This window comes from Priestia sp. P5 (assembly GCF_029522155.1).
GTDB lineage: Bacteria > Bacillota > Bacilli > Bacillales > Bacillaceae_H > Priestia > Priestia megaterium_E.
The window spans coordinates 57,672-115,342 of sequence record NZ_JAKWFJ010000001.1 but is presented as its reverse complement, the minus strand read 5'-3'; the positions used below and the strand labels follow the sequence as shown (position 1 = coordinate 115,342).

Sequence of the window (57,671 nt, the reverse complement as noted above, 5' to 3'; positions counted from 1 at the left end):
TCTTTTTTGACTTTAACTGAAATCTTTTTGTCCCAGCCTCTATTTATGATTAAAGTTCCAATCTTTCTCCAACTTTTAACACTTTTCCTTCAATACCGGATAAAGACTCAACAAATTGATGAGGATCTTGCTTAATTACAGGAAATGTATTGTAGTGAATTGGCACAACAAGCTTTGCCTGCACCCATTCCGCTGCGATAGCCGCATCTTCAGGTCCCATTGTAAAGTTATCTCCAATTGGAAGAAATGCTACGTCAGGCTCATGGCGACCAATTAACTTTAAATCAGAAAATAAAGCCGTATCTCCAGCATGATAAATTGTCTTTCCTTCAATCGTTAAAAGCAAACCAGCTGGCATTCCTGTATAAATAATTTTCTCATTATTTTCTTTATAACTTGAACCGTGGAAAGCTTGGGTCAATTTCACCGTGCCAAAATCAAATGTATAGGCTCCGCCTATGCTCATTGGATGTACGTTTAAACCTTGCCAGCTAAGATATGTAGCTAATTCTGCTACTGCCACAACAAGTGCACCGCTGCGCTTAGCAATTTCCACCGTGTCGCCTACATGATCATTATGGCCATGAGTCAGTAAAATCACATCTGCTTTTACATCTTCAGCATTTAAATCTGTTAATTCATTTCCAGTGATAAACGGGTCAATTAAAATTGTTTTTCCTTTTGTTTCAATTTTAACAACAGAATGTCCATGATAAGAAACGTGCATCATATATTCTCTCCTTTTACACTAACCTTTTCTATATTCTACCCGTCTGTTTTGGTTACAAAACAAGTGAATACGCGGCTATCATATCACAAACTGCGCAAAAACATGCCTTATTATGCTTGCTCTAATAAAGTTGTTGCATCAGCGTAAGTTAGACCGTGTGCATCTGCCACAGCCGCGTAAGTGACAAACCCATTTAGGGTGTTGATGCCTTGAAGAAGGGAAGGGTTTTTTAAGCACGCTTTTTTATATCCCTGATTTGCTATTTGCAGAGCATAAGGAACCGTTACGTTGGTCAGCGCTAAGGTCGACGTACGTGGAACAGCTCCGGGCATATTAGCAACAGCATAATGCAAGACCTCATGCTTCGAATAAGTCGGGTTATCGTGAGTGGTAATACGATCAGTTGTTTCAAAAATTCCCCCTTGATCAATAGCAATATCAACTACAACGGACCCTTTTAACATCGTTTGAACCATTTCCTCGGTGACAAGCTTTGGCGCTTTAGCTCCTGGTATGAGAACCGCTCCTATCACTAAATCTGACTCTTTTACAGATTGTGCGATATTGTAGTGATTTGACATTAATGTCGTCACTTCTTTACCAAATAAATCATCAAGCTGGCGAAGGCGATCAGCGTTTAAATCAATTATTGTAACATCAGCCCCTAATCCGACCGCAATTTTAGCAGCGTTGGTTCCTGCTACTCCTCCTCCAATAATTGTTACTTTTCCTCTTTGCACGCCTGGAACTCCACTTAATAAAATCCCTTTGCCACCTTTGGTTTTCTCCAAAAATTGAGCTCCGATCTGAGAAGACATTCTTCCTGCAACTTCGCTCATCGGAGTTAACAGAGGCAAGCTTTTGTTTGGAAGCTGTACAGTTTCATAAGCGATGCCTACCACCTTTTTATCAATCAATGCTTTCGTTAATGCTTCTTCAGCTGCCAAATGTAAATAGGTAAACAAAATAAGTCCTTCACGAAAATATCCGTATTCTTCTGAAATCGGTTCTTTTACTTTCATAACCATTTCAGCATCCCATGCTTCTTTTGCAGTATTTACAATAGAAGCTCCTGCATTTGTGTAATCTTCATCATGGAATCCAGATCCTTCTCCTGCCTGTGTTTCAATATATACATCATGCCCACCGTTAACTAAAGCTGTAACACCAGCTGGAGTAATAGCCACGCGATTTTCATTGTTTTTTACTTCTTTCGGCACTCCAATTTTCACCTTTATCCCTCTTTTCTTATATCAGTGATTAACTGAAAAAAGAACGCCACACCAAATCCTTTAGAAAACCGGATTTACTATGACGTTACCTTTCGATAGAGCTCAGCATAATCCTGCTTTTCTTAGTCTATATACAGTATATGCATCTAGTTATTCATATAGTTCGTTATCACTCTGTGCTTCTGGATTTTCCACTACAGAAGCCATAGCATCGCCAATGACGCCGCTTGAATAAGAATCCATTAGCTGTCTTGATGTCTCTTTTTCTCCTTCGAAATCATATTCATATACATGCTGCGGATGTTTTTTGTCTTTCATACGTCACTTCTCCTTTTTCACTTTATTGTAAACTTTACTTCATAATCCCTTACATGATCTTTTCTATTTTCTTCTTAAATGCTCTAGTTATACCATTTATCTCACATCAAAAAACGCCCGCAGATTTTTCTGCGGACGTTTTGATAACTTTTTTATATCGATGTTTTTTCATGCAATTCATCTTTAGCTAGCTGAATTGCTTTTTTTACTTGTTCAAATCCTGTTCCTCCCGCGCTATTGCGGCGATTAACAGCTGTTTTTGGACTTAATACATGATAGATGTCTTCCTCGAATAAATCTGATGCTTCCTTATATTGTTCAAGCGGCAAATCCATTAGGTAGATATTTTTCTGAATACAAACGAGAACCAGTTTCCCAACCACTTCATGTGCTTCACGAAACGGCATACCTTTTGAAGCAAGATAGTCAGCTAACTCCGTTGCATTTGAAAAATCTTGTTTCGTAGCTTTTTCCATAACATTTGTTTTTACTGTCATTGTTTCGATCATGCCAGCAAAAATAGTCAAACATCCTTCAATCGTTGTAACCGTATCGAACATGCCTTCTTTATCTTCTTGCAAGTCTTTGTTGTATGTTAAAGGCGTGCCTTTTAACACAGTCAATAAGCTAAATAAATGACCATATACTCGTCCTGTTTTACCACGAATTAACTCCGCCATATCAGGATTTTTCTTTTGAGGCATGATACTGCTGCCCGTTGCGTACGTATCATCCATTTCAATAAATTGAAACTCTTGACTAGACCATAAAATTAACTCTTCACAAAAACGAGATAAATGCATCATTAAAATAGAACTGTTGCTTAAAAACTCTAAAATAAAGTCACGGTCGCTGACAGCATCCATACTGTTTTGATAAATTCCATTAAAGCCTAGAAGCTCCGCGCTGTAATGACGATCAATTGGAAATGTCGTACCAGCTAAAGCTCCTGCTCCTAAAGGAGATAAATCAATACGCTTCAGTGATTCCGCATAACGCTCAGCATCACGCTTAAACATTGAAACATACGCCATTAAATGATGAGCAAAAGAAACCGGCTGCGCGCGCTGTAAATGTGTGTAGCCTGGAAAAATAGTTTCGACATGCTGATCTGCTTTTGTAAGCAATACATCTTCTAGATTTTCGATCAGTCCTACAATTTGTTGAACATGCTTTTTTAAATATAAGTGCATATCTGTAGCAACTTGATCATTACGGCTTCGACCCGTATGAAGCTTACCTCCAACCGGACCAATTTCATCAATTAATAGCTTTTCTAAATTCAAATGAATATCTTCATATTGAGCAGAAAATGTTAATTCTTTCTTCTTAGCTTTTTCAAGCAGTGTTTGAAGGCCTTTTTTAATTTGTGACGCTTCATCTCCAGAAAGAATGCTGCATTTCTCAAGCATTGTTACATGTGCTAAACTGCCTTCAATATCTTCTTCTACAAGATGCTGATCAAATGAAATTGACGCACCGAACTCGTCAATCCATTGTTCAGGGCGTTTCGTAAAACGCCCTCCCCAAAGTTTGGTCATACCGTTGTCACCTTCTTTTGATTTACCATGCTGCTCACTTGTGTTGGAAGACCCCATAATGAGATAAAACCAACTGCTGCATTGTGATCAAATTCATCTTCTTTTGTATATGTTGCAAGTTTTTCATTGTATAAAGAATTAGGAGATTTACGTCCCTCTACGATAGCATGCCCTTTAAATAGTTTTACTCTCACTGTTCCGTTCACATATTGCTGCGTGTCTTTTAAGAATGCAAGCAGGGAATTTGTTAATGGAGAGAACCATAAACCTTCATAGATAACTTCTGTTAATTTTTTCTCAATCACTGGTTTGAAGTGCGCTACTTCTTTCACTAATGTTAAATCTTCAAGCTCTTTGTGTGCTTTGATTAATGTCATAGCAGCTGGACACTCATATACTTCACGTGATTTGATTCCCACAAGACGGTTTTCTACATGGTCAATACGTCCGACTCCGTGCTTACCTGCAATTTCATTCAATTCTAGAATTAACTGAGCTAGCGTATAAGATTGACCATTTAATGCTACTGGAACACCTTCAACGAATTCAATTTCTACTACATCGGCTGTGTCCGGAGTATTTTCAAGAGAAGCTGTTAGGTCATATGCTTCTTCAGGTGGAGCTGCCCAAGGATCTTCAAGAACGCCACACTCATTACTTCTTCCCCATAAGTTTTGGTCAATTGAAAATGGGCTGTCTAAGTTAATTGGAATTGGAATATTCTTTTCTTTTGCATACTCGATTTCTTCCTCACGAGACCATTTCCAGTCACGAACAGGAGCTAAAACTTCTAAATGCGGATTTAATGCTTTAATTGATACTTCGAAACGCACTTGGTCATTTCCTTTTCCCGTACATCCATGTGCGACAGCTACTGCATTTTCTTGTTCTGCTACTTCTACAAGCTTTTTAGCGATTAGCGGTCTAGATAGTGCAGATACTAATGGATATTTTCCTTCATATAATGTGTGTGCTTGAAGTGCTGCTAACGCAAATGTATTGGCATATTCTTCTTTTGCATCAATCACATATGATGATACCGCTCCAACTGTTAAGGCTTTTTCTTTAACGAATTTTAAATCTTTTCCTTCGCCTACATCTAAACAGCAAGCTACCACATCGTACCCTTTTTCCTGTAACCATTTAATTGCAACTGACGTATCTAAACCTCCGGAATATGCTAAAACAACTTTTGGATTACTCATTATCTATTCCTCCTACAAATTATATATATATTAATACAACCGTTTTAATTTTTATTCATTTAATCTACTATTACTTTAACAACTTTTTAATCTATTTTCAATAGTTATTCAAAAAAAAGTATATAAATTCACATTTATTTTAATTTAACAGGGTGAAATCTCTTAAAATACTGTAAAAATAAACATGGATGAATATTCTTTTCTTACATACCGTGTATATTTATATGCATAAATCAAGTATAAATGATTTATTTTTCACTTACAGTAGCTCTGGCTTTTGTCATTGTATAAAATGGAAGGGAAGAGGTGAAAAAATGGAGCGCTTTTTTACTTATGACAACAGACTTGGTATAAAAATTCCTGCTCTTGAAAGAGAATGGACATTCTATTCTGAAAAAGTTCAGCAGGATATTCTCCTAACATGGGAATCCATTCGGGGGCAGATCCCAGACAAAATTCAATCTTTAGAAAAGAGTATTAATCAAAAACAGGCGGCGTTAGAAGATGAGACTAATTTTATCCGCTCCTGTGAATTAAATAGCGAGATAGGAGAACTTGCTTCTATTATTAATGATTTGTGGATTTGGTATCGAACAAATGAGGAAATATCAAGAAAAGTTCACGGATAGACAAAAAAACGAGTCTCATGAAAAATTAATGAGACTCGTTTTTCTTATCTAACAAATAGCGGTATTGATAAAAGCGCTTTGCATAATCTGTCACTTGCTTGGCCATTCGATAATTCATCCCTCCGCCAACCATCATACTCACAATTGGCAAACGATTATAAACTTTTCGCTTCGCAGCAAATATAGCTAGCGTTTTCCCGATTTGCACAACGATTTTTTGCAGCCACGTTTTATCTACAATTTGATCAACACCTTCATAAAAATACGGGTCAAATTCTTGGCTCAACTCACTCTTTAATTGATGCCACCCCTCAGCCTGAAGGTGTCTAGGTAACGTTGCTGCATGGAAAACTTTTAGCGTTAGCATCAGCTCTGAAGGAGTCTGGATATGATAGCCGTAGCTCATTGCTGCCTGTTGCACCGCTTGAATATTCATGCATAAAACAGCAGGTATATCAATACCGACTAGCAGCGATTGTCCGGTTCCTGAAAGTGCTCCTTGACTCAGCGCATACAATCGAAGCTTGGCCATTTGCTGTTCGCATATATAAGAAAGCTGATCTACTTGAAGGGAATTCATTTCTGACAGATCTGTGATATCCTCTTTGAATACACGAGCGGTTTCAATAATTCGTTTTGTCGCTTGAGTTTGCATTTCCGTACCTTGAATTAATGCAGTTAACTGAAAGAGTCCCTCATCAATTTTATGTAAATAGGTCTCACGAACAGAAGCTGGAATTAAGTTAAGCCCTTTTTCTAACCACTCTTCGTATAATAACTCCATCTCAGTTGCTTCTACACTCTGTAAGCTCTCTTCCCATTTATAGATTTCTTCTAAAAGCTGTTCTTCGCGATTCGTTAGTATCATCATGTCACCCTTTCAAGAAATGAGTAGTTTTATTTTTATTATAACAAATAATGCATCCGTTACATTTTGCTTCCTATATTATTTCTTTCTTCTATACGTTGTAAACCTTCTTTCAATCGTCAGCTACTTACGCTATATAAAAAAGCTGATTTCCTAACAAGGAAATCAGCTTTTCGTTAGTTTGCCTGACAATTTATGAGAATTCATGCATTGAAGAGGCACTTTATGAACTTAAATATTCGCTAAACGAGTAACGTCACGTGCAATCATAACTTCTTCGTCTGTAGGAATAACCATAACTTTAACTGGAGAATGAGGGTAGCTAATAAATGCTTCTTCTCCTTGTACACTATTTAAAGCTGGATCCCAATAAACGCCCATGAACTCTAAACCGCGAAGAACGCGAGCACGTACAACATCACTGTTTTCTCCAATACCTGCTGTGAAGATGATTGCATCTACACCAGACATACGAGCAGCATAAGAACCGATATATTTATGAATACGGCTAGCAAATACTTCAAGTGCTGTTTCAGCGCGTTCATTGCCTTCAGCGCTTGCTTTGATTAGATCGCGTAGGTCACTAGAAATACCAGATACACCTAAAAGACCACTTTCTTTATTTAATACATTTAATACTTCGTCAGCAGTTTTTCCTGTTTTCTCCATAATAAATGGAATTAATGCAGGGTCAATGTTACCTGAACGAGTTCCCATTGCTACACCAGCTAATGGTGTGAAGCCCATTGATGTATCAATTGACTTGCCGCCTTCAATTGCAGCGATACTTGCACCGTTACCTAAGTGACAAGAAATTAAGCGTAATTGTTCGATTGGACGGCCAAGAAGCTCAGCTGCACGCTCAGAAACATATTTATGAGATGTGCCGTGGAAACCGTATTTACGAACGCCATACTTTTCATAGTACTCGTACGGTAAGCTGTACAAGAATGATTTTTCTGGCATTGTTTGATGGAATGCTGTATCGAAGACTGCCACAGCTGGAACATTTGGAAGAATATCTTGGAACGCTTTAATTCCCACAATGTTTGCTGGGTTGTGAAGCGGTGCTAAATCAGATAAAGCTTCAATTTCCGCTAGTGTTTCATCTGTGATTAAAACAGAATCAGCAAATTTCTCTCCGCCGTGTACTACACGGTGACCTACACCAGTGATTTCATCGTATGATTGAATGATGTTTTGAGAAAGTAACTTTTCAACTAAAATTTTAACTGCAACAGCATGGTCAGGGATTTCTGTAATATCCGTTTGTTTTTCACCATTTACCGAGATCGTGAAAACAGCGTTATCTAAACCAATTCGTTCTACTAAACCTTTTGTTAATACCGTCTCACTTGGCATTTCAAATAATTGAAACTTAAGTGAAGAACTGCCGGCGTTGATTGCCATGATTTTTGACATAAAAAAACAGCTCCTTCTTTATTATACGTGCATCATAAACATAACGAACAGAACATAAAAGTGTAATCTCTACAATATTCTATGCATTTCGACACGATTTCTATCCTTATTCATTTAATCATTCACGACAATAGATTTCAAGAGCTATACATCATGAAAACGCTACCGGCAAATATTCATTATTTTCGAAAAAGACTTACTTTTTATTCACTCGGAACCATTGGTCCATTTGAGCCATAATATCACTCATTGCTTCCCGATTGCTGAACTTCGGCAAATTCACAAGCAGCGCGTTTTCAGGTGCTGTTACTCCTTCTCCCTGCTTTTGAAGAACCATAATACTTTTAGCAGCCTGCTCTTGTTTGAACATCGAAAGTGGCAGCTGAATAATCCCTTGCACGATTGCTTCCTCTTTTAAGAGCGGCTGTAATAAATGAGACTGTTCAGATTCAAACAAGTTATTTGGAATAAGAGCCACTACGTATCCTCCGTCTTTTACATGACGCAAGCTTTGTTCAATAAATAAGTGATGAGCATAAGTGTGACCTTCTTCAGCTCTTACTTTATACTCTTTTGCCCCTTCGTCGTTTGGATAATAACCAACCGGCAGGTCACAGACAACTAAATCCACAGGATCAATAAAAAGCGGCTGTAAGCTGTCTTGATTGAATAGTTGAACGCCGTGCTTCTGTAAATTTGCATTTACATATGTTAATTGAAGTAATAAATCATCCACGTCTACACCGTATACGTGTTCAATTGACGCAGCGTGTGTGTTTAAAATGGTTGTTAATAAATTCCCTGCTCCTACTGCGGGATCTAAAAGCGTATATTTATCTTTTCCTGCCATGAACTTTCCAACTAGATAGCTGACAAATAGTCCTACAGCATCCGGCGTCATTTGATGGTTAGGCTGAACTGCTTCTTTCATGCCTTTTAAAATAGCCAGCTGATACGCTTTTCGAATCGTTTCTTTTTCAAAATGATCAAGCGTGATTGAATCGTATTCTTTTTTTAAACGTTTTTTAGTTACCTCATCTAGCTCTTCTTGTAAAATAGTTCCTTGAAACAAATTTTCTCCCGTTTCAGCTACTGCTTCTAAATATACGCAGTTTAGTTCTTTTCTTAAAATAATAGCTGTTTGATCAATTACACCAAATAGCTTTTCCATACTAACTAACTGACTCATATTCTGCCTCCTGTGTAATGAAATAATATCTATATAAATGAGTAAACGTCCTATTTGGAACATCATATTTTATCATAAAAACTTCTTAAAACACAAAGAAGGCGAAAAACATTGTTTTCCGCCTTCTGCCGAACGCCACTGACAATCTTACTTAGCTGTTTTAGCTGCTTCGATTGCTGCTTCGTAGTTCGGATGCTCAGTTACTTCTGGTAAGTACTCAACATACGTTACGTTGTCATTTGAGTCTACTACAAAGATTGAACGAGCTAATAAGCGTAATTCTTGAATAGCTACACCATATGCTTCTCCGAAAGATAAGTCGCGGTGGTCAGATAAAGTTTGAACATTATCAATGCCGTTAGCACCACACCAGCGCTTTTGAGCAAACGGTAAATCTACGCTTACTGTTAATACTTTTACGTTATCTAATTTAGCCGCTTCTTCGTTGAAGCGACGAGTTTGCGCATCACAAACTCCAGTATCAATAGAAGGAACTACACTAATTAGGCGAACAGAACCCTTTGTGCTGTCAAGCGTTACTTCTGATAAATCATTTGCTAAAACCGTAAAGTTTGGCGCCTTGTCTCCAACCTTTACTTGATTTCCTAACAATGTTACATCGTTACCTTTAAATTTAGTCACGAATAATTCCTCCTTTAAATAAGTATGTACACTGTTCATATTAGCTTGTCTGTCTCTATATTGCAATTAAATGACATACAAAACATGGAGCTGTATCCTAAAAAATAAACGCAAAAAAAAAAGACTTTGCCTGCTTCTTTTACCGTTTGAAGAAGCAAGCAAAGCTTTATATTATTTCTACAAATTAAAATCATTTGAACTGTCATGATGCTGACTTTGTTGATTGTGCTGATCTTGCTGATGATTGTTGCGCTTGAACATTTGCTGCACGCGTTCAATTGCTTGAGGTGCTGTATCTAGAATCTTTTCATATAAATGTGTACTTTCGTTAAGGTGAAGCATTTTAATTCCGCTTCCACTCACAATTAAAAAGGCGATTGGCGTAATCGATACACCGCCACCGCTACCTCCGCCAAACGGATGACCTGATTCTTGCTGATGCTGTCCTGGAGAAGATGGTGCATGCCCTTCTACTCCAAACTCGCTTCCGCCCGCTGCAAAACCAAAACCTACTTTTGAGACAGTTAAAATAACACTGCCATCAGGTGTTTCTACAGGATCACCAATGATTGTATTAACATCAATCATTTCCTTTAAATTTTCCATAGCTGTCGACATTAAACTTTTAATTGGATGTTCTGCCATTAAGATAACCTCCTTATGTTTTCACAGAGTGTGTCTTGTTCTTATTTGACGACTTCCATCTTTTGCGACGCTTTTTGGACGTATGCCGCCAGTATCTCAAGGTCCGTAAACCTACTAGAATAGCTTGACCAACTCGAAAAGAAATTATGCACTCAAATACCGTTTCTGACCAAAGATGTTGAAATACAGGAGTAACGCTCATGACAGGCATATCTTTTAATTTCATATAACGGCTGATTATACCAACTATGCCCCCCTTTGCAGACCATACAGCCCCGGTAAGTACGCCTGTTAACGCAGCATCACCTAAGCCGAAACGGCTGTGCCATCTAATATCACTTACCGTCACTTTCTGTAAGAAACGACGAAAAATTTTATGAAAACCGACTACCTGTTCAAGGAATTGCTTCGCATTTTCTAACATGCTTAACCCGTCTTCTACAGAATAATCACTCCATGAATTCTCGTCTTCTTTTCCTTGATCACCCATTCCTTTCTTCTTTTCAACAAGCAAACGAGGAGAATCTTTTTTTACTTTCACTACCGGAATTTCATATGTATAGCGAATAAGACCAAACCAAGCCCTGAGTCTCACTCTGTAATAATCGTTATCTCGGACATGATGAAGCTCTACAAATAGCGTGATTTTTGTCCATACAATAAGTACAATAACAATTAAAAGTGCTAGCAATATCCATAAAAGCCATAGCACATCCTTCACTCCTTCTTAGCTTCACATTATCTCCAAAACACAGAATATTAAACCTTATGAAAACAATAAAAAGAGGTTGAGACATAACGAAATGAATCCAATTTAAAGACGAACAAATAGTATACATGAGCTTAACCGCTTGCGACACCGCAGTTGATTTCCGTGCAAGGCTTCGCTTTCCGCGGGCGGTCGTTGAGCCTCCTCGTCGCATATGCTCCTGTGGGGTCTTACCTGCTCCGCTTTTCCCCCAGGAGTCTTCGCCTTGCCCTCCACTCAACTGCTAGAAGAATCTAAACAAATGAAACCTGCGTTTACCATAACCAAAAAAACGCACCACGAATCAAAAGTCTTGATCAGTGGTGCGTTTTTCACTTCGTCTAAAACCCTTTTGTCCCAGCCTCTTTTTATTATCTGCTGATTGTACCTTCATGTATGACAGTTGTATCTGCGTAGTAATCATGAGCTCCTTGCTTCTTAGGTAAAAACGCAACTAATAAATAGCCAAGTAAAAAAACTGTTTTAGAAATATAGCGTCCAACTCCTTCACGAAACAGCACAACAGGCCAAGTTAAAGTGGAGTCTTTCAGCGATACTACTTTAAGCCCAAACACCATCTTTCCAAGCGTTTGTCCAAAATACTTGGTCATTAAAACAAAATAACCATAAAAGATAATAACCGTTACAATCGTATAGGGAGAAAAAAATCCATCTCCTCGAGAAATACCTGCTAAATGGAAAATGGGCTTGATCAGCAGAGAGTTCAAGCTAGCTACCACAGCTAGATCTAAAAGATATGCCCAAAAGCGCATCCAAAAGCCTGCATAATGGAATTCACTACTTATTGGAGTACTTACCCCTGGCTCATGTTTTATATTGTCATTTGATTCGGTTGAATGAGACTGATTTTCCATGTTCTCACCTCTATTCTGCATATAAATACATCAGACGCGGAGAGCTTGGCTGCGCAAATGTTTTTAACATTGCAGTAACTTGTTCATCTCCACCTATTACTTTTTGCATGCTCATTGAAAGCCAAGAAGGCAGTCCGAATCCTTGATTGTATTGAATTACTTGTGCACCTTTTAACTTATAATCTTTCTCCATTCCTGTTACCGCATCTTCAAAATAGCCTAGTTGATCAACCAGCTTCAGCTCTTTAGCCTGACGTCCATCGTACACTCGTCCATCTGCGATAGAACGCACTTTTTCTTTAGACAAGTGACGTCCCTGAGAGATAACATTGACGAAACCATCGTACGAGTTGTCTACAAGTGTTTGCATAATTTCTTTTTCTTCTCCGGTCATTTCCCTTGTTGGAGACATAATATCTTTATGAGCTCCGCTTTTGATAACAACAGATTCTACTCCTAGTTTATCAGCCAGCTTGCCGTAGTTAACGCTTTGCATAATTACACCTAGTGAACCTGTTAAAGTGTCCGGGATTGCATAGATTTTATTAGCAGCTGTTGAAATGTAATAGCCTCCTGAAGCAGCCATTGATCCCATTGAAATATACACTGGCTTTTTCGTTTCTTTCTTCAGCTCTTCAATTTTTTTATGTATTTCAGCACTTTCAACGACGCCGCCGCCCGGTGAATTCACCTTAATAATGACTCCTTTAACTGCCTTATCATTTTTTGCAGCCTCTAGCTGCTTTAAAAACGCTTGGTGGTTATAACCATTTTGGGACATAAGCGGAGAGGAACCGCTTCCTGTATCTTGAATCGTTCCATTGACCTCTAGCACTGCAATTTTCTTAGCTGCATTCCCTTTTTCGATAACTGTTTCTGATAGTTCGCTGTCGTCTCCTCCAAAGATGCCTGCCAGACCGTCATCTTTTTCTTCTTTGACTGAAAAACCAATATTAACAATCGCAGAAAAAATGAATAAGCAGGCCGCAATTAAAAGAGCAATCCACCTTTTTTTGTTCATGAAAATCCTCCTTTTTAGGTGTCAGAATTAAAAGATTATTCTTTTAATTCTTAAAGCAATAATGCTATAATTATTGTAACAAACTTTTTTTAAAAAGTTTACTTTATCGCTAATATTTTACATATCAGACAAACAAGGGGGAACTATCTATGCCAAATCGCCGCAACGTTTATTTCTTTCATCCAAAAAACCAGGAAACAAAGGCACTTGTAAGTCCACTTATTGAACTTGCAAAACAATATGACTTTCAAGTAGTAGATCATTTCGACAGCGCTAACATCATTGTAAGTATTGGCGGTGACGGAGCTTTCTTACAGGCTGTCCGTCAATCTGGCTTTCGAGATGACTGCTTATATGCTGGTGTCACAACTTCAGATCAACTAAGCTTTTACTGCGATTTTCATATCGATGAAACGGATAAAATGATTGAAGCTATTACGACAGAAAATATAGAAGTACGTCGATTTCCCGTTTTACAAACTCAAATTGATCAAGGAACTTCTTTTTATTGCTTAAATGAATGTTCGATTCGATCAGGTGTTATAAAAACACTCAGTCTAGATGTTTTTATTAATGAAAATCACTTTGAAACATTCCGTGGGGATGGGATGATTATTTCAACACCAACAGGCAGTACGGCTTATAATAAATCGGTAAGTGGAGCCGTAGTTGATCCGTTAATTCCTTGTATGCAAGTCAGCGAATTGGCATCGTTAAATAATAATAACTATCGTACATTAGGATCTTCATTCATCCTAAGCGCTGAGCATACGCTCACTTTAAAACTATCCAATGACAACAACCACAGTCCAATTATTGGAATAGATAACGAAGCATTAAATGCACGCCAAGTTGATCAAGTTCAAATTCGTTTAAGCGACCGTCAAATTAAAACGGTTAAACTGAAAGATAACTCTTTCTGGCAACGAGTTAAGCGTACATTTCTATAATAAAAAGCGCCCAAGGGCGCTTTTTATTTTTGATATACAATTTCTCCATTAATAGCAGTCATCTGCACCTGTACCCCTGGGATATCATCTACATGTATCTCAAACAGATCTCTTTCTAATACGGTAAAATCAGCTACATAGCCCTTTTGAACATATCCTTTTTTATGCTCTTGATGAATGGCCTGCGCGCTTCCTAAAGTAAACAGCTGAACAGCTTCAAATACTGTGAGTCGCTCAGACGGTATGTAAACGACCGAGCTATTTGGAGAAGTTTTTCTAGAAACTGCTGCATGAATCGTTAACATGGGATTGATAGGTTCAATAGGCGCATCCGATCCGCCTGCACACATAACGCCCTCGTTCAATAACGTTTTCCAAGCATAGCAATAGTCCAAATGCTCTTCTCCAATTTTTTCAATAACCCATGGAAAATCACTGGCTAAAAACCGAGGCTGGATATCCAATACAACCGGGAGCTTTTTTACACGCTCAACTAAATCTTTTCGTAGAATTTGCGCATGAATAATACGATCTCTTTGCCCTGCTTGAGGAGGATATTGTTCGATGCTTTCTACTACATATTGAAACGCTAAATCACCAATTGCATGAATTGCAACCGTCATGCCCAATTCTCTTGCTTTTCTCACTAGCTGTTTTAATTCATCTAGTGATTGAATAGCTACACCTCTTGTAGAAGGGGCGCTTTTGTATGGAAAACTTAAAAGAGCAGATTGACTGCCGAGAGAACCATCAGCAAAAATCTTCATTGGCCCTATTTCAATAAAAGCGGATGTGTCTTTCTTTTCTTCAACGTATGTATACATATCATCTACAGCTTCATGATGAACAAGCAAATGAGCACGAAACAGCTGCTTTTCTTTATGAATAACGTCTTGAAATGCTTGATATGTACGCAAAAAGCCTCCATAATAATTTAAATCTTCCGTATGTCCACCCGTCAATCCGTGCTGAACACAATCTTTAATGGCTACTGAAAGAGCTTGTCGGATGTATGCTTCTGATACTTGAGGAATATGAGCCGTTACTAATTCTTGCGCTTGATCAGCCAAAAAACCGGTAGGATTTCCCGCTTCATCCCTCTGGATAATACCTCCTTCCGGGTCGCGTGTTTCAGCTGTAATCCCGGCTATTTTAAGAGCAGTCCCGTTTACTACTAATCCGTGACGACAGACTCGCTTCAACATAATAGGATGTTCTGTTGAAAGTTGATCAAGATCTTGATACTGAATCAAAGAGGAATCTTCCCACTGATTTTCATCCCAACCTTCTCCAATTACCCATTCTCCTTTTGGTGTACTCTCTACTTTTTGCCGAACGCGCATCAGCACGTCTTTCCTAGAAGTAGCTTGAGACAAATCAAGCCTAAGAAGCTTTTCACCGTGACCAATTAAGTGAAGATGGCTATCTACAAAGCCCGGATACATTGGATATCCTTTGAGGTGTACTTCTTTGTTAATCTCAGCACCCCATTTGATTCTTAGATCTTCTTCTGCGCCTATATCTTCAATGAATCCTTTTTCAACATATACGCTTTCTACATGCTCACCTTCTTTTAGCATCGTATATATTTTGCCGCCGTAAAATAAAGTCCCCATCGCCAACATCTCCTTTACTTTATAAAGCTTGACCTTATCTCTATTATACGTGACAAAACAAACAAGACAAAAGAGTGAGGTTTCCCCCACTCTTTTTAGCCATCATTATTTAGTTAATATGACTTATTTACCACCAAGTTGTTGCTCAGCCATTTGAACTAAGCGTTTAGTGATTTCTCCACCAACAGATCCGTTAGCGCGAGCTGTTGCTTCTGGTCCAAGATTTACACCGAATTCAGAAGCGATTTCGTATTTCATTTGGTCGATAGCAGCTGCTGAACCAGGAGCTACTAATTTGTTTGTGTTTGCCATGTGTTTTCACCTCCTTGTTGAATATAGATTGTGTCAAAACACATGGCATCATACATTATTTTTTTGGTAATTTTATGAAATTTAACTTTTAAAACAAATCTTCTACGCTGTCTTCGGTATTTATAGCCGAAGAAGCTGTCATCTCAAGCGTTTCTACATTATTTACCGCTTCTTGAATTAATGTTTCAAAATCATAAAATTGTTCGTATCGATTTATTTTTTCACGCTTTGGCTTCGTTTTTGGTGAGCTTGGCGTAAAAATGGTACAGCAGTCTTCATACGGTCGATTCGAAATTTCATGTGTATCAATTTTGCGGGCGATTTCCACAATCTCCGTTTTATCCATTGTTACAAGAGGACGCAAAATTGGCGTATTAGTCACTTCATTAATCGCATACATGCTCTCAACCGTTTGACTAGCTACTTGCCCTAAGCTGTCGCCAGTTACGATAGCTAACGATTCATTTTTTTCACGAATAAGGTCGGTAATTCGAAGCATCATACGGCGTGTAGAGGTCATAGTATAATTCTCTGGAATTTGCTTTTGAATCGCTTGCTGTACAGCTGTAAACGGTACAATGTGAAGCTTTACTTTTTCGTGATAAGCCGTTAATTTTTGCGTTAAATCGATGACTTTTTGCTTAGAACGTTCACTTGTAAAAGGCGGACTGTAAAAATGAACCGCTTCTATTTCTAAACCGCGTTTCATGGCTAGGTATCCTGCAACCGGGCTGTCGATTCCTCCAGAAAGCATCAGCATCGCTTTTCCACTCGTACCAACTGGAAGACCTCCTGCTCCGCGATAATCAAAACATGTAATATACGTTGCTTCACTTCTCACTTCTACTCGTACATTTACGCTTGGTTCTTTTACGTTTACCTTTAGATGCTCTGTATTTCGTAGAATATGACTTCCTACTTCATAATTTAATTCGTTTGTATCAAGAGGAAATTGTTTATACGCTCTTCGAGTAGATACTTTGAATGTTTTTCCTTCTACATCAAATTCTTTCATTGCTTCTAACGCTGCTTCTTGAATCGCTTCAAGCTCATTTTCAACTTTTAATGCTAAACTAAAGCTTTGAATACCAAAGATTTGCTGAAGACGTTCGATGATAGGCTCGTGATTTTCACCGTTTAAGTGAATATACATGCGGTCTCTTGTGTATTTTACGTGAATATTTTGGAATGCACTAAGAGCCGTTACAATATTTTTTCTTAACTGGGCAACAAATTTTTTTCTATTTTGTCCTTTGGTTGAGATTTCTCCGTACCGAATTAAAATATGGTTATATATCATAATCATTTACCTCATTACTTTCTTTAGATCTTCAATTACTGTGAAAATAGCATTTACAATGGGCGTTACTTCATTATAATCATTTAAGCCTGACAAGCTCAATCGAATGGACTGATCGGCTTCTTCGTAATTTTTACCGACAGCTAAAAGCGTTTTGCTTGGCTTTTTTCGCTTTGATGAGCAAGCAGATGTAGTGGATACAAACACTCCTTTTTCTTCAAGAGCGTGAACAAAAACCTCACCTTTAATACCTTGTGCTGTAAAATTTATAATATGGGGGGCCGAATGCTCATTCGGCGTATTAATCGTGATTCTTTCGTGAGCAGAAAGGTTGTCCATCAGTTCTGCTTTTATTTTCCGCATTTTTTGCTGATTTTGAGCAGCATGTTCAAGTGTTAAACGAAGTGCTTTAGCAAATGCTACGATTCCCGGCACATTTTCCGTGCCTGATCGATGCTGCATTTCCTGAGAGCCTCCGCTAAGCAACGGATGAAGCTGAACTCCATTTCGTTTATATAAAATTCCCGTCCCTTTTAAGCCGTGAATTTTGTGTCCTGATAATGTGCATAAATCAATTTTATGATCCGCTAAAGAAAGCGGAACTTTTCCGATCCCCTGCACATGATCCACATGAAAAAGTACCTTCGAATAGTTCGTCAGCATCTGTCCAATTTCTTCAATTGGCTGAATGGTGCCAATTTCATTATTTACATGCATAACAGATACTAAAATGGTTTCATCTGTAATAGCGGACTCAATAGCCGCAGGTGATACAAATCCACTTGAATCTACCGGAACATACGTAACGTTAAATCCTAGGGCTTCTAACTGCTTGAATGGTTCATGAACAGAATCATGTTCAATATTTGTCGTAATGATATGCTGACCTCGGCTTTTATATTGCATCGCTACGCCTTTAATAGCCAAATTATTCCCTTCCGTTCCTCCTGATGTAAAGATAATTTCATTTGACGATACGTGCAGCAATTCTGCTACTTGCTCACGTGAACGGCTCAACAAATTCTCCGCCTGTACGCCAAATTGATGGAGGGACGATGGGTTGCCATAATAAGTTGTAGCTACTTTAGTAAAAGATTGTATGACTTCATTATAGGGTTTTGTTGTAGCGCTATTATCTAAATAAATCAAGGATGCGCGCCCCCTTCTTCATTTTTTAGGAACAACGTATTATCATATCACACCTTGGTACTTTTTTAAATTAGGCTTTGCCTTAGTAATCATAACAAGTATAGACCATCTTTTCAAAAACTATTTACCACTTTATAACCAAGGTGTTGACTGGTCCTTCCCAACAGTTGCTGGCACGTTCGTAGGCTATATAGCGTTGCAGAAGGTTATCATCAAACAAATAGAAAAGAAAAGCGTCATAAAAAAGCTCGTGTCCTTTGGACACGAGCTTTTTAACTCTGTGAAGATACAATACGCTGTATACGATCCAGCGCACCAGGATCTACTTGCTCAATAGCTGCAGATGCCTGTTTTAATGCTTCTTTGTATTCGTAATGACGAAATGCTTCTTCTGCTTCTTCTAAAGACTGTGCAATCGAGTGATGAGTACTTCTATAACGGTTACCGTATTGAATCACTCTTTCAACGAGTCGCGCTTCTTCTAACATTGCCTCTGTTTCATCAAATGTATCCTGAACAAAACCAACAGCATCTTCAAGTAAAGATTGAACAGCTTGAATATTAAGCGGTTTTTCTTTCAGCTTAGCGGTTACTTCATTTAAGATATGAACCGTTTTTTCAAGCTGCACTTTATATTCTTCAGGAACACCAGGAAGGTTGCTTTTTTGAATAAGGCGTCGTGCTTCAATCAACTGAGATTTCAGTTCTTCTATTTTGTCCTTAGCTGAGAGCTCATCTTTGCGAAGAGCTTGTAGCATATCGCTATAGGATTCCTGAGATTCTTTTAATTGGTTAAGCTGTTTGGAAACGTCTTCGAGTTCTTCTTGGATCACACTGTAGGCTAAATTGTGCTCCGCCACCTTGTCCGAAATATTATAGTACAAGTTAGTCAATCGTTTTAGTTCGCGGTCCATTTTATAATATACGTCTAAATCGCGCTCTTTAAAATGATAGCTTTGCTGTACAAATAGCGTTTCTTCACGAAGTTCACGGTTTCGTTCTTGAAGCATACGAAGGAAGTTAGATACCGTATGAGATTCACGGTTCATTTTATGATAGGAGAAAACCTCATGCTCAAGTGAGTCATATAACTGCTCTAAGCGTTCGTTCACATCATCTAGTTTTGTAATCGCTTCTTCCACATATAATTCTTCAATATCTGCAATAATTTCAGCAGTTTCTTGTTTTAAAAGCTCTATCGTTTCTTCTACTTGCAGATGATCTAACACATATCCCTGCTCACTCATTTCGCGGAACCCGTCAAGCAGTTCATTGAACTGAACAGGAAGAGTGGTCTGACACTCAACTAACACTTTTGGAATTTGTTCTAAATACGAATCAATAGCTGTTAAATCAGTTTTTAATTGAAGAACAATCTCACGTGCTTGAAGATAGTTTCCGTTAATCGTCTCTTCCTCGTATTTTTTAAACTGCTCTTTAGATGTATTAATTGCGTATTCTAACGTTTTTTCAGCATTTCCATAGGAATACCGATGTGCGAGCAATTTTTTCTTCACATGGCGGTGAAGCTGATTTAATTCCTCAATATCATATCGATTATCTTGTTCGCTACCAATTAAATTTTGAAGTTCAGTAAGTATGTTTTCAATATCTATCTTGGTTTGTTCTAAGGCTTGATCAATATGTATAGATAACTGCTTCGCTTTTTTAAATCGGTATTTATCTGCTGCTTCTTCCGTTTCAAACAGTTCTTTATCAATTTTCGGGAGATTAGTTGATATAATTTCATCCCACTGCTCACGCCAACGTTCAAATAGCTCTTCAGTTTGACCTGTCATGTTCAATTCTTTTACTTTTGAAATTTCCTCTGCAACTGGCGTATTTGCTAATTCGACTTTGATCGTTTCCAGGCGATCAATTTCTTGATAAATCTTTTTACGTGAAAACATTCCGTACACAACTAATCCGATAATAAGTATGATTAGTGCTATAATGAATTCCATACTAAGCCCCCTTACAGTGCGTTCTACATGACAAGTTTCTTATTTATAAAAAGGGTGAATTTAATCCTTTAAATTTTTTTGCGTCAATGTTTTTATGATACCATGTAAAGTCCAACTTTTGAGCAAAAAATTAAATTTTTTTATACAAAATATTGGCATGGAGTCACTTTGTGTCGTTACAATGGAAAAAGAAGAAAAAAGGAGGCATTTTTTATGAAAGTTGACAAACATATTCATACTCCATTTTGCCCACACGGTTCACCTGATTCATTGCAACAATATGTTGAACAGGCGATTTCCCTGAACTTTGACGAGATTTCGTTTACAGAGCATGCTCCATTACCAAAAAGCTTCAGTGATCCGACCCCTGATCGCGACAGCGGAATGGATCCTGACAAACTTGATCGCTACATTCAAAACGTACAGCAAGTTAAAAAAGAATTTGAGCGCGATATTCGTATTAATATCGGATTGGAAGTTGACTTTATTGAAGGATTTGAACACGAAACAACAGATTTTTTAAACGAGTATGGTCGTTATCTCGATGACAGCATCCTTTCTGTCCACTTCTTAAAACATGAAGAAGGATATGACTGCCTAGATTTTAGCTCTGACGTATTTGCACATATTGTACAGAAGTTTGGCAGCCTAAGCAAAGTATATGATAAGTATTACAACACGGTATTACGCTCTGTACAGGCCAATTTAGGCGTTTATAAGCCTAAGCGCATTGGTCATATGACACTCGTACATAAATTTCAAACTCACTTTCCATATGAAGACACACTTTCCCCTATTATTTTATCAATACTCGATGAAATAAAAATGAAAGATCTGGCTTTGGATTATAATGGTGCAGGGTTGTTTAAGCCTTTGTGCAAGGAAGCGTATCCAGCTCCCTTTGTCGTAAAAGCAGCCCAACAGAAAAAAATCCCTCTCGTATATGGGTCAGACGCCCACTGTGCGAAGGATTTAGGCCAAGGCTATGGAGAGCTCCATTTAGGATAATTGAACGCGCAGTTTGTTTGTCCGTTCATATGGCAAACATACTGTTGTGTGCACCCATTGCTCAAGCTCAATCGCATATTGCTGAACAAAATAAGGTTCGTGAGGCAATATATGAAGAACTTCACTTAGGTACTGAGGATGAAGATAAGGCATAGACAGCATGCCCTTAAGCTCAATGATTGTAAAGGAAACGTGCAGCTTTCGAAACTCCTTTTCTTTCATCCCTCTTTCAAGGATTGTTTTTAAGTAGTATTTTTCCTTGGTTAAATACGTAGTCATAACTTCTCGAATTAAAATCGTGTCAAGAGAGATTTCTCTATATACGAGTCGGGCAATATGCCTATTTTCGTGCTGGTAATGTAAGATAGCTCGAATCATCACGATCATACTTTCTGTTGGAGACAGTTTTTTCATTTCTTGGAATGCTTGCTCCAGCACCCCAATATAACCTTCAAAATAAGAAATCACTAAACTTTCAAGCAATCCTTCTTTGCTATGAAAATAATATGAAATATTCGCTACGTTCACTTTCGCTTTTCCTGCAATCTCGCGCACCGACGTACCATCAAAACCTTTTACGTTAAAAAGAGAAACAGCCGCATCAATAATTTTCTCTTTCGTTTTTGACTGTACAGCCATCTATCTACACCTCATTTCGATTTATTTTTACAAAACACATATGATTGCAAAATTGTGTAGAAATCGTTACAGTATTTAAAAAGGATTTTAGTAGCCTCTCTACATAATTCGTGATAGGCTTTTTAGTTCCTGTAATCTTTTATCGACAAAGTAGCGTTAAAACTGACGTTTCCTGATAAAAATTCATTAAATCTTATGTTGAATGGAGGAGAATACATTGTTTAATGTCGAAAACTACAGCGGCTCAAAACAAAAGGATTATGAATTAGTAATTAAGCAATTACGCGCCCTATCAGAAGGAGAAAGCAATACCATTGCTAACCTAGCAAATGCTTCAGCTTTACTAAATCAATTTTTAAATGAAGTAAACTGGGTAGGTTTTTATTTAATGGAAGACGGCGAGTTAGTACTCGGTCCTTTCCAGGGGCTGCCGGCTTGTGTTCGCATTCCACTTGGAAAAGGCGTATGCGGTACAGCAGCTCAAAATCAACGAACAGAGCGAATTGAAGATGTTCATGCATTCCCTGGCCACATTGCATGTGATGCTGCTTCTCAATCTGAAATCGTTGTGCCAATGGTAAAAGACGGTAAACTTTTAGGTGTTCTTGATATTGACAGTCCAATCAAAAATCGTTTTGATGAAATTGATCAACAGTATCTTGAAGAATTCGTCAAAGAACTCACTTCTTTTCTTTGAATATGAATAAGCAAAAAAACCGCTGTACATCAGCGGTTTTTGCTTATTAAACAAACGTTTGATTAGCCCATCGCCACCGTTTTCTTATGTTCTTTCTTCTCCTTTCATACTTCAAAAGAATATATCCTTTCTTTTACATTCTTTTAATCTTCAATCTTCCTTGACTTTATACGAGGAAACACCTATAATACTCGTTGTGTGAAATATTGCAGCTTATACAATCTTCTTTATGTTTTTTCATTTTGTTCCTCATTAAAAGATTGTTTTACAGAAGTAGCAATCCTTTTAACAAGATGGTGTATCGTGTAACTCTCTGCTGCTAGAGCGATGGTACATGAAAACAAAATGAGCATATCGCTAGAATGTGTCTGTTTTTGTTTTGCATAAAATAAAAACACAAACAAGGAGGAGTCATCATGGCTCGTTATACAGGTCCAAGTTGGAAAATCTCTCGTCGCTTAGGTCTTTCTCTAAGTGGTACAGGTAAAGAATTAGAAAAACGCCCTTACGCTCCAGGTCCACACGGCCCAGGTCAACGTAAGAAAATTTCTGAGTACGGTTTACAATTACAAGAAAAGCAAAAATTACGCCACATGTATGGTGTAACTGAGCGTCAATTCCGTAACTTATTCGTTGCTGCTGGTAAATTAACTGGTAAGCACGGTGAGAACTTCATGATTCTTTTAGAAGCTCGTCTTGATAACTTAGTATACCGTATGGGTCTTGCACGCACTCGTCGTCAAGCTCGTCAATTAGTTAACCACGGTCACGTTTTAGTTGATGGTAAACGCGTTGACATCCCATCTTACCGTGTACAACCTGGTCAAGTGATCGGTGTTCGCGAAAAATCTCGCAACCTTTCAATCGTGAAAGAAGCGCTTGAAGTTAACAACTTCGTACCAGACTACTTAACAGTAGACGCTGAGAAATTAGAAGGTACATTCACTCGCTTACCAGAGCGTTCTGAATTATCTGCTGAAATCAACGAAGCACTAATCGTAGAGTTCTACTCTCGTTAATAGTAAAAAGCCGCTCCTTATGGAGCGGCTTTTTACTGTCTATATATAAAAAAAAGGCCTTTCGGCCTTTTTTTTATGCGTATTGAATAAGCGTATATTTTTTCTTGCCTCGACGAATCACTGTGAATTGACCTTCAATACGGTCTTCTGCACCTACTGTTTTTTGTAAATCTTGCTCGCGCTCACCGTTTAAGTAAATCGCACCGTTTGAAATATCTTCACGTGCTTGACGTTTAGAAGGAGAAATTTTACTTTCTACAAGTAAATCAATTAAACCAATATCTTCACCTGTATGCGTGTAAGAAGGAACATCCTTGAATCCTTGCTTAATTTCTTCTGCTGTTAACTCTGAAATGCTTCCGCTAAATAAAGCTTGCGAAATACGAATTGCTTGCTCAAGAGCTTCTTCACCATGTACAAGCGTAGTCATCGCTGCCCCTAGTGCTTTTTGTGCTTCACGTTTTTCAGGAGCTTCTTTTGCAGAAGCTGCTAATTCATTAATTTCTTCGTGTGATAAGAATGTAAAGTATTTTAAATATTTTATAACATCACGATCATCTGTATTAATCCAGAATTGGTAGAATTCATACGGACTTGTTTTTTCAGGGTCTAGCCAAATTGCTCCGCCCTCTGTTTTACCGAACTTCGTCCCGTCCGCTTTTGTTACAAGCGGAACTGTTAATCCAAATGCTTTTGCATCTTCTTCTGATTTACGAATTAATTCTAAGCCGGCCGTAATATTTCCCCATTGGTCGCTGCCGCCAATTTGAAGCTTACAGTTATATGTTTGGTATAAATTCAAGAAATCGTATGACTGTAAAATCATGTAGCTAAATTCCGTAAATGAAATGCCTGATTCGATACGAGATTGAACAGAATCCTTTGCCATCATATAGTTAATACCAAAGTTTTTACCGATATCTCGTAGGAATGTAATAACATCTAATGATCCAATCCAGTCATAGTTATTTGCAATAACTGCTGCATTTTCACCTTCTTCGAAATCTAAGAAGCGTGAAAGCTGACCTTTAATACGCTCACTAAACATGGCAACCGTTTCTTTTTCATTTAACGTACGCTCTGCTTTTTTACCGCTTGGATCTCCAATAAGACCCGTACCTCCACCAACTAATGCAATTGGTTGGTGTCCAGCTTGTTGAAAGCGACGTAAAATTAAAACAGGAAGCATGTGGCCGATGTGAAGGCTGTCGGCTGTCGGATCGAATCCGCAGTATAAACGAACAGACTCTTTACTCAAAAGTTCACTTAAACCTTTTTCATCCGTTTGTTGGTTAATGAGCCCTCGAAACTCAAGATCTTGTAAAATATCCATGTTATATATTCTCTCCTTTATCTAATTGCTCGTTACAATTTGTTGAACAACATAAAAAACGCCCCTTCTTAAAAAAGAAGGGACGAAAATATCGCGGTACCACCCTATTTGGAAATAAATTATTTCCCACTTAAATGATGTAACGGTCTACCCGTCTTTTGCTACTGTAAGTTCACAAAAGATGCTCAAGGACGTATTTCATATTTGTCTATGTACTGATTTTCAGCAACCATCAGCTCTCTTAAACAGGGAGACAAGTATTACTTCTTCCTATCACTGCAGTTTATTTTATTTAAAAGTTTACACCCCACAATTATGAATGATTTCATTTTAAAATTCAAGTCCAAAAAAAAGTTCAAACAGCTGGCTGTTTGAACTTTATAAAAACCACTTATTTTCCCTACAAAGATTGAAACATTTACTCCTTAGTCTTCCATCGTTGACAAATCGCCCGTTGGCAAATCTAATTCCCACGCTTTTAAAACGCGACGCATAATTTTACCACTTCGTGTTTTAGGTAGCTTATCTTTAAACTCGATTTCACGCGGGGCTGCATGAGCAGCTAACCCTTTTTTCACAAATTGACGAATATCTTCAATCAGTTCATCTGAAGATTCATATCCATCTCTAAGTGCGATAAATGCTTTAATAATTTCCCCGCGCACAGGATCAGGCTTACCAATGACACCCGCTTCTGCTACAGCAGGGTGTTCAACGAGTTTACTTTCTACTTCAAATGGACCCACGCGTTCTCCTGCCGTCATAATAACATCATCGATTCGGCCTTGGAACCAAAAATAACCGTCTTCATCCATATACGCCGAATCACCTGATACGTACCAATCACCTGGCATAAAATATGATTCATACTTTTCTTTGTTGTTCCAAATCGTATGCATCATAGATGGCCAACCTTTTTTAATTGCTAAATTACCCATTCGATAAGGTGGAAGCTCTTGTCCTTGATCGTCAACGATTGCTGCTTGTACACCTGGAATTGGTTTTCCCATAGATCCTGGCTTAATTTTCATAGACGGATAATTACAAATCGTTTGACCCCCAGTTTCAGTCATCCACCACGTATCATGAATACGTTTTTGGAACACCTTCATTCCCCAGCGTACCACTTCAGGATTTAACGGTTCTCCCACACTTAATACATGTCTGAGATTGCTTAAATCATAGCGTTTAACTAAGTCATCACCAGCACCCATTAGCATACGAAATGCTGTAGGTGCACTGTACCAAACCGTTACGCCAAAATCTTCAAGCGCTTGATACCATGCATCTGGACTGAATCGTCCTCCCACAATCACATTGGTTGCTCCAGCAAGCCAAGGACCAAAAATCCCATAGGAAGTCCCCGTTACCCAACCGGGATCTGCTGTACACCAATACACATCGTCATCTTTTAAGTCGAGCACCCACTTAGCAGTTTGATAATGCTGAAGCATTGCATTATGAACGTGAAGCACCCCTTTTGGTTTTCCAGTTGAACCTGATGTATAATGAAGCAGCATACCATCTGTTCTATCTACCCATTCAATCTCCACCTCTTTATTCGCCGCTTCTAATCGCTTCAGAAAATCTAGTTGAATGCCTTCTTCTTCTACATTTTCCCCTACCAGGAGAATGTGTTTTAAAGCTGGCAAATCTTTCACCGGAACGCGGCTCAGCAATTCAGGCGTCGTAATTAACACTTTTGCATCACTGTCTTGCAAACGATCTTTTACTGCACCTTCCATGAACGCTTCAAATAAAGGCCCAACAATAGCGCCAAGCTTCACCGCGCCTAACAATGCAAAATAAAGTTCCGGAGAGCGAGGCATAAAGATAAACACGCGATCTCCCTTCTCTACGTCTGCTTGTTTTAGCACGTTTGCGGCTTTGTTTGACCATTCTTTCATTTCTTTAAATGTATATTTTTCATTGCGCTGCGCATCTCGATAATAAAGCGCAACTTTATTTTTACGCGTAGAGTTTGCGTGCTTATCAATTGCTTCATAAGCTGCATTTAATTTACCTGTTTCATGCCATGAAAATTCCTTCTCCACTTGTGACCAGTCAAAGGTTTGATACGTTTTATCATAGTCCTGTAAGTTGTATACCCCTTCAATTACAGGAAGCGCTTCCACCTTCATCACAAACTCCCCCTTATGTATAAAATTTACAAACCTATTATATAACAAAAATAGACTTTTCACAATTTTATAAAAATTTTTTGTCGGAATTGGGATAATAGTCTCCCTTGTTATATGACAACCTTTGTTATAGAAGTGTCGAATTAACAAGAATCTCTTTTAATTTCCTATTCTATGTTTTTTAAAAAACTCCTTTTCTTTCATTTAATTTTTTGAAAACGCTTTAATATAGAGTTTTTTTTATATTATAATACAGATAAGACTGCTTGAAGGTGGTGATTCATGTGAAACATTCCCAAACATATAATATGAAAGAACTAAAAACAGCTGTTGGAGCAATTGTTATTGAAGGACCTGTCTCCTCCAAGACCTTGCAACAACTTGATTTTCATGAGCAACTAACGGCCTTTCGTCCACCTGAACAGCAAAAAGAAGCATTGATCGAGATTGCCAACTTGCCTGAAGGTAGAATCATTATTGCTCGCCATCATCATACAATCATTGGTTATGTAACCTTTTTATATCCCGATCCTCTAGAACGATGGTCGGAAGGAAATATGGAGAATTTAATCGAATTAGGAGCTATAGAGGTAGCCGCTCCATTTCGCAGCTACGCTGTTGGTAAAAACTTGCTTATCGTATCTATGATGGATGATGCAATGGAAGATTATATTGTCATTACGACAGAATACTACTGGCATTGGGATTTAAAAGGAACAGGGCTAAATGTGTGGGATTACCGCAAAATTATGGAGAAAATGATGAATAAAGGCGGACTGACGTGGTTTGCCACAGATGATCCGGAGATTAGCTCCCACCCTGCTAATTGTTTGATGGTAAGAATCGGGAGCAGAGTCCCTCAAGAAAGCATACAAGAATTTGATAGCCTGCGCTTTCGAAATCGCTTTATGTATTAAGCTGACCTTTAAGAAAAGGAGCTGTGTCTGATGATTGTTGAAGAGATGATGAAAACTGATCTCGTTACCTTAACCCCCGACCATACGATTGCTGAAGCTATGAAACTTTTAGATACACATAAGATTAGACATATTCCTATCGTTAATGACCTTCATCACGTAGTTGGAATCATTTCTGATCGAGACGTCAGAGATGCAAGTCCATCTATTTTAGATAATACTTATACATCTGCTCTTCTATCCGAACCCGTACGGATGATTATGCAAACAGAAGTCATTACAGCTCACCCTCTTGATTTTGTTGAAGAAATTGCAAGCATTTTTTATGAACATCAAATCGGTTGTATTCCCGTCACAAAAAACAAGCGGTTAGTAGGCGTTGTTACTGAAAGAGATCTATTACATACGTTTATTCAGCTTACCGGCACTAATAAGCCAGGTTCACAAATTGAAATAAAAGTAGAAAATAAGGCTGGCGTGCTCGCTGAAGTTACATCCCTTTTTGGTTCAACGAGAACAAACATCTTAAGCGTACTTGTCTACCCTGATGTAGATGAACGATATAAAATCCTTGTGCTTCGCATTCAAGCTATTAATCCATTGATTAGTATAAATACATTAAAAGAAAACGGCTATGAGGTGTTGTGGCCTAAATTACCGGAGATGACGTAATGACTAGTAATGCTGTATTTATTTATTCAGATGATATTCTTTCGTACAAATTCAGCAATAATCATCCGTTTAACCAGCTTCGTGTTCAACTAACATATGAACTGTTACGGGAATTTGGCGCTTTAGGCAATCAAGATATTGTATTACCGCGGATGGCATCTGATGAAGAACTTCAGCTTGTCCATGATACTAGCTATATTCAAGCGGTAAAATTAGCAGGAAGCGGCGAGCTTTCTGTTGAAAAAGCAGCAGATTTTGGTCTTGGAACAGAAGATACACCTATGTTTCCCAACATGCATGAAGCCAGTGCTTTTTTAGTTGGGGGTACACTTACTGCTGTAGATTATGTGATGACTGGAAAAGCTAAGCACGCTCTAAACTTAGGAGGAGGATTGCACCACGGCTTTCGAGGAAAAGCTTCCGGCTTCTGTATTTATAACGATAGCGCGGTAGCCATCAAATATATGCAGCAAAAGTACAACGCGCGCGTTCTCTATGTCGATACAGATGCTCACCACGGTGACGGCGTTCAATGGACATTTTATGACGACCCTTCCGTTTGTACTCTTTCCATTCATGAAACGGGCCGCTACTTGTTTCCAGGCACGGGAAACGTTAACGAACGCGGGCACAGTGAAGGCTATGGTTATTCATTTAATGTGCCTGTTGATGCTTATACCGAAGATGAGTCTTGGCTCGATGTTTATAAGACCTCTTTAAAAGAAGTAGCTGCTTTTTTTAAACCAGATGTTATCTTGACACAAAATGGAGCCGATTCTCATTATTACGATCCGCTCACTCATTTATGCGGCACCACGAAAATATACCGTGAGATTCCTAAAATTGCTCATGAAATTGCCCATGAATATTGTCAGGGAAGATGGATTGCGGTTGGCGGAGGAGGTTATGATATTTGGCGGGTTGTTCCTCGGGCTTGGTCATTCATTTGGCTTGAAATGGTTGAACGAAAGGCAGAAGGCATGCTTCCTCTGTCATGGCTTGAAAAATGGACAAAAATATCACCTCAACCCGTTTGCACGCAGTGGGATGATGAACCTAATATCTATCAGCCAATTCCAAGAAAACCAGAAATAACAGAAAAAAACGCTCAAACTCTTGAGCGCGCTCTTTATCCTATTCGTTCTCATACATCTCATTCTTAAAAAAAGGCTATACAAGCGTATGGCCTTTTTCACTGTGCTTCGGGATCTGAAATAATAATTTCGACGCGTCTATTTTTTTGTAGATTGCCATTAGACGTGTTCGGAACAAGCGGCTTTGTATCTCCGTATCCAAGTGCTTCAAAGCGGTTAGCAGAAAGAGAAAAATGGTTCGTTAAATAACGTATGACGCCGCTAGCACGCGCTGCCGATAGTTCCCAATTCGATGGATAACGATAGGTGTGAATGGGTCGATTGTCGGTATGACCTTCTACTTTAATATCATTTGGAATAGTACTGAATAACCTTCCTAATTCATCCAGAAAAGGGGTACCTTTTTTCAAAATGTCCGCTTGTCCTGTTTCAAACAGCACCTGTTCTTGTAAAATAAGCACAACTCCGCGTTCATCTCGCTTAGCAGTAATGACATTCTGAAGCTTATTTTCCTTCAGGTAATTCTGCACTTTTGCTAAAATGTTATCCAGGTTTTGAGACTGCTCGCTCTTTTCTACAGAAGCTAATAAGCCACCGCTTGTAAGCGAATTGACAACGGTCTGAAACTTTTGATTATCAACGCTAGACATTGAAAATAGTAAAATAAAAAAAACTAATATTAACGTCACCAAATCAGCAAATGTTACCATCCATTTTGGCGACTGTGCCGAATACCTTTTTCTTCTACGCTTCACGAACGTGTTCTCTCTTTTCTTCCAGTTTTCGCTTTTCAACAGGGGCAAATACTTTTAGCTTTGCTTGCACAAAGCGAGAATTTTGACCCGCCTGCAAGCCGATGACACCTTCAATAATCACTTCTTTAACAAAAAGCTCATGCTCCGTTTTACCAGCTAATTTAGCTGCGATTGGCTGAAAAAACAAGTTTGAAAGCAGCGCCCCGTAGAAAGTCGTTAAAAGAGCAATTGCCATGTTAGGCCCAAGCGATGAAGGGGTATTAAGGCTTTTAAGCATTAGCACTAGCCCAACGAGCGTCCCAATCATTCCCCAAGCGGGGGCATAATCGCCTGCTTTTTCGAACATACTTCGACCTCTCGCATGTCTTTCTTCCACTGCAGCTATTTCAGCTTCAAGCAGCTCTCGAATCACTTCCGGTTCTACTCCATCAATGGCTAGCAGAATACCTTTTTTCACAAATGAATCATCGATTTGCTCAAGCTCTGCTTCTAACGATAGAAGGCCTTCTCGACGCGCTTTTTCCGATAAATGTACAAATGTTCCTACAATTTCTTCTACATTTATATCTTTAGATTGAAACGCTTGTTTCCCTACTCTTCCCATATTTTTTAATTGTTTTAAAGGAAAGCTCACGCACAGCGTACCAAAAACGCCTCCTAGTACAATTAAAATCGATGGTACATCAATAAAAGCTAAAAAACCGCTCATTCCTCCACTTGAAATAACCCCAAACACAACCATAGAGATACCAATTAGTATCCCTATAGGTGTGAGCATATCAATTTTTTTCATATTCTATCTCCCCGTGTCTGAACTTTGGATTCGTTCTTATTCATTCACAGGTATTATTTTGTTGATTGTCTGAACTCGATGCGGTGAGGAAGCTGTACAATGCTGCTGTCTACCGTTTCTTTGTTCATGTATTTCGTTAAGAGACGCATCGCTACTGCACCAATATCATACATTGGCTGTACAACAGATGTTAACTGAGGACGAACCATTGTTGAAAGTCTTGTGTTATCAAAACCGATAACTTCTAGATCGTTTGGTACATTCAACCCGCGATCTTGTGCCCCGTGAATAACGCCTAATGCCATTTCATCCGTTCCAACGAAAATAGCAGTTGGCTTTTCATCTTCTTCTAATAGTTTTTCAACCGCTTCAATACCTGAATCGTACGTGTAGTCTCCTTCTACAATATAAGAATCACGCACAGGCAATCCGCTTTCAGCAAGAGCACGCTTGTACCCTTTTACTTTTTTCGCATGATTGATTGGTTCTTCTAGCGTACCTGAAACGAATGCAATATTTTTATGACCGCTGTCAATTAGTGATTGCACTGCATCAAAAGCTGCTTGTTCATAGTCAATAGTTACAGATGGGATTTGGTTAGTTGATTCGATTGATGCTGCAAGTACAACTGGAACCGGTGATTTTTTTAGCTCTTCTACGTGTTCTTCCGTTACGTTTCCACTCATGAAGATGATTCCGTCTACTTGTTTGCCAAGCATGTTATTTAAAAGGTGAAGTTCTTTATCTTGATTTTGATCGGAGTTACTTAAGATGATATTATATTTGTACATCGTTGCAATATCTTCGATTCCACGCGCTAATTCTGCATAGAAAATATTTGAAATATCAGGAATGATAACTCCTACTGTCGTTGTTTTTTTACTTGCTAATCCACGCGCTACTGCGTTCGGACGATAGCCTAGTCTTTCAATTGTTTCTAATACTTTTTTTCTAGTTGATGGTTTTACATTTGGATTTCCGTTTACCACACGAGAAACCGTTGCCATCGACACGCTTGCTTCCCTTGCTACATCATAAATTGTTACGTTCACAACAAACACTCCTTATCGAAAAACATTTCGTTTATTTTATCCTTATTTCATTTCTTGTATTTACGTATATAAATCCATCTTCCTTTATAGAATGGCTATTTCTAGCTCCTTCACTCTTACATACAGCTTAGATACCCTGTATGCATCTAAATCATTCCTGTTATGCCCTTATTATTACGTGGCAAAGACAATTTTACCAGTTTATATGTAACAATGTAAAAGACGGTGTATATTAAGTAAATAAAAAAAGTGAATCGCGAATTTATATCATATGCACTCACAGAATGATAGCGAATATCTGTAACTACTATACGATACTATGTGCTTCATCGCAACGTATTTACCGCCTTTTTCCGACAAGTTTCACGAGAATTTCATAAATTCTTGTTTTTTGGATTTGCACTTATTCTTTCCTATTTTGACAAAAGTTATCGACTGTTTTCAAAATACGGGATAATTTCGCTTATCTTTATTATAACGAAAGGCAAACAAGCTTGAAACCATTAAGTGCTTCAAACTTGTCATAAAAGTATACGAATTTTTCATTTTTACGTTTTTTTATAAATTTAAGTTACATATAGGTTTTAGCTGCTTCATAAATTCTGTAAATTGCGGGATATCCATTTGCTGAGCTGAGTCTGAAAGTGCTACCGCAGGATCCGGATGAACTTCTGCCATAATTCCATCTGCACCAATGGCAAGAGCTGCTTTAGCCGTTGGAACAAGTAAATCTCTTCTTCCCGTTGAATGCGTGACGTCGACTAAAACAGGTAAATGAGTTTCTTGTTTTAAAATGGGCACAGCTGAAATATCCAGCGTATTTCGCGTTGCTCGCTCATACGTACGAATTCCTCGTTCACATAAAATCAGCTGATCATTTCCTTTTGAAACAATGTATTCAGCAGCGTTAATGAACTCATCAATCGTAGCGGCTAAGCCTCGCTTTAATAAGACAGGCTTCTTCACCGCACCCGCTTCTTTTAACAGCTCAAAATTATGCATATTACGAGCACCAATTTGAATCACATCTACGTATTCTACAGCTGTTTCAATATCAGCAGGATCGACAATTTCACTAATAACAGCTAAATCGTATTCGTCAGCTACTCTTTTTAAAATTTGCAATCCTTCTAAGCCAAGGCCTTGAAAATCATAAGGAGATGTTCTTGGCTTGTAGGCTCCGCCTCTAAGCATCCGCACGCCCTGCTGCTTCACGGCTTTTGCTACGGCTGCTACTTGCTCATAGCTTTCAACGGAACAAGGTCCTGCTACAAAACGCTGAAGTCCGTCACCAATTGTTTCTCCTTTTACCGTAACAATTGTATTTTCCGGCTTCTTTTTACGGGATACAAGAAGTGCTTTACGATGATCATCTTCTTGAAGCTCTAAATGAGCTTTGAAGATCTCTTTGAAAATATGTTGAAGCGTAGACGTTTGAAACGGTCCTTCATTCTTGCTTAAAATCGCATCAAGCATTGATCGTTCACGAACGGGATCAAACCGTTTGGTTGACTGCATTCCTTTTAACTTTCCTATTTCTTGAACAAGCTCGCCTCGCTCATTAATAAGCTTTAACAGTTTCATATTTACTTCGTCAATTTGAGATCGCAAATGCTGAAGATCTGAATTCGTCATGTACGTCCACCCTTTCACTGATTTTAAACAATCCGTTTAGCAGGGTTACTACATAAGATGATAGATGATGGAGGATATATGTAAGGGGCTTCTCTGCTTTTATGTGCTAAACTACATCTATTGTACGAAAAAGCGGATGAAACCGCAATCAGCTTATAAAAAAAAGAGGTTGAGGCATAGCTAAATCGCTCCAATCTAAAGGCGAACAAATGGGATAAACAATCTATTATGGATTGCTTGTCATACCGCTAGAAGCAGCTACATACAGTAAACCTACGTTCACCATGCCACTGAAAAAATCCGAACGATTAATGTTCGGATTTTTCTTTTACTAAAATACTTTTTCGATTAGTGAGCTACGTTTTTCGCTAATTCGTCTTCGTTAATGTTCCAGTGAGAAACATGCCACTTCACTTTTCCATCTTCAAACAGAAGCGCTTGAGGTGATTCATGCTTCACTTCATACGTCTCAGCGATATAGTTAGATACATCACGTGAATCTTGAACATGAAGATAATAAGAAGGAATGTCTTCATGACTAGAAGCAAACGCTGAAAATGCCTCATGACCAGCTGCACTAATTGGACACGTTGTGCTGTGTTTTAAAAATAAAAAGCGATTGTTTTCTTTTACAACTTGTTCGAACTCTTCAACTGTTGAAATTTTTTTCATTTTTTCACCCTTTCTGTACTTACTCTTAAGTTTACATGGTTTGACCGTTCCCATACAAAAAGAGTGCTCAGCTTTATGTATGATGCTCATAAATTCATTTATAAGGTGGAGTTTTTTTCCGCAATGAAAAGATTATTTACTTGCTGTTATCCCACCTACATGACATACAAAAAAAGCGTTCACCCTATAGGGTAAACGCTTTTGATTCTTTATTATGGTCGTGGTACTGTGCTTTCCACTTCATCTAGTGCTTTTTGAGCTTCTGTGAGCTTCTGCTGAACGTCTTCGTTGCTTTGAGACTCAACTTCATCAGCAAGCACTTCTAAGCTTGTTGGCGGTAATGCTTCGTGTTCAGGATCTACTTTACGGAAGTTTTTCACCTTGTCCACTACTTGTGAAGATTGCTCAGACAGTGTTTGTGATAAACCAGCCGTTTTTTCTTTAGCCGTTTGAGCAAACCCTTGTCCTTTTTCAACAGCGCTGTTTTTCGCTTGCTCCGTTTTTAAACGAACGTAAGCTGCCTGCTCATTTAAATCAGAACGGAACTCTTTACCTGATTTTGGAGCAAGTAGTAATGCCGTTGCAGCTCCTACAACTCCTCCAATCACTGTTCCTACTAAAAAGCCTTTATTTGAAGTGTTGTTTGGTTTATTTGGTTTGTTTGACATATGCGTCTCCTCCTTTAAAGTTCATCCTTATGAAAATGAGCGTGAGCGTTGAACCGCTTTTTCTTTTACTTCAACAGGTACAGGCTCTGCATCAACTTTTTTCTGTTTTCTTAATTTTATACGTTCCCATACGTCTAATGCAACATTGCTCCATTGAACGACTTGAGCAACAGTTTCTTTATTTTCTTCTACTTTTTCTGAAACGCTTGATGATACGCTTTTAATAGACTTATTTAGGTCTTGAATTGAGTCACCTACGCCTTTAACAGAATCCACCACTGTGTTCAGCGCTTCGGATTTACGCTGAATATCTTCAGCTAACAGATTAGTCTTATGTAAAAGTGCAGTTGTTTCGGCTGTGATTCCTGTCATTTGTTTTTCTACACCGTCTAAAGTACCTGCCACTGAATTTAATGTGTGCTGAACGGATTTCAATGTTTTGGACACGGAAACCACCAGGTAAAAAATCGCAATGGCAACAATAGCAGCGCTTAAATAAAGAATAATAACCATCTGTGCAAGGCACCTCCTATTTTCTTCTCTCTTGTTATAACTACTTTCCCAATTTTATAAACAATTAAACCTTCTATTCCCTATAGACTCTTTAACTTTACCATATTCTCTCTGCTTTTATTCAGAAAAAGGGAAGATTGCTACATTATTTCGCGATATATGAGTTATTTCCCTTCCTAAAGAAAAAAAGGATTTTAAAGCATAAAAACAAACAAAATAAGCTCAGTGGGGTACAATAGAAAGTGAATCACCAATCATTGTTATTTTAAGGAGGCACTATTTATGAAAGACCCTAGAATTGCGACATTAGCTAAAAATTTAATTAATTATTCTGTTCGCCTTCAAAAAGGAGAAAAAGTATTAATCGAAAACTTTGGACTTCAGCGCGAACTTGTGACAGCACTTGTAGATGAAGCGTACAAGGCGGGTGGCTATCCATTTGTACTGCTAAAAGATCATTCGGTAGACCGAGCTCTTTTAAACGGTGCACAAGAAGAGCAGTTCAATATGATGGCAGACTTTGAAGCAAATGTAATGAAAGAAATGAATGCTTATATTGGCTTGCGTTCCGGTTCAAACATTTTTGAACAATCAGATGTTCCGGCAGAGAAAATGAAAATCCAAGGAAATACGATCGGTAAAAAAGTACATAGAGAAATTCGCGTTCCAAAAACAAAATGGGTTGTTCTTCGCTATCCAAACAATTCAATGGCGCAGCTTGCTAAAATGAGTACAGAAGCATTTGAAGATTTTTATTTTGATGTATGTAACTTAGACTATGGCAAAATGAGCAAAGCGATGGATGCTTTAGTTGAGCTCATGAACCGTACGGACAAAGTGCGTTTAACAGGTGAGAATACAGACTTAACGTTCTCTATTAAAGATATTCCTGCAGTGAAGTGTGCCGGGGAAATGAATATTCCGGACGGTGAAGTATACACCGCTCCTGTACGTGATTCTGTAAACGGCACAATTTCTTACAACACTCCTTCTAACTATCAAGGCTTTACGTTTGAAAATGTATCCTTAACATTTAAAGACGGTAAGATTGTTGAAGCAACCGCTAATGATACAGAACGCATCAACGGCATTTTTGATACGGATGAAGGCGCACGTTTTGTTGGCGAATTTGCGATTGGCGTAAATCCATATATTCAACATCCAATGCAAGACATTTTATTTGATGAAAAAATTGACGGAAGCTTCCACTTCACTCCTGGCGAGTGCTACGAAGATGCGTATAATGGAAACAAGTCAAATATTCACTGGGATATGGTGATGATTCAGCGTCCAGAATACGGCGGCGGTGAGATTTATTTCGATGACGTGTTAATTCGTAAAGACGGGCTATTTGTCATTGAGGAATTAAAAGCGTTAAATCCTGAAAATTTAAAATGAGTTTTGAAATAAAAAAAGGCACTCTCCTGAGTGCCTTTTTTTTATGATACAGTTTGCTGATATAGTTTTTCAAACTTTTGAATGTCTCCAGCACCCATAAATACTAATACAGCTTCATTATGGTCTTTTAACGATTCAATTGTTTCTTCATTAATTAATTCAGCTCCGCTGATTTTGCTTCGTAAATCTTCGATTGATAATTTACCTTGATGCTCACGAGCTGATCCAAAAATGTCACATAGATATACTTTATCAGCGTGCTGTAAGCTTGCTGCAAAGTCCTCTAAGAACGTTTGTGTACGCGTAAAAGTATGCGGTTGGAAAACAGCTACAACTTCACGGTTTGGATATTTTTGACGAGCAGCTGAAATCGTTGCATTAATTTCCGTTGGATGGTGTGCATAATCATCGATTAGCACTTGTTTGCCAACGTTCTTTTCACTGAAACGACGCTTTACACCTTGATATGTTTTAAAACGCTCTTGCAGCACAGCAACATCAATTTCTTCATAATGACAAAGTGCAATAACAGAAAGTGCATTTAAGATGTTATGGTCGCCATACCCTGGAATTTCAAATGATGCGTGGAATGTATTACGAACGAACACATCAAATGTTGTGCCTGTTGTGCTTTTTACAATATTACGTGCTTGGAAATCATTTTCTTCGCCTAATCCGTAATAAAGAACAGGTACCTTCGCTTGAATTTGCTGCAGATGTTCATCGTCACCACAGGCAATAATTCCTTTTTTGACTTGAAGTGCCATCTCTTGGAACGCGCTGAATACATCATCGATATTGGCAAAATAATCAGGGTGATCAAAATCAATATTCGTCATAATTGCATAGTCTGGCGTATAAGATAAGAAGTGGCGGCGATACTCACATGCCTCAAACGCAAAATACTTGCTGTCTTTTACACCTTTACCCGTACCGTCTCCAATTAAATATGAAGTAGGTTCAGCTCCTTGAATCACATGCGCTAACATACCCGTTGTGGATGTTTTTCCGTGTGCTCCTGTTACGGCTACACTCGTATACTGTTTCATAAAGTCACCTAAGAAACGGTGATAGCGTACAAGCTTGACTTCTTCTTTTGAAGCTGCTTCTGCAATTTCTTCATGCGTATCAGGAAAAGCATTTCCTGCGATTACAGTCATGCCGTCTTTAATATTATTTTTATCAAATGGTAAAACAGGGATTCCCTGCTGCTCTAGTGCTTTTTGCGTAAAAATTTCTTTTTCAATATCCGATCCTTGAACTTGAAAGCCCATATCGTTTAGGATTTGCGCAAGCGCACTCATTCCTGTTCCTTTAATACCTACAAAATGGTAAACTGTCATATAAAGAACCTCCAACATTCGTCTATCTGTAAGACAGTATATGACGGTTATCTAGAATTGCTCTTACAAACGTATATAAATGTCGTTTGATTGCTGATTTCACGATAACATTCGTACATTATATCACTTCTTATAACATAACTCCATGACTCCATTTCTACTCTCTTCCCTTGCGAAACGGCCTTTTATTTTGGCTTCATCACATAGTATATAGCCTGCTGTTTTAAAAACGAGCGCCATGTCATTGCATTTTTTTTGTCATTATATTGCGTTACTAACTGTTCAATGCGTTGTTTATGTCCTAAAAAGAAAGAGTCAATTAACACGTCATATCCGATTGATTTTATTTTTCGAATCCAAATTACTTGTTGTTCCTCTAAATTTGCAAATCTTCCTCTTACATCTTTGATGATAACCTGCTCATTTGTCAATGGGGTATATCCTTTTAAGAAAAACGAATTAGGTACTTTAGACACAATAATTGGCTCTAGTACACTCGTCAAAAAAAAGGCTCCTTGAATCAAAAACGACTCTGTTTTCTGCTTCGCCTGATCAGCTAAAAAAAGCTGCAGCAGGGTTTTCCCCTGAATGGTTACATATTCAAATGCAAACCACTGAAAAAATAATTGTTCATGGGAATCAGACAGAGGCGCCTCATGAGGCAAGTTTACTAATTCTTTAAATAAATGTGAAGCCCGCACTTTTTCTCGTATATTCGTATAGCGGTTCACAAAAAAGAAATATTGATTGTAAAAGTCGCAAATAGCATTATCAGACTGAAGCTGCTTTTGTTCACGAATTTCATTAAAGTTAATCAGTTCATGATTTTCTTCTGTCATTACTCTTCACTCGTACTCTAATTATTTTAGTTTGTCCTCTTTATACGCCTTCAGCTCATATGTTTCTGCTGGTGAGAAATGATAGCAAACTATCACATGCTGAAAAACCAACACACACATTATCCTTACATATAGTAAATCATTTTACTAGTTCTGACAAACCTTTTCCTTTTTTTCTTCATGGATTTCTTCCAAAATCTCTACTCAAATTCTGTATAAACGAACTTAAAGCAGGAAAAAAAGAAGCCACGGATACAGTGACAGAGCGTTAGCTCACACAATGCTGTATCCTGCTGATTTTGCATAGCCTCTTTTTTAACCTACATGTTGAAAAACAGCTTAAAATGTAGAAGTGGCTGTTTGACTTTCCATTTCCTGAAGCTCGTTTTCGGTAATGAGCACATCTCTCGGCTTGCTTCCTCTTGCTTCTGAAATAATTCCTTGCTGCTCCATCATATCAATTAGACGCGCTGCCCGATTGTACCCCATTCTGAAGCGTCTTTGCAGACTGGAAGTAGATGCACCGCCTTGATCTAGCACAAACTCGCATGCTTCATAGAAAAGCTCATCTTCTTCATTTGAAGCAAAGCTTTGCTGCTTTTTCAACAAATCTTCTTGATCAAATAAGTATGTTGGCTTCATTTGTTTTTTGACATGATCTACAACGCGATCAATTTCTTCATCTGAAACAAAGTTCCCTTGAATTCGAACGCTTTTAGAAGATCCGTTTTCAAGAAGCAGCATATCACCTTTACCTAATAGCTTCTCTGCTCCCCCTGTGTCGATAATTGTACGTGAATCAACTTGCGAAGAAACAGAAAATGCGATACGCGTTGGCACATTCGCTTTAATTAAGCCTGTAATAACATCTACAGAAGGACGCTGCGTTGCAAGCAATAAGTGAATGCCACACGCTCTTGCCTTTTGTGCAATACGGCAAATAGCTTCCTCTACTTCCCCTGGAGATACCATCATCAAGTCAGCAAGTTCATCAATAATAATAACTAGATACGGCAGCTCCCCGCTTTTTTCATTATGTTCTTTTACACGTTCGTTGTATTTTGTAATATCACGTACGCCCGCATGTGCAAACAGTTCATAACGGCGCTCCATTTCCTCTACTGCCCATTTTAAAGCTGTAGTAGCTGCTTTAGCATCCGTGATAACCGGGCTGACTAAATGCGGAATACCGTTGTAAGGAGCTAGTTCAACCATTTTAGGGTCAATTAACATAAGCTTGACTTCGTGTGGCGCAGCTTTATAAAGCAAGCTGACGATAATAGTATTAATACACACGCTTTTACCAGACCCTGTCGCTCCGGCAATCAAACCGTGAGGCATTTTATTCAAGTCAGTCACAACCGGCGTTCCTGAAATATCTAATCCTAATGCCACCGTTAAAGGAGAGTTATCTTTTCTAAAAGAAGGATGCCTCAAAATTTCACGAATTAACACCGGCTTACTTTGACGATTTGGCACTTCAATTCCAATCGTATTTTTCCCTGGAATCGGCGCTTCAATTCGGATATCACGCGCGGCTAGGCTTAGTTTAATATCATCTGTTAAATTCGTGATTTTGTTCACTTTCACACCGGGTTCAGGATGTACTTCAAATCTGGTCACAGTAGGACCTTGCGTGACGTTTACGACCTTAGCTCGAACGTTAAAGTTTTTTAATGTCATATCCAAAAGCTCACGCTGCTCATCCGCCCATTGATTATCTTCTTCAATAGCAGCTGGAGGAATGTTAAGCAAGTTCATTCCAGGAAATGCATAAGGAGAAGAAGCCTTTACATTTACAGGTTCTTCAGCTTTTAACGAAGCCTGCGGAACCGCTTCTTTGGTTTTTTCACCGTGAACTTCTTCTTGCCTACTTACTTCCGTTTTTTTTTGCAGAGATTGTGGCTCCTGCTTTTGGTGGGAAGTCTGTGACGGCTGACTTTTCTCACGAGAGCCGTTCTCCATCTTCGTGCGGTCTTTTTTCAGCATCATCACGTTAAAAGGCACTAATCGCTTACCGCGAGCTCGTTCAGCATTTCCTGGCTGTTCTGCAGGTACAAGAGGTTCTACAGCTGACTCTTGCTGTACTTGTTCTTGTAACTCTTGACTTTCCTGCATACTGCTCCCTTCCTCTTTTATCACCGAATTTTCAAGCTCTTGGTGAACAACAGCCGATGCCGCTTCTGGTTGCCGTTCATCAGCTGCGGGTTGCGATGAATTTAAACTTTCAGAATTCAGCTCATGTTCTGCTTCCATATGAACACTGTTTGCTGGCTCTTCTAAAATGACGTCACTTTCTTTCTCAGCAGCTGGAACTTCTTTCTTTCTAGGCTTTAGTGCTTCTACTTCTTCTGCTGCTTGTAAAAACACTGCGCTTCCGTCCATCAACGTTTCTGTTTCTACTTCTTCAGTCTCATTTCCTATCTCTTGTTGGAGAGAAACTGATGATTCAGACGGACGCGTTTCCTCTGAAATTGGAACTTCTTCGGCCGCTGTCATACCTTTCGCTAAATCCCAGCCAAGAGTTCTCTCTTGTCCCACTAACGGTTCGACCGCGTGTGATTCTTCAAAAGCTGGCGCCTCTTCCTGTTCTTTTACAGCTGCTGAAGAACTTGGCTTTTCTTCAGGAAATGATAGCTTCTCTTTTTGATTTTCCTCATATTGCTTCCACTGAGCAAAACGCTGAGAAGACAGTTGCATCATTTCTTCTGTTTCTTGAATCGGTGCTTCTTCAGCTATAGGTTTAGAAACTGGTTTTCTTAACGGCTCTACAACAGCTGTATTCATCGCTCGTCGGTAAATTTCATCTTCAAACGCTGCTTTTGATAACTGTGTACTCGGAAGCTCATATTCTACTACTTCCTCACTTCCTTTTTGTACAACATTAGAAGGCCGCTTATTAAACCCATAAACAGGTGAAGGAATTTCAGTCGGACGAAACGGACGTTTTCTTACTTGCGGAACCGCTTCTTTCTTTTCAGATACCGTTTTTAACGGCTGAGATACTGACTTAGGCTGCGTTAGCGCCGACTTGCGAACAGGCTCTTGATAAAACGAAGCCGGTGCCTTTTTTGCTACAGGCCTTGGTTCATTTTTAGGAGCTGCTGCCTTTTTTGCTTCTCCCGTATCATCAATTAAAGGAAAACGAAATGTTCCTTTTGGATATTGATAAGCTACTTTTGTATGAACATCTTGCTGCTCTTCACTGTAACTCCGCTTTTGCGTTCTGGCCGAGTGTGGAACAGCAGGTTTTGGCGCTGCTTTCATCACTGGCTTTTGATGAACTGACTGCATTTGTTTCGGCTTAGGAGCCTTCTTTTTAGGAATTGTTTTTTCTCTATTTAAAGGGTATTCTTCCGTTGTATTTCCATGTTCGTCTACAACGATTTCTTTCACTTCGTATCCTAGTAAATAATCCATTACTTTTCGTACAAAACCCATTTTTATCACTCTTTCTATCAGACTATCTTACTTCGTTTAGCCTCTTATATCGCAGTGCTGCGATATCTACAAAAAGCTATCCATGTATCCTTTATTTACCTTTGGCCTCAAAGTATTCTCTGAGATGGATATATATACTATCTTTTCATTTATCATTCTATCACGTATGCTTGAACTCTTACTATAAAATCTACTATTTTGCTTCCCTTATTTATACAGTAAAATTCCTCTTTGCAAAAATATTTTTTCGCGTCTAGTTAGCACTCATAATTAAACGCGAAAAAAGCCACTAGTATATACTAGTGGCTTTTAATTTTATCAAACCTTTTTAAGAATTGACAATTGCTTTTCAGCAACTGTAACGCTTTGAAATATAGGTGTAAAAAAACATCCTGCTTTTGCCCTATAAATCAGTATGGCACTCTGCTTTTATGCTTGAAAAGGTTGACCTACTTCATATTTGTCTTCAAGTACTAAAATCCCTTTTTCTTGAGGAGCGTTCGGAAGCGCCAGCTCTTTAGCAGAGCAAATCATACCTGAAGAAGGTACACCGCGGAGCTCTGCATCTTTAATGATCATACCGCTTGGCATAACCGCTCCTACTTTTGCTACCACGACTTTTTGACCTGCGTCTACATTTGGTGCTCCACACACAATTTGAAGTGTTTCTGTGCCAACATCTACTTTACAGATGTTCAGCTTATCTGCATTTGGATGCTTTTCTTTCTCTTGAACATATCCCACTACAAATTTAGGAGATAAATCCACTTCAAGTTTACCTTCAAAACCGCTTTCGCTAAGTACACGATTTACTTCTTCCACCATTTCTTCTGTTAATTCAAGAGAACCATTTCCCTCTACTTTTAACTTAGAAGAAGCATGAAAGATGTTATAGCCAGCTGTTGTATTTGATTTTTGATCAAAGATACGCACAACGTCGCCTTTTGTTTCAAACGTGCGATTTTCAATTGCGATATCTTCTAGCTTGACGATTAACGTATCGCCGATACCTTCTTTATTATAAAAAAGATTCATAATTAGTCCCGTCCTTTACTGCGATTTTTTCCTAGAATAAAAATAGGTTCTAGCTCACCGTTTTCGTATAAAAATGAAAGAGCTGTGATGGGTACACGTCCACTTGCAAAAAAGCTCATGGTCATTTGCGCAAGAATATCATAACCCGTTTCGTTTTGGATATCAGCTAGAATCAGCACATCTTGATGGGGTACTGCTATAGCCATTGTGCCCGAAACACTAGAAGCAAAATCTTGCAAAAATGTCTCGTTAAGAATTCGGCTTGCATCGTATCCATCGTTCTGATTTACAAAATAAAAGTCATTGCCTGCTACCGTATCTTTTTTATGTGAAATCGGCAAAGAGCGAAGATTAAATTTAGCTATTTCCCGCACTGCGGATAGATCTAAATTTTCCTTACGAATTAGTTTCTCATCTAATAGACGATATGTATTGCCTAAATCAAGCGCATAATAAATGCGTGTTTCAGCTGTATGTTCATCATAAATCAACGGCACGTCTTCATTCGATTTATCTGGAAAAGACGTTGAGCGAATAACTGGATAAATGCGCTTTTCTTTTCCCGTTACCTGCTGTTCATCGTTCATAACACGAAGAGCTTCTTTTATATAATATACCATTTCATCTAGAGCCGCTTCCTTTTTTTCTTCCCATTTTGCAATTAGCCCAGGTAAAGAAATGGTTACACCTTTTTTCGTTTCCTGATGTTCAACGCGCAGCGTATCTTTTTCACGATCAAATAAAAATGACCAATCCGCACCCGTTAATCGCTCTTCTAATAGTTTTCTCATCTTTTGACTATTCATTTTCGCCATATTTACGCCTCCTTTTCTCATTTTTATGTATGAAGGAAGACTGATAGCTGTAGATCGCTATCAGTCTTCACTTGATTTATGCATTTAAGCCGTTAATAAACTCTTCAATTTCTTCTTTTGTTTTACGGTCTTTGCTGACAAAGCGCCCTGTCTCTTCTCCGTTGCTGTAACCAACAAAGCTTGGAATTCCAAAGATGCTTAATTCTGCACAAAGATCGATAAAGTCGTCGCGGTCGACATAGTGAAATGTATACTCGCTATGATTCGCCTCAATTTCTGGAAGCACAGGCTCGATTACTCGGCAATCTGGGCACCAGTCTGCTGAAAACATCATGATATGTTTTCCTTCTTTAATGATTTCTTTGTATTGTTCAATTGTTTGCATTTTTTCCATTTTTCTTTCCTCCACTTTTTCTTTTACTTTCGTATTTAAACGGCTAAAGCCCTATACATTATTTAATCCTTCTACATCAAAACATAGTATATGAGTTGTTGCAACTATCATACACTGATGCTTTTCTATTATAAAGGGTTACAAAGAAATTTCCTATTGAACAGCTTGATTTGTCCTAAAATCTAGCTGTCCTTTTAGCATTAAAACCACCTGATAAAACATAGCGGTCCGATCTAAATTTCCATTGGTAAAAATACCGATTGCTCCTTCTTTTTTTCGAATATTCTTTTGGTTTGTATACACTTCCATAGCTTCGGCTAATTCTTTTTTATCATCACGAAGCATACCGGCTACCGCTTCAGGAAGCCGAATACGAGCCCCTCCAGCTAAAATCGGTTCAAGGTCTTTAGAGGTAACAAGACTTCCCCAATTGCAAAGGAATAAGCCATGAGGTGTTTCCTGCACCCCTCCTTCAAGCCCAATGCCGATATCAGCACCTGTCTCTTTGACAGCAGCACGCGCGCGGTTAATCGCTCCTTGGATGGTTTCTTCATCAGAAAAAGGCTGTGGCGACACCCCGGACTGCACGGCTACCTCTACATATGTAAAAGTATCTCCAAATACTTTTTTTACTGCATTTACTTTTGTTGGATTTTTCGTTCCGATTGCAATTTTCATTTTTTTCTCCTGTCATTATGAAACAAAGCAACCGCAAAAGCAGCTGCTTTGTTCTTTTTTATCCGTTTTGCTTAATCGTATCGAGCGTTGTTTGGTCTGTAGAACGTACAAGTTTGACTAGTAATTCTTTTGCGGCTGCATAGTCATCTACATGAATCATAGACGCATGAGTATGAATATAACGTGAACATACGCCGATGACCGCAGAAGGAACTCCATTATTAGAAGTATGAACGCGCCCTGCATCCGTACCTCCCGGAGAAACAAAGTATTGATAAGGGATGCTGTTTGTCTCAGCTGTATCTAAAATAAATTCTCTCATTCCCCTATGTGTGACCATCGTACGGTCAAAGATACGAAGTAATACGCCTTTTCCTAATTGTCCAAATGCATTTTTATCGCCTGATGTATCGTTAGCAGGACTAGCATCTAGTGCATAAAACAAATCCGGTTTAATCATATTCGCAGCTGATTGAGCACCGCGAAGTCCTACTTCTTCTTGAACAGTAGCTCCAGAATATAAAATATTTGGCAATTTTTCATTTTTTACTTCTTTTAATAATTCCATCGCAAGTCCGCACCCATAGCGATTATCCCATGCTTTCGCCAGTATTTTCTTTTCATTTGCCATTGGCGTAAACGGACAAATCGGTACAATTTGATCGCCAGGACGAATGCCCATTTCTGCTACTTCCTGCTTGCTATCTGCGCCCACATCAATCATCATATTTTTAATAGCCATTGGCTTGTTGCGCTGTGATTCGTCTAATAAATGGGGAGGGATAGAAGCAATTACGCCGGTGATAGGACCTTTTTTTGTAACAACATGGACGCGTTGAGCTAGCAGTACTTGACTCCACCATCCTCCTAGAGTTTGAAAACGAAGCATTCCTTTATCTGTTACAGACGTAACCATAAATCCTACTTCGTCCATATGTCCTGCTACCATTACTTTAGGACCTTTTTCTTCATTATAGCGAACGCCAAATAAACTTCCTAACCCATCTTGAATGACTTCATCTACAAGGGGTTCAATTTGCGAGCGCATAAATGAACGTACTTGATGTTCGTTTCCAGCGGCACCTGGTAACTCCGTTAATGTTTTAAATAGAGATAGCGTTTCATTGTTCATATATACTCTCCTTTATGTATCATTTTCTTTATTGTATCGAAAACCGGAAATAGTTGCTAGTTCCGTCCTTCTCTTCTATGACTCAACTTAACAAAGCATTCGACAATTTGATATAATGATGAAAACATATCCTTAAAAAGCAGGTGAATAACGTGAAATGGACTCAACTAATAGCAGGAGCTGCAGTCGGATTTGCAAGCGCTTATATTATTCAAAAAAGAAAGTCGTCAATTTCCTCATCGGAAGCCCTTACGATTGTTAAAAGCGCTTTTAAACAAAATGGGGCAATCGACGGCTCATGGATTGAAACAACGACTAAAGTCATTCAAAAACATGGTCTCTCTTTTTATGGTTATACAGGTGGAATTATCAGAACACGTGATGCAAAACAGGAATATTACGAGTTTTTCATTGATAAAAAAAGCGGTGCTATTATTGAATTGACGCTGAATGCATCCGTTTAATTTCGTCAACTATTTCTCCTTTATTATCCCATTTTACAGCTCGATAAAAAGCATCATGATAAAAACTTAGCCAAGCTTGATGCTCATAGGCATAAGCTAGCCACTGCTGCTTTTGTTCAATCGAAGTCATTGGATAATCATCATATGCCATTACCCATAAGACATTTTGATGTGCATGTGTTGGCAAAAGATCGCCCATGTGCACTAAGATGTCATTGTTTCCTTTTAATACAACTACAGCATGACCATCGCTGTGACCGCCGGTATGATGAACCGTCACTCCAGGCACAATTTCATCTTTGTCACTAAATGTTATTACTTGATGCTGAATAAATTCCCAATTTTGTTTCCAATACGTATTTTTAGAACGTATATTAGGATTTCTCATTTCATTCCACTCGATTTCACTAACAAAGATTCTTGCATTTGGAAAAGCAGAGGAAAAATGTCCGTTGGTACATTTTGTTAATCCTGACACATGATCAAAGTGAAGATGCGTCATAATGACATGAGTAATATCTTCACATGTGAACCCTAACTTTTGTAAATCTTCAGCAATAAATGATTCTTCTGTTACACCAAAATGACGCTTTTTTTTCTCATCCAACATACCCTTCCCTATGCCTGCATCGATTAACATGAGGTGTTTTTCAGTTTGAACGAGCAAAGGATCAGTCCTCATTGGAATTCGATTTCCTTCTGAGATAGGATATTTTTTTGTCCAAAGCTCTTTTGGAACAACACCAAACATTGCTCCTCCGTCTAAATGATTATTCCCTCCACGAAGCCATGTCACTTTTAATTCACCTATTGTTAACGTTTCCATTTTACACCTCCATTATATTCCTTTTTATTTTATCACTATTTCCTTCTCTTTTTGAACAAAAAAAGACTGAGGAACTCAGTCTTTTTCGTTCAGGTATTTTACTTCACAGCGGTAAATGCGGCTGCCTTTTTGTGAAAATTTCTCTTCATATTCCGTCATAACATTGCCTTCAAAATCGCTTTTATGCAAATCTAAGCTCACGTATTTAAGAAGAAGCCCATATTCTGAAAAGCTTGTCAATGAATATTCAAATAGCCCTTGATTATCCGTTTTAAAGTGAATTTCTCCACCATCAACCAGCAGGTTTTCATACATGCTCAAGAACGTTTTGTATGTTAAACGGCGCTTGGCATGTCTCTTTTTCGGCCATGGATCAGAAAAATTGAGATAAACGCGATCCACGTCATTTTTTGCAAAAAACTCGCTAAGATGGTTAGCATCTACATTCAATAGCTTTAAATTTGGAAGCTCTTCTTCAATCAATCGTTCTAGAGCACTTAAGATGACACTTTCATACATTTCAATTCCAATATAGTTGATATGCGGATTTTGTTTAGCCATCCCTACTAAAAATTGGCCTTTTCCTGTTCCTACTTCAATATGAAGAGGATTTTCGTTTCCAAAAACCTCTTTCCAGTTCCCTTTATACTCTGCTGGGTTTGGAACCACGCATTGGGGATTTTCAGCTATTTTATCTTTTGCCCAAGGTTTGTTTCGTAATCTCATGTTGCACCTCTTTAAAGTATTTTGACGCATTGAAAATGTCGGTTATTCGAAACAACCGACATTCACATGCATAATTGTGTTTAGATAGAAAAAAATAAGAGCATCATACGAGAAAGGATGATGCTTAATGCCTTTAAATGCCGAACACCAAATGAATATATTAAAAGATATTTTATCTAATCATCAAAGTGATTGCTGCGGAACGGTTGCGGAATGTGAACAGGTTGAACGTTTAATTCAATCAATGTTAGCTAAAGGATATGCTAGCACGGACGTACAAGCAACACTACAAAACGTGTATAAATACACGCAAGATGCAAAAAGTGCTGCTCATTTAGACGAACATATTCAAACCAATCAACAAAATTTATCACAATGGGTCCAAGAACTATCTACCTTGTCATAATCTTTGCTACTGTGCTTGAATGTCGTTGACGAGCAACATCCGAAGATATTCAAGCCAGTAATTCATTTCAGAATGTTCATTTTTCGAACGATGCCATTCAATGAATAAAATGGTTTGACTTATCACATACCACTTCATTCTCTTTTTCAAGTTCTCGGTTAGTTCAACCCCGTAATGCTCAAGCCATTCTTCCCACTGAGATGGATTGATGTACCAATAAAGCAGTAAACCTAAATCAATAGCAGGATCTGCAATCATCGCTCCGTCCCAGTCGATTAAATATAGCTGCGTATTCTCTCCAAGCATCCAGTTATTGTGGTTCACATCACAGTGACATACAACATATTTATCTGTCTGAACGGACGGAAGCTCTGCTTGTAAATAACTGATTCCCTGCTCTACAATACTTTCTTTTTGAAGTCGCTCGTCCACATTCTCTACAATATCGGCTAGCACGTCTTCGGGAAGAAGCGGTGTTTTCCCCAACCTTTTCAACATATCTAATAACTCGTTTGAATGATGAATTTTACTAAGCAATTCTGTCACTCGACTCGAATTCATATCTTTTGGTTTTAATTCTCGACCATCTAGCCAGTGCTGAGCTGTGATCACATCTCCATTTTCCATTCGTCTTGTCCACACGAGCTTCGGTACAATTCCTTCAGCTGACAATACTGCTAAAAAAGGTGATGAATTACGCTTTAAAAAAAGCTTTCGGTCTTGAAATTTTGCAAAATAAGCTTCTCCTGTCGCTCCGCCAGCAGGAGTAATTTCCCATTCGCTTCCTAATATATCTTCCAACCAATTCACCTTCAATTTCAACACACACATTTCGTTTAAAAATTTCACTCAATAAAGCAATCTATTAAGACATCATGACGTTATTTTCTTAGTAAATAAAAAAGACGGCTATTGAGGATATGTATCAATAGCCATCCTTTATAAATATTATCTCCATCACACTTTTTTCGTCAAGTGGTTGAAGACAATAATTACGTTTGAAATAAAATAAGAACGCTAAGCTTTGAAACGTTTATAGCATTATCCTCTATAATAGGATACCCATTTTTATATACTTTACAATGATCAAGTGCTACTTTCCATGGTCCTCCTGGCAAAACTACTTTTTCTTCCATTAGGCCTTGATTAAAAAACACGATAATATTCTTCCACGGACCGTAAGCCAATACGTTTGATAAGCAATAGCCAATAATGGATTGCGGCGTGTTTAGGAAAGAGACATGCTGCCTAATCACTGAAGCATCTCCCAAGCGAAATGCACCGTGCTGTTTGCGAATACAAATCAGCTCTTGAACCCAATTCACATCAGGAGAAAATTCGATTCGTCGATTCCAATCAAGTGCATTAATATCATCGGGTGAATTGTAGCTGTTCTCTACGCCTTGTTTAGTGCGGTAAAACTCTTGACCACTATGAAGAAACGGTATGCCTTGCGAAAGAAGTACAATAGCAGTAGCAAGGCGGTGACGACTTCTACGAGTGTCTTCGTCTTCGTCTCCGTTTGAATTCGTTAACTTATCCCACAGCGTATGATTATCATGTGATTCAACGTAATTAACTGATTGTGCTGGATTTATAAATAAAGCCCGGCTGTCTTCTTTATCCAGAATGCTCCCCGCTATTACAGATTGCACGGTCTCTTTTTGATGAATATTTCCGCTGATAAAACCTTTTTCATATACATCAAACGTGCTTCCTTTTACAGAATCTCGAAAGCGATCATTAAAATAGCCGATTTGAGGCGTTTGGCGGGCATTCGCCATAATTGCTTTTTGATTGTAGGGGAGAGGAGTATTTAAATCCCAGCCTTCGCCAAACACCAAAATAGTAGAATCAATTTCATTTATTTTTTCACGAATGATGTTCATCGTTTCTATATCTAAAATTCCCATGAGGTCAAAGCGAAACCCATCAACGTCGTACTCTTTTATCCAAAATAATACTGAATCGATAATAAACTTTTGCGCCATTTTCCGTTCAGAAGCAAAATCATTTCCTACTCCCGTCCCGTTCGAAGGCATCCCAAACTCATCATGTCGAAAGTAATAGCCCGGAACAATTTTTTCAAAAGGTGATTCTTCTCGTACAAATACGTGATTATAAACTACATCTATAATAACACGGAATCCCTGTTGATGAAGTGTTGATATTAATTGTTTCACCTCAGCAATACGAGTGGCGGGATTTGAAGGGTCAGCGGAGTAGCTTCCTTCTGGTACATTAAACAACAATGGATTATACCCCCAATTATAAGAAGCATGAGGATTTAATTCATCTACTCCGCCAAAGTCGTTAATAGGAAGAAATTCAAGGTGAGTCACTCCTAGCTCTTTTAAATAATGAAGACCTGTTGTTTTGCCTGGCTGCCCGCTTGATTCAGTAACAGCTAGGTACGTGCCTTTTTTTTCTATCCCGCTTGAAGGATGAATAGAGAAGTCGCGAACGTGCATTTCGTAAATAACGGCATCCGTTGGCTGAAGGAAAGGCGGCTTTTCATGGAGATGAACATAGTCTGTATGAAGATTTATCAGAACTCCGTATTCACTATTTGCTGTAGCTGCAACGGCATAAGGATCCACCGCTTCATTTGTCCGGCCGTTTACATCTATTAAAAATCGATAATAATACCCTTCTTTATCTAAGGGAAGTTCTTTTTCCCATACCCCTTTTCTTTGACGAGCCATGACGTACAGTTCTTCTTTCCCGCTGTTTGCATGTATTAATTTTAAAACCACTGCTGATGCAGTCGGGGCCCAAATTTTTATCATAATATAATCTGAATAAAATGCTGCACCCAAATCATTTTGATTATAATAAAATCTCTCATCAAACTCTTTGGTTCGTATAACAGCCCCTACCTGGAGCGGAACTTTCTCCCCGTAATTATCACAGATAACGTACGACTGTCCAATTTCTATGCTACCTTCAACCTTGCCTTCATATTTGATAAAACCTTCTAATTCATGTACGTTTTCAATAGAGATGGTCTCATGCATTTGTGTACTTTTAATCACAAAAAAATCAATTTGACCTTCATGATAAGAAGTTGGAACTAAAAGAGTAATACGATCTATTTGATCTAAATAAGCTTGAAACTTATTATCACCAGTCATCCTTTTCTCCTCCTTATGCCAATTACCTCTTTAGTAGCATTATATGTAGCAAACGCAAAAATGAAAGCACTTTCATAGCGTGAATGTTCGTATTATTCACCTTCGAATTCTCGGTCAAAATAAATACTCTGGCTGTGTTCGAGCAATACTTGAGCTGCTTTCATCTGTTTAAACTTTAAAGGGGCTTTAGATTTCCGAAGTTCATAAAACCACTCTTCGTACTTTCTAGCATCTACAAATTCAACCTGATAAGGCTCCGCAGCGTAATCAATGTATCCATTTCTGCTCAGTAATATTTTCTTTACGTTATGTTCAATATCGTGAGTACGATAGATGCTTCGGACAATTTGCTCCGTTCGATTTAACCCAATTAAAGGATTTAATATCTTTTTTTGATCTCTTCCTCTTAACTCTGTCCAAAAATTTTCTTTTGAATACTGAAAAACAGCGCTTTTATATGTTTCTATTAAACAAATACAGAGGGTTTCCGTTGGAGTAACAATAATGATATCTCCTTCTACCGGAGCTTTATTAATCATGAAAACAGGCTTGTACATCACGAGACACGTATCAGGAAAGCGCTGAATAAAATAACGGAGAGCTTCATCATGGTAATATTTACGATCTGCTTGTGAGAACTCAAATAAAGTGGATGTAGCCCATTTCATTTGAAGATCAAATACATTTTCTAAAAACAATATTTTCAAGTCTTCCGCTGTTTGTGGAAGAGTTGTAAACCTCAATAGCTCTTGATTTTCCACGCTATCGCTAGAGAACGCTTCTTCCACTTCACACGTTTCTTTTTTTCTTGTAAACCGCTCTTTTGCTTTTTGCAAAAATGAACGTTGAGCTTTTGTTTCTTTTTTTACAGGCGGCTCATGTAATAGCCCTTCTTCAAATAATTGCTTTACTTTCTTCCAATTATGCTTTTTTAAGTGATTAAACTGAGACGTGTAGTGATAAACGTCTTTTTCATAACGGGAAATATAATCTTGCACCTTAAGTAGCTGCGCCACGTTTACATCAATCCCCTAATTAAAATTCCTCTAAAACTTTGTTCGCCGATGATTTCTCTATTATCATCGGCGTTTTCTTTCCTTTGATAAGAGTGATTTTTAAATAACCTCTCTCCTTGCTTGTATGTTCATATGCTACTGTGACTGCAAGGAAAAAGATAGTATTTTTTTATACTTAGGTTTGCTGGCAGGATGAACTTCAAAAAGGGCAAACGAACTTACTTGAAACTGTTCTTCAATCGACGTTTGCTTTAACTGTTCTTCCAAAAGTCCGGCTTCCCCTCCCCACTTCTTTGCAATCGTAATATGAGGACGATAAGGACGTTTTTCGTATAAGCCGCTTAGATCTTCCCATACGGCCTGTATATCCCTTTGCAGATTCATAAGCTTATCACTTGGCCTAAGGCTTACATAAAGCACTCTAGGCTTGTTATACGCACCGAACACATCGTACTGACCTGTCTGCAGTGAAAAACTTGAATGACGGGAGGCTACTTCTTTTAAGCGGGTAATCAGCTTTTCCTTTTTGTCATCTAAAAACCCTAAAAATTGTAGCGTTATATGATAATCGTCAGGGTATGTCCATTGTTTGAAAGGAAAGGGTATTAATTCCTTTGCCCAATTTTCTGCCTGATGTGCAATAGATACAGGCACATCGATTCCAATAAAATAATGTTTATCACCTTTCATCAAATCGCTCCTTCTCTTTTTATTATCTTTCCCCAATTGGTTATGTTCAAAAAGAGCTAGATCTATTTTAAAGGTTTTTCCGGATAAAATAGAGAGGTTTTTCTGAAAATTTGTCATGTGCTTAAAAAATAAGAATTTGTGTTATCATAGAAATAATACAGAGAATTTTTATAAGAAAAGGATGAGAAAAATGAAAGTTGTTAACAATATGGCTGATTTGATTGGCGAGACACCTCTTGTTAAGTTGAATCGTCTTCAACCTGCAGATGGAGCATCCGTTTACTTAAAACTAGAGTTTTTTAATCCAAGTCGTAGTGTAAAAGACCGTGCTGCTTTTAATATGATCGTGGAAGCTGAAAAAGCAGGCTTGCTCAATGAAAATTCTACTATTATTGAACCAACGAGCGGAAATACAGGTATTGGCTTAGCTATGAATGCAGCGGCAAGAGGTTATCGTTCTATTTTAGTCATGCCAGATACCATGACTCAAGAACGAATTAACTTGTTAAAAGCATATGGTGCTGAAGTTGTTCTAACACCGGGTGATGAGAAAATGCCTGGAGCAATTCGCAAGGCAGAAGAGCTTACAAAAGAAATTCCAAATGCATTTATGCCCATGCAGTTTGAAAATAATGCAAACCCTGACGCTCATCGAAAAACGACTGCTAAGGAAATTATCGAGGCAATGAACGAGTTAGGCAAAGACCTATCTGCTTTTGTTGCTACTGCTGGAACAGGCGGAACGATTACAGGAACTGGTGAAGTCCTAAGAGAAAACTACCCAAATATGACCGTTCATGTTGTGGAACCAGCTGGGTCTCCTGTATTATCTGGAGGAAGACCTGGTAAGCACAAGCTTGTAGGAACAAGCCCTGGATTTATCCCTGATACGCTTAATGTGGATGTTTACGACGAAATTTTAAAAATTAATGATGAACAAGCCTACGATATTACGCGACGCTTGGCTTCTGAAGAAGGAATTTTAGTCGGTCCTTCATCTGGCGCTGCGTGCTATGCTGCTATCGAGGTAGCCAAAAAATTATCTCCTGATCAAGTGGTCGTATGTATCGCTTGCGATACAGGTGAACGTTATTTATCAAGCGACCTGTTCTCATTTGAATAATAAAAAAGCGAACGCAAAGGCGTTCGCTTTTTTATTTAGCTAATTCGTAAATAGCCTGTGCATAGATAGCTGTTGCGCGAAGTAAATCTTCAATTACCATGTACTCGTCTTTTTCGTGCGCTACTTCTTCACGGCCTGGGAAAAGAGGGCCAAATGCCACGCCTGCTTCTAATGCTCTGGCATATGTTCCTCCTCCAATTGAAATGAGTGTAGGTTCTTCATTTGTTTGTTCTTGGTAAACCTTTTGAAGCGTTTGAATAAGCTCATGTTTTTGATCGACGTGATGTGGTTTAGAATCTGTAAAATGTGTGATGGTCATTTGATAAGATTCACTTTTTTCTTTAATCGTATCAATAATATCGTCAATATGAGCTGATACAGGATAGCGAATATTTAAACCAAAGTGCCCCGCTTCTTCTTGATTGTAAGACATGATTCCAACATTTATCGTTAAATCACCCGTGACCTCATCTTTGCGATTTAAGCCCATTTTTTCGCCTAGTGCATCTTGGACTAAATACGCATTTGCATAACCTACAAACTGATTAGCTTGTTCATCAAGTTCTAATGTGTGTAAAAAGCGAAGAAGTGTAAGTCCAGCATTTTTCCCTTTATCAGGCACACTGCCATGTGCTGAAACGCCTTCTAAAGTAAGTGTGTATACATCGCTCTTTTCTGTTATTGAACCTTTTAAAGACTGATCTTTTAAAAATTGATCATATTTATTTTTAATATCCGTTTCAATATGGAATTCAAGAACAGCTGTTGCAAGATCAGGAACCATATTGTAGCGTCGCCCAGAGACAAATGATGTAAGCTGAACGCTTCCCTTTGTTCCTTCAATTGGCTGCTGGCGAATTTCTACGTCTGTAATGCCTTTTTCAGCAAAAATGATAGGAAAATCCGCATCGGGCGCAAACCCCATAGTTGGCATCTCTTCATGGTTGAAGTAGTGGTCCACACATCTCCAGTCACTTTCTTCATCCGTTCCAATGATCATTCGAACCCGTTTAGATAGAGGAAGCCCTAAATCTTTCACAATTTTCATCGCATAATAAGCAGCCATCGTCGGGCCTTTGTCATCGATTGCTCCTCTAGCAAAAATTTTCCCGTCTTTTATTTCACCGCCGTATGGATCAACCGACCACCCGTCTCCTTCAGGAACGACGTCTACGTGACACAAAATGCCAAGAAGGTCTTTTCCTTCTCCCGCTTCAATATGACCTGCATATCCGTCTACGTTCTTGACGGAAAACCCGTCATTTTTTCCTTTGTTTAAAAGAAAGTGAAGCGCTTGAGCAACTCCAGGTCCGAATGGCTCTTCTTTTTTTTCTGTGCTTGTCAAAACACTTTTAATTTGCAAAAAACGCTGCGTCTCAGCTAGAATTTCAGCTTCTCTTTTTTGCACTTCCTCTTTCCAATTAATTGCCGTCATCTGTTTGTCTCCTTTTCCTGCTTTTACAGATTGTATCTATCATTACTATTGGTAATTTTAACTTTATCATACCTTTATATAGAAAGAAATAATTGTCTCTTTCCTTTCATATCAAAGGTTTACAGAGTCAAAATTCCGGGAAATAATTTGTAGGCACAATCGATAAAAACGGATTCTATTTGTTTATTGTTTACATATACTATAAAAAATGTGCAAATAGAGGAAGGAGATGTTACGAAAGGATTACATATTTATATCATTTTTTGTAAATATTGTGTTAATTTGCGTTTTCTCTTTTATTTTTCTGTCGATTTTGTGTACAATAAGGATAAGGACTGAAATAGTGCTTGACATCTCAGAGTTATAAAGAAGTTGTGCCTTACGAAAAACGAATAAGGAAGTGGTTTTTTGAAACCTTCAACTAATCGAATGCTAACTCGTATCAAATCGGTCTATATGTTCATTTGTAAAAATGGAACAGTTACAACGCAAGAGCTCGTAGACGAATTTGGTATTACACCAAGAACCATTCAGCGTGACTTGAATGTGTTAGCATATAATGATTTAGTTCGCAGCCCAAGTCGCGGTACATGGACGACTACGCAAAAGAAGGTCAAGATGTCATCCTAGTAAGTTTATTTCAAGGGTAGTAAGTGATTTATATATAGAGATAAAATTCTACGCAGTAGAAAGTCAAGACTTGGACGAGTGCATAGTCCCCCGCTCCATTTGCACGTCAAGCAGAGTTGGTACTCGTTTAAGTGCTTTAACGTGAAATGTTTCACTTGTCTAATAAAGTGGACAAAAAAAGG

56 protein-coding genes and 1 other annotated feature are annotated in these 57,671 nt (G+C 38.4%); of the genes, 13 read left to right on the top strand and 43 right to left on the bottom strand.

Annotation, left to right across the window (positions count from 1 at the left end; all coding sequences use genetic code 11):
* Positions 1-49: 49 nt before the first annotated feature.
* The 5 genes from MMB69_RS00580 to MMB69_RS00560 all read right to left on the bottom strand — a co-directional run bounded on the left by MMB69_RS00580 (position 50) and on the right by MMB69_RS00560 (position 5,026).
* Positions 50-727 carry a metal-dependent hydrolase gene (locus tag MMB69_RS00580; protein ID WP_277448036.1) on the bottom strand — a complete coding sequence of 226 codons (678 nt, stop codon included), beginning with the start codon at positions 725-727 and terminating at the stop codon, positions 50-52.
* Between the two features lie 113 nt (positions 728-840).
* A complete protein-coding gene (ald, locus tag MMB69_RS00575) occupies positions 841-1,962 on the bottom strand; it encodes an alanine dehydrogenase (RefSeq protein ID WP_221779443.1) in 1,122 nt (373 codons plus the stop codon).
* 150 nt (positions 1,963-2,112) lie between these two features.
* Positions 2,113-2,280, bottom strand: a complete 168-nt coding sequence (locus MMB69_RS00570; protein WP_013059463.1) for a hypothetical protein — start codon at positions 2,278-2,280, stop codon at positions 2,113-2,115.
* A gap of 152 nt (positions 2,281-2,432) precedes the next feature.
* The gene (argH, locus tag MMB69_RS00565; protein ID WP_013059464.1) at positions 2,433-3,821 is read right to left on the bottom strand and encodes an argininosuccinate lyase; all 1,389 of its coding nucleotides are present in this window, start codon (positions 3,819-3,821) and stop codon (positions 2,433-2,435) included.
* Positions 3,818-5,026: an argininosuccinate synthase gene (locus MMB69_RS00560; RefSeq protein ID WP_033579611.1), complete on the bottom strand. Its 1,209-nt coding sequence runs from the start codon at positions 5,024-5,026 to the stop codon at positions 3,818-3,820. Before MMB69_RS00560 ends, argH begins: the two co-directional genes overlap by 4 nt.
* Positions 5,027-5,340: 314 nt before the next feature.
* On the opposite strand from MMB69_RS00560, the gene MMB69_RS00555 reads away from it, so the two are divergent.
* A complete protein-coding gene (locus MMB69_RS00555) occupies positions 5,341-5,655 on the top strand; it encodes a hypothetical protein (protein WP_221784681.1) in 315 nt (104 codons plus the stop codon).
* A 25-nt stretch (positions 5,656-5,680) separates the two neighbouring features.
* On the opposite strand, the gene MMB69_RS00550 is transcribed toward MMB69_RS00555, so the two are convergent.
* The 8 genes from MMB69_RS00550 to sppA all read right to left on the bottom strand — a co-directional run bounded on the left by MMB69_RS00550 (position 5,681) and on the right by sppA (position 13,065).
* Positions 5,681-6,523: an EcsC family protein gene (locus tag MMB69_RS00550; protein ID WP_028411795.1), complete on the bottom strand. Its 843-nt coding sequence runs from the start codon at positions 6,521-6,523 to the stop codon at positions 5,681-5,683.
* Positions 6,524-6,754: 231 nt separating this feature from the next.
* A complete protein-coding gene (locus MMB69_RS00545; protein WP_013059468.1) occupies positions 6,755-7,945 on the bottom strand; it encodes an acetate kinase in 1,191 nt (396 codons plus the stop codon).
* A gap of 196 nt (positions 7,946-8,141) precedes the next feature.
* Positions 8,142-9,134 carry a class I SAM-dependent methyltransferase gene (locus MMB69_RS00540; RefSeq protein WP_277447015.1) on the bottom strand — a complete coding sequence of 331 codons (993 nt, stop codon included), beginning with the start codon at positions 9,132-9,134 and terminating at the stop codon, positions 8,142-8,144.
* A 147-nt stretch (positions 9,135-9,281) separates the two neighbouring features.
* Complete coding sequence (gene tpx / locus MMB69_RS00535) at positions 9,282-9,815, bottom strand: thiol peroxidase (protein WP_042452765.1); 534 nt, start codon at positions 9,813-9,815, stop codon at positions 9,282-9,284.
* A 138-nt stretch (positions 9,816-9,953) separates the two neighbouring features.
* Positions 9,954-10,421, bottom strand: coding sequence for a GerW family sporulation protein (gene ytfJ / locus MMB69_RS00530; protein WP_057244975.1), 468 nt, complete (start codon positions 10,419-10,421; stop codon positions 9,954-9,956).
* 13 nt (positions 10,422-10,434) lie between these two features.
* A complete protein-coding gene (locus MMB69_RS00525; RefSeq protein ID WP_257042299.1) occupies positions 10,435-11,133 on the bottom strand; it encodes a DUF2953 domain-containing protein in 699 nt (232 codons plus the stop codon).
* Between the two features lie 407 nt (positions 11,134-11,540).
* Positions 11,541-12,044: an RDD family protein gene (locus MMB69_RS00520; protein WP_277447011.1), complete on the bottom strand. Its 504-nt coding sequence runs from the start codon at positions 12,042-12,044 to the stop codon at positions 11,541-11,543.
* A 10-nt stretch (positions 12,045-12,054) separates the two neighbouring features.
* Complete coding sequence (gene sppA, locus MMB69_RS00515; RefSeq protein WP_221784685.1) at positions 12,055-13,065, bottom strand: signal peptide peptidase SppA; 1,011 nt, start codon at positions 13,063-13,065, stop codon at positions 12,055-12,057.
* A 149-nt stretch (positions 13,066-13,214) separates the two neighbouring features.
* Here sppA and MMB69_RS00510 point away from each other — a divergent pair, with 149 nt between their 5' ends.
* On the top strand, positions 13,215-14,015 hold the full coding sequence (locus tag MMB69_RS00510) for an NAD kinase (protein WP_013059475.1): 801 nt from the start codon (positions 13,215-13,217) through the stop codon (positions 14,013-14,015).
* Positions 14,016-14,038: 23 nt separating this feature from the next.
* On the opposite strand, the gene MMB69_RS00505 is transcribed toward MMB69_RS00510, so the two are convergent.
* The 5 genes from MMB69_RS00505 to ezrA all read right to left on the bottom strand — a co-directional run bounded on the left by MMB69_RS00505 (position 14,039) and on the right by ezrA (position 20,356).
* The gene (locus MMB69_RS00505) at positions 14,039-15,631 is read right to left on the bottom strand and encodes an amidohydrolase (RefSeq protein WP_221784686.1); all 1,593 of its coding nucleotides are present in this window, start codon (positions 15,629-15,631) and stop codon (positions 14,039-14,041) included.
* A gap of 123 nt (positions 15,632-15,754) precedes the next feature.
* Complete coding sequence (locus MMB69_RS00500) at positions 15,755-15,943, bottom strand: alpha/beta-type small acid-soluble spore protein (RefSeq protein WP_013059477.1); 189 nt, start codon at positions 15,941-15,943, stop codon at positions 15,755-15,757.
* 88 nt (positions 15,944-16,031) lie between these two features.
* Positions 16,032-17,243, bottom strand: coding sequence for a tRNA uracil 4-sulfurtransferase ThiI (gene thiI, locus MMB69_RS00495; RefSeq protein WP_277447010.1), 1,212 nt, complete (start codon positions 17,241-17,243; stop codon positions 16,032-16,034).
* Positions 17,244-17,249: 6 nt separating this feature from the next.
* Positions 17,250-18,392 (bottom strand): cysteine desulfurase family protein, encoded by a 1,143-nt coding sequence (locus tag MMB69_RS00490; RefSeq protein WP_277447009.1) that lies wholly within the window; start codon positions 18,390-18,392, stop codon positions 17,250-17,252.
* Positions 18,393-18,664: 272 nt separating this feature from the next.
* A complete protein-coding gene (ezrA, locus tag MMB69_RS00485) occupies positions 18,665-20,356 on the bottom strand; it encodes a septation ring formation regulator EzrA (RefSeq protein ID WP_277447008.1) in 1,692 nt (563 codons plus the stop codon).
* 213 nt (positions 20,357-20,569) lie between these two features.
* On the opposite strand from ezrA, the gene hisJ reads away from it, so the two are divergent.
* Positions 20,570-21,364 (top strand): histidinol-phosphatase HisJ, encoded by a 795-nt coding sequence (hisJ, locus tag MMB69_RS00480; RefSeq protein WP_277447007.1) that lies wholly within the window; start codon positions 20,570-20,572, stop codon positions 21,362-21,364.
* Here the strand turns inward: hisJ and refZ are convergent.
* Positions 21,356-22,003, bottom strand: a complete 648-nt coding sequence (gene refZ / locus MMB69_RS00475; protein ID WP_050688629.1) for a forespore capture DNA-binding protein RefZ — start codon at positions 22,001-22,003, stop codon at positions 21,356-21,358. The genes hisJ and refZ overlap by 9 nt on opposite strands.
* A gap of 217 nt (positions 22,004-22,220) precedes the next feature.
* On the opposite strand from refZ, the gene MMB69_RS00470 reads away from it, so the two are divergent.
* Positions 22,221-22,700, top strand: coding sequence for a GAF domain-containing protein (locus MMB69_RS00470; protein ID WP_013059483.1), 480 nt, complete (start codon positions 22,221-22,223; stop codon positions 22,698-22,700).
* A gap of 416 nt (positions 22,701-23,116) precedes the next feature.
* The gene (rpsD, locus tag MMB69_RS00465) at positions 23,117-23,719 is read left to right on the top strand and encodes a 30S ribosomal protein S4 (RefSeq protein WP_013059485.1); all 603 of its coding nucleotides are present in this window, start codon (positions 23,117-23,119) and stop codon (positions 23,717-23,719) included.
* A 73-nt stretch (positions 23,720-23,792) separates the two neighbouring features.
* On the opposite strand, the gene tyrS is transcribed toward rpsD, so the two are convergent.
* The gene (tyrS, locus tag MMB69_RS00460) at positions 23,793-25,052 is read right to left on the bottom strand and encodes a tyrosine--tRNA ligase (RefSeq protein WP_221784691.1); all 1,260 of its coding nucleotides are present in this window, start codon (positions 25,050-25,052) and stop codon (positions 23,793-23,795) included.
* A 75-nt stretch (positions 25,053-25,127) separates the two neighbouring features.
* Positions 25,128-25,338: a binding site (T-box leader), on the bottom strand.
* A 139-nt stretch (positions 25,339-25,477) separates the two neighbouring features.
* Positions 25,478-27,193 carry an acetate--CoA ligase gene (acsA, locus tag MMB69_RS00455; RefSeq protein ID WP_043975961.1) on the bottom strand — a complete coding sequence of 572 codons (1,716 nt, stop codon included), beginning with the start codon at positions 27,191-27,193 and terminating at the stop codon, positions 25,478-25,480.
* A gap of 284 nt (positions 27,194-27,477) precedes the next feature.
* Here acsA and MMB69_RS00450 point away from each other — a divergent pair, with 284 nt between their 5' ends.
* From MMB69_RS00450 to MMB69_RS00440, 3 genes are read left to right on the top strand one after another with little or no spacing between them, the layout of a single operon-like run.
* Positions 27,478-28,110, top strand: coding sequence for a hypothetical protein (locus MMB69_RS00450; RefSeq protein WP_013059488.1), 633 nt, complete (start codon positions 27,478-27,480; stop codon positions 28,108-28,110).
* 30 nt (positions 28,111-28,140) lie between these two features.
* Positions 28,141-28,782, top strand: coding sequence for an acetoin utilization AcuB family protein (locus MMB69_RS00445; RefSeq protein ID WP_016765739.1), 642 nt, complete (start codon positions 28,141-28,143; stop codon positions 28,780-28,782).
* Positions 28,782-29,945: an acetoin utilization protein AcuC gene (locus tag MMB69_RS00440; protein ID WP_221784693.1), complete on the top strand. Its 1,164-nt coding sequence runs from the start codon at positions 28,782-28,784 to the stop codon at positions 29,943-29,945. The genes MMB69_RS00445 and MMB69_RS00440 overlap by 1 nt, the downstream gene beginning before the upstream one ends.
* Positions 29,946-29,974: 29 nt before the next feature.
* Here the strand turns inward: MMB69_RS00440 and motS are convergent, their stop codons facing one another.
* From motS to MMB69_RS00405, 7 genes are all read right to left on the bottom strand, one after another.
* The gene (gene motS / locus MMB69_RS00435; RefSeq protein ID WP_221784694.1) at positions 29,975-30,631 is read right to left on the bottom strand and encodes a flagellar motor protein MotS; all 657 of its coding nucleotides are present in this window, start codon (positions 30,629-30,631) and stop codon (positions 29,975-29,977) included.
* Positions 30,621-31,424 carry a flagellar motor protein MotP gene (motP, locus tag MMB69_RS00430; protein ID WP_221784695.1) on the bottom strand — a complete coding sequence of 268 codons (804 nt, stop codon included), beginning with the start codon at positions 31,422-31,424 and terminating at the stop codon, positions 30,621-30,623. The genes motS and motP overlap by 11 nt, the downstream gene beginning before the upstream one ends.
* 53 nt (positions 31,425-31,477) lie before the next feature.
* Positions 31,478-32,476, bottom strand: a complete 999-nt coding sequence (gene ccpA / locus MMB69_RS00425) for a catabolite control protein A (RefSeq protein WP_221784696.1) — start codon at positions 32,474-32,476, stop codon at positions 31,478-31,480.
* A gap of 558 nt (positions 32,477-33,034) precedes the next feature.
* Positions 33,035-34,111, bottom strand: coding sequence for a bifunctional 3-deoxy-7-phosphoheptulonate synthase/chorismate mutase (locus tag MMB69_RS00420; protein ID WP_221784697.1), 1,077 nt, complete (start codon positions 34,109-34,111; stop codon positions 33,035-33,037).
* A 348-nt stretch (positions 34,112-34,459) separates the two neighbouring features.
* Positions 34,460-34,783 carry a bacillithiol system redox-active protein YtxJ gene (gene ytxJ, locus MMB69_RS00415; protein WP_221784698.1) on the bottom strand — a complete coding sequence of 108 codons (324 nt, stop codon included), beginning with the start codon at positions 34,781-34,783 and terminating at the stop codon, positions 34,460-34,462.
* Between the two features lie 212 nt (positions 34,784-34,995).
* Positions 34,996-35,451, bottom strand: coding sequence for a YtxH domain-containing protein (locus MMB69_RS00410; protein ID WP_013059496.1), 456 nt, complete (start codon positions 35,449-35,451; stop codon positions 34,996-34,998).
* A 27-nt stretch (positions 35,452-35,478) separates the two neighbouring features.
* Positions 35,479-35,964 carry a DUF948 domain-containing protein gene (locus MMB69_RS00405; RefSeq protein WP_013059497.1) on the bottom strand — a complete coding sequence of 162 codons (486 nt, stop codon included), beginning with the start codon at positions 35,962-35,964 and terminating at the stop codon, positions 35,479-35,481.
* Between the two features lie 282 nt (positions 35,965-36,246).
* Between MMB69_RS00405 and MMB69_RS00400 the strand changes: the two genes are divergently transcribed.
* A complete protein-coding gene (locus tag MMB69_RS00400; protein WP_221784699.1) occupies positions 36,247-37,362 on the top strand; it encodes an aminopeptidase in 1,116 nt (371 codons plus the stop codon).
* A gap of 41 nt (positions 37,363-37,403) precedes the next feature.
* Here MMB69_RS00400 and murC read toward each other — a convergent pair whose 3' ends face one another.
* The 8 genes from murC to MMB69_RS00360 all read right to left on the bottom strand — a co-directional run bounded on the left by murC (position 37,404) and on the right by MMB69_RS00360 (position 47,039).
* Entirely contained in the window at positions 37,404-38,705 is a 1,302-nt protein-coding gene (gene murC / locus MMB69_RS00395; RefSeq protein WP_221784700.1) for a UDP-N-acetylmuramate--L-alanine ligase, read from the bottom strand.
* 185 nt (positions 38,706-38,890) lie between these two features.
* Complete coding sequence (locus MMB69_RS00390; protein WP_013059500.1) at positions 38,891-39,544, bottom strand: hypothetical protein; 654 nt, start codon at positions 39,542-39,544, stop codon at positions 38,891-38,893.
* A 339-nt stretch (positions 39,545-39,883) separates the two neighbouring features.
* A complete protein-coding gene (locus MMB69_RS00385) occupies positions 39,884-42,985 on the bottom strand; it encodes a DNA translocase FtsK (protein WP_221784701.1) in 3,102 nt (1,033 codons plus the stop codon).
* Between the two features lie 429 nt (positions 42,986-43,414).
* A complete protein-coding gene (gene ytpR / locus MMB69_RS00380) occupies positions 43,415-44,020 on the bottom strand; it encodes a YtpR family tRNA-binding protein (RefSeq protein WP_013085234.1) in 606 nt (201 codons plus the stop codon).
* A gap of 2 nt (positions 44,021-44,022) precedes the next feature.
* Complete coding sequence (locus MMB69_RS00375) at positions 44,023-44,835, bottom strand: DUF1444 domain-containing protein (RefSeq protein WP_221784702.1); 813 nt, start codon at positions 44,833-44,835, stop codon at positions 44,023-44,025.
* Between the two features lie 76 nt (positions 44,836-44,911).
* Positions 44,912-45,229: a thioredoxin family protein gene (locus tag MMB69_RS00370; RefSeq protein ID WP_013059504.1), complete on the bottom strand. Its 318-nt coding sequence runs from the start codon at positions 45,227-45,229 to the stop codon at positions 44,912-44,914.
* A 153-nt stretch (positions 45,230-45,382) separates the two neighbouring features.
* Positions 45,383-45,907 carry a DUF84 family protein gene (locus tag MMB69_RS00365; RefSeq protein ID WP_221784703.1) on the bottom strand — a complete coding sequence of 175 codons (525 nt, stop codon included), beginning with the start codon at positions 45,905-45,907 and terminating at the stop codon, positions 45,383-45,385.
* A gap of 58 nt (positions 45,908-45,965) precedes the next feature.
* Positions 45,966-47,039: a M42 family metallopeptidase gene (locus tag MMB69_RS00360; RefSeq protein WP_221784704.1), complete on the bottom strand. Its 1,074-nt coding sequence runs from the start codon at positions 47,037-47,039 to the stop codon at positions 45,966-45,968.
* Positions 47,040-47,191: 152 nt separating this feature from the next.
* Here MMB69_RS00360 and MMB69_RS00355 point away from each other — a divergent pair, with 152 nt between their 5' ends.
* Positions 47,192-47,503, top strand: a complete 312-nt coding sequence (locus tag MMB69_RS00355) for a PepSY domain-containing protein (RefSeq protein WP_221784705.1) — start codon at positions 47,192-47,194, stop codon at positions 47,501-47,503.
* On the opposite strand, the gene MMB69_RS00350 is transcribed toward MMB69_RS00355, so the two are convergent.
* Together MMB69_RS00350 and trmB are read right to left on the bottom strand one after the other, a co-directional pair.
* The gene (locus MMB69_RS00350) at positions 47,472-48,329 is read right to left on the bottom strand and encodes a YtnP family quorum-quenching lactonase (RefSeq protein WP_153253773.1); all 858 of its coding nucleotides are present in this window, start codon (positions 48,327-48,329) and stop codon (positions 47,472-47,474) included. The genes MMB69_RS00355 and MMB69_RS00350 overlap by 32 nt on opposite strands.
* 75 nt (positions 48,330-48,404) lie before the next feature.
* A complete protein-coding gene (gene trmB / locus MMB69_RS00345) occupies positions 48,405-49,055 on the bottom strand; it encodes a tRNA (guanosine(46)-N7)-methyltransferase TrmB (protein ID WP_221784706.1) in 651 nt (216 codons plus the stop codon).
* 127 nt (positions 49,056-49,182) lie between these two features.
* On the opposite strand from trmB, the gene MMB69_RS00340 reads away from it, so the two are divergent.
* Positions 49,183-49,461, top strand: a complete 279-nt coding sequence (locus MMB69_RS00340; protein WP_013059510.1) for a YtzH-like family protein — start codon at positions 49,183-49,185, stop codon at positions 49,459-49,461.
* Between the two features lie 6 nt (positions 49,462-49,467).
* Here the strand turns inward: MMB69_RS00340 and MMB69_RS00335 are convergent, their stop codons facing one another.
* The 4 genes from MMB69_RS00335 to thpR all read right to left on the bottom strand — a co-directional run bounded on the left by MMB69_RS00335 (position 49,468) and on the right by thpR (position 54,301).
* Entirely contained in the window at positions 49,468-50,262 is a 795-nt protein-coding gene (locus MMB69_RS00335) for a phosphotransferase family protein (protein ID WP_028410490.1), read from the bottom strand.
* A 191-nt stretch (positions 50,263-50,453) separates the two neighbouring features.
* Positions 50,454-52,595, bottom strand: coding sequence for a type I pullulanase (gene pulA, locus MMB69_RS00330; protein WP_221784707.1), 2,142 nt, complete (start codon positions 52,593-52,595; stop codon positions 50,454-50,456).
* Between the two features lie 92 nt (positions 52,596-52,687).
* A complete protein-coding gene (locus MMB69_RS00325; RefSeq protein WP_221784708.1) occupies positions 52,688-53,611 on the bottom strand; it encodes a hypothetical protein in 924 nt (307 codons plus the stop codon).
* A gap of 135 nt (positions 53,612-53,746) precedes the next feature.
* Positions 53,747-54,301 (bottom strand): RNA 2',3'-cyclic phosphodiesterase, encoded by a 555-nt coding sequence (gene thpR / locus MMB69_RS00320; RefSeq protein WP_221784709.1) that lies wholly within the window; start codon positions 54,299-54,301, stop codon positions 53,747-53,749.
* Positions 54,302-54,491: 190 nt separating this feature from the next.
* Here thpR and cysK point away from each other — a divergent pair, with 190 nt between their 5' ends.
* Positions 54,492-55,424 (top strand): cysteine synthase A, encoded by a 933-nt coding sequence (gene cysK, locus MMB69_RS00315; protein WP_221784710.1) that lies wholly within the window; start codon positions 54,492-54,494, stop codon positions 55,422-55,424.
* Between the two features lie 31 nt (positions 55,425-55,455).
* On the opposite strand, the gene pepV is transcribed toward cysK, so the two are convergent.
* Positions 55,456-56,859, bottom strand: coding sequence for a dipeptidase PepV (pepV, locus tag MMB69_RS00310; RefSeq protein ID WP_277447004.1), 1,404 nt, complete (start codon positions 56,857-56,859; stop codon positions 55,456-55,458).
* 408 nt (positions 56,860-57,267) lie between these two features.
* Here pepV and MMB69_RS00305 point away from each other — a divergent pair, with 408 nt between their 5' ends.
* A complete protein-coding gene (locus MMB69_RS00305) occupies positions 57,268-57,489 on the top strand; it encodes a DeoR family transcriptional regulator (protein ID WP_013059517.1) in 222 nt (73 codons plus the stop codon).
* Positions 57,490-57,671 lie beyond the last annotated feature (182 nt).

Excerpts from the sequence above, each read along its gene's own strand:
- MMB69_RS00580 (WP_277448036.1), bottom strand. The coding sequence starts at position 727 with ATGCACGTTTCTTATCATGGACATTCTGTTGTTAAAATTGAAACAAAA.
- MMB69_RS00570 (WP_013059463.1), bottom strand. The coding sequence starts at position 2,280 with ATGAAAGACAAAAAACATCCGCAGCATGTATATGAATATGATTTCGAA.
- argH (WP_013059464.1), bottom strand. The coding sequence starts at position 3,821 with ATGACCAAACTTTGGGGAGGGCGTTTTACGAAACGCCCTGAACAATGG.
- MMB69_RS00560 (WP_033579611.1), bottom strand. The coding sequence starts at position 5,026 with ATGAGTAATCCAAAAGTTGTTTTAGCATATTCCGGAGGTTTAGATACG.
- MMB69_RS00555 (WP_221784681.1), top strand. The coding sequence starts at position 5,341 with ATGGAGCGCTTTTTTACTTATGACAACAGACTTGGTATAAAAATTCCT.
- MMB69_RS00550 (WP_028411795.1), bottom strand. The coding sequence starts at position 6,523 with ATGATACTAACGAATCGCGAAGAACAGCTTTTAGAAGAAATCTATAAA.
- MMB69_RS00545 (WP_013059468.1), bottom strand. The coding sequence starts at position 7,945 with ATGTCAAAAATCATGGCAATCAACGCCGGCAGTTCTTCACTTAAGTTT.
- MMB69_RS00540 (WP_277447015.1), bottom strand. The coding sequence starts at position 9,134 with ATGAGTCAGTTAGTTAGTATGGAAAAGCTATTTGGTGTAATTGATCAA.
- tpx (WP_042452765.1), bottom strand. The coding sequence starts at position 9,815 with ATGAACAGTGTACATACTTATTTAAAGGAGGAATTATTCGTGACTAAA.
- ytfJ (WP_057244975.1), bottom strand. The coding sequence starts at position 10,421 with ATGGCAGAACATCCAATTAAAAGTTTAATGTCGACAGCTATGGAAAAT.
- MMB69_RS00520 (WP_277447011.1), bottom strand. The coding sequence starts at position 12,044 with ATGGAAAATCAGTCTCATTCAACCGAATCAAATGACAATATAAAACAT.
- sppA (WP_221784685.1), bottom strand. The coding sequence starts at position 13,065 with ATGAACAAAAAAAGGTGGATTGCTCTTTTAATTGCGGCCTGCTTATTC.
- MMB69_RS00510 (WP_013059475.1), top strand. The coding sequence starts at position 13,215 with ATGCCAAATCGCCGCAACGTTTATTTCTTTCATCCAAAAAACCAGGAA.
- MMB69_RS00505 (WP_221784686.1), bottom strand. The coding sequence starts at position 15,631 with ATGGGGACTTTATTTTACGGCGGCAAAATATATACGATGCTAAAAGAA.
- MMB69_RS00500 (WP_013059477.1), bottom strand. The coding sequence starts at position 15,943 with ATGGCAAACACAAACAAATTAGTAGCTCCTGGTTCAGCAGCTGCTATC.
- thiI (WP_277447010.1), bottom strand. The coding sequence starts at position 17,243 with ATGATATATAACCATATTTTAATTCGGTACGGAGAAATCTCAACCAAA.
- ezrA (WP_277447008.1), bottom strand. The coding sequence starts at position 20,356 with ATGGAATTCATTATAGCACTAATCATACTTATTATCGGATTAGTTGTG.
- hisJ (WP_277447007.1), top strand. The coding sequence starts at position 20,570 with ATGAAAGTTGACAAACATATTCATACTCCATTTTGCCCACACGGTTCA.
- refZ (WP_050688629.1), bottom strand. The coding sequence starts at position 22,003 with ATGGCTGTACAGTCAAAAACGAAAGAGAAAATTATTGATGCGGCTGTT.
- rpsD (WP_013059485.1), top strand. The coding sequence starts at position 23,117 with ATGGCTCGTTATACAGGTCCAAGTTGGAAAATCTCTCGTCGCTTAGGT.
- tyrS (WP_221784691.1), bottom strand. The coding sequence starts at position 25,052 with ATGGATATTTTACAAGATCTTGAGTTTCGAGGGCTCATTAACCAACAA.
- acsA (WP_043975961.1), bottom strand. The coding sequence starts at position 27,193 with ATGAAGGTGGAAGCGCTTCCTGTAATTGAAGGGGTATACAACTTACAG.
- MMB69_RS00445 (WP_016765739.1), top strand. The coding sequence starts at position 28,141 with ATGATTGTTGAAGAGATGATGAAAACTGATCTCGTTACCTTAACCCCC.
- MMB69_RS00440 (WP_221784693.1), top strand. The coding sequence starts at position 28,782 with ATGACTAGTAATGCTGTATTTATTTATTCAGATGATATTCTTTCGTAC.
- motP (WP_221784695.1), bottom strand. The coding sequence starts at position 31,424 with ATGAAAAAAATTGATATGCTCACACCTATAGGGATACTAATTGGTATC.
- MMB69_RS00420 (WP_221784697.1), bottom strand. The coding sequence starts at position 34,111 with ATGACGAATTCAGATCTTCAGCATTTGCGATCTCAAATTGACGAAGTA.
- ytxJ (WP_221784698.1), bottom strand. The coding sequence starts at position 34,783 with ATGAAAAAAATTTCAACAGTTGAAGAGTTCGAACAAGTTGTAAAAGAA.
- MMB69_RS00410 (WP_013059496.1), bottom strand. The coding sequence starts at position 35,451 with ATGTCAAACAAACCAAATAAACCAAACAACACTTCAAATAAAGGCTTT.
- MMB69_RS00405 (WP_013059497.1), bottom strand. The coding sequence starts at position 35,964 with ATGGTTATTATTCTTTATTTAAGCGCTGCTATTGTTGCCATTGCGATT.
- MMB69_RS00400 (WP_221784699.1), top strand. The coding sequence starts at position 36,247 with ATGAAAGACCCTAGAATTGCGACATTAGCTAAAAATTTAATTAATTAT.
- murC (WP_221784700.1), bottom strand. The coding sequence starts at position 38,705 with ATGACAGTTTACCATTTTGTAGGTATTAAAGGAACAGGAATGAGTGCG.
- MMB69_RS00390 (WP_013059500.1), bottom strand. The coding sequence starts at position 39,544 with ATGACAGAAGAAAATCATGAACTGATTAACTTTAATGAAATTCGTGAA.
- MMB69_RS00385 (WP_221784701.1), bottom strand. The coding sequence starts at position 42,985 with ATGGGTTTTGTACGAAAAGTAATGGATTATTTACTAGGATACGAAGTG.
- ytpR (WP_013085234.1), bottom strand. The coding sequence starts at position 44,020 with ATGAATCTTTTTTATAATAAAGAAGGTATCGGCGATACGTTAATCGTC.
- MMB69_RS00375 (WP_221784702.1), bottom strand. The coding sequence starts at position 44,835 with ATGGCGAAAATGAATAGTCAAAAGATGAGAAAACTATTAGAAGAGCGA.
- MMB69_RS00370 (WP_013059504.1), bottom strand. The coding sequence starts at position 45,229 with ATGGAAAAAATGCAAACAATTGAACAATACAAAGAAATCATTAAAGAA.
- MMB69_RS00365 (WP_221784703.1), bottom strand. The coding sequence starts at position 45,907 with ATGAAAATTGCAATCGGAACGAAAAATCCAACAAAAGTAAATGCAGTA.
- MMB69_RS00360 (WP_221784704.1), bottom strand. The coding sequence starts at position 47,039 with ATGAACAATGAAACGCTATCTCTATTTAAAACATTAACGGAGTTACCA.
- MMB69_RS00350 (WP_153253773.1), bottom strand. The coding sequence starts at position 48,329 with ATGGAAACGTTAACAATAGGTGAATTAAAAGTGACATGGCTTCGTGGA.
- trmB (WP_221784706.1), bottom strand. The coding sequence starts at position 49,055 with ATGAGATTACGAAACAAACCTTGGGCAAAAGATAAAATAGCTGAAAAT.
- MMB69_RS00340 (WP_013059510.1), top strand. The coding sequence starts at position 49,183 with ATGCCTTTAAATGCCGAACACCAAATGAATATATTAAAAGATATTTTA.
- pulA (WP_221784707.1), bottom strand. The coding sequence starts at position 52,595 with ATGACTGGTGATAATAAGTTTCAAGCTTATTTAGATCAAATAGATCGT.
- thpR (WP_221784709.1), bottom strand. The coding sequence starts at position 54,301 with ATGAAAGGTGATAAACATTATTTTATTGGAATCGATGTGCCTGTATCT.
- cysK (WP_221784710.1), top strand. The coding sequence starts at position 54,492 with ATGAAAGTTGTTAACAATATGGCTGATTTGATTGGCGAGACACCTCTT.
- pepV (WP_277447004.1), bottom strand. The coding sequence starts at position 56,859 with ATGACGGCAATTAATTGGAAAGAGGAAGTGCAAAAAAGAGAAGCTGAA.